The sequence below is a fragment of the Actinopolymorpha alba DSM 45243 genome, assembly GCF_000373925.1.
GTDB lineage: Bacteria > Actinomycetota > Actinomycetes > Propionibacteriales > Actinopolymorphaceae > Actinopolymorpha > Actinopolymorpha alba.
Genome location: NZ_KB892781.1, coordinates 1 through 52697 on the forward strand (window position 1 = coordinate 1; position 52697 = coordinate 52697).

The window sequence follows — 52697 nt, forward strand, 5'->3', positions numbered from 1 at the left end:
TTGCCGGTGGCGGCGACGGTGCAGCCGTTGGATCGGTCGGCGTTGATGCGGATCCTGACCGAGCCGCGGAACGCGTTGATCAAGCAGTATCAGAAGTTGTTCGAGATCGATGGGGTGGAGCTGGAGTTCACCGATGACGCGGTTGCCGCGATCGCTGAGCAGGCGTTGTTGCGGGGGACTGGTGCCCGGGCGACCCGGGCGATCATCGAAGAGGTCCTGCTCAACGTGATGTATGAGGTGCCCAGCCGCGACGACGTGGCCCGGGTCATCGTCACCCGCGAAGTCGTCCTCGACAACGTCAACCCCACCCTGCTGTCCCGCACGTCGGTCCGGATCCGCGAACGTCGGAAGAAGTCTGCCTAGCGTCGTGCCGTCGCCTCTGCCGGTTGGCCTTCAGCGGAGGGCGTGGATGCCGGCGCCGATGAGGGTGGCGTCGTCGCCGTGCCGGGCAGGAACGACGGCGGGGCCCACTGGTCCGCCCAGGCCCGAACGCAGGGGTGCCGCCACGAGGTCCCAGGATTTCGCCATCGAGCCGCCGACCACCAGCAGCGTCGCACCGAACCGCTCGACCCACGGTCGAAGTGCGGCGCCGAGGGCATGGAACGCCGCGCCCAGCACGTTCGCCGCTACGGCGTCGCCCTGCTCGGCCCGCCGGGCGATGTCCTCGACATCCACTCCGACCGCCGGCTCCGGACGGGTTCCGCCGCCGGCGAGGGTCGCGTAGCGCGCGAGGACGGCGCGCCGCGACACCGTTTCCTCCAAGGGTCGCCCGTCGATGGTGAGGAGATCGGCCCGGCCCTCCGGCGGCACCTCGGGGCCGTCCTCGACAATCCGGCCGTGCGCGACAAAGGCAGACCCGATCCCGGTGCCGAGCGTGAGGGCGAGTACCCGAGCCTGTCCCACTGCCGCGCCCGACGCCCATTCGCCGAGCGCGAACGCGTTGGCATCGTTGAGGAAACGCGTCCGGGCTGGCGCCGCACGCAGGCCGTCGCGCAGAGCCCGGCCGAGTTCGACACCGTGCAGGGCGTCGAACTTCCCGACCCCTTCGTACCACCCGATTCCGCGTTCGTAGTCGAACGGTCCGGGCAGGGCGATGCCCCACGCCATCCCCGACGGCGCGTCAAGAGCGTCGCCACAACGCACGATCCGCTCCACGATGGCGGCAGCCGGCGCTGACGCATCAAGCGGAAGCCGCTGCCGGCTGCCGTCAAGGATGCCTTGCGCGTCGGGCTCGAACAACCCGGCCGTCACGTGCGTACCGCCGATGTCCATGACAGGAACGAGTTTTGTCCTGGCGTCGGGAGAGCTTGTCATGGTGTCACGAGCGACTTGACGACCCGGACGTCGTGTGGGCCGAGGGCTCGCAGGCGATACGCGCCGACAGACGCCGGCACCACCATCGTTTCGGCATAGGCCAGGTCATGGCGGCGACCGCTCGCCGTCTCCACCGCGACACCGTCGCCCTCGACGACGTTGAGAACGTGGAACCGCCCGCCGGTGTCGTCCTCGGCGGTCTTGCCTGCCGCTACGCCGATTCGGCGTACCTCGAAGAACATCTCGGGCGCCGATCCGATCAGCTCCTCCTGCCATCCTGGGCCGGTGCGAAGCGCACGTGGTTGTTGGATCAGGCGCTCACGCACCGCGGGCCCCTGCCGGCGGGTGTCGAGATTGGCGAACGCGTGCCCCACATGCACGGGCCGCTGGCGTTCCGCTTCGTCGCGGCGTAACCAGTCATAGAAACGCAGGCTGTAGAGGTACGGCGTGGCGCTGATCTCGAGGACGACGTTCCCCTCACCGCTGCCGTGCGGCGTGCCGGCGGGAATCATGAAGAGCTGGTGCGGAGTGGCCGGGAAGGTCTGGACGTACTCCTCGATGTCGAACGCCACCCCATGCTCGTCGGCGTCGCGCGCCCGGGCCTGGAAGGTCTCGATGTCCACGCCGTCGTGCAGGCCCAGGAAGATCCGCCGCCCATCGCCGCCCACCAGGATGTAGTAGGTCTCGTGCTGGGTGTAGGGCCAGCCGAAGATCGCCCGCATGTAGTCGGGTTGCGGGTGGCAGTGGACAGACAGGTTGCCACCGCCCACCGTGTCGAGGTAGTCGAAGCGGATCGGGAACGACGTGCCGAAGTCCGCGTGGACCCGCTCACCGAGCAACTCGACCGGGGCCTGGCTGACGAGGAGTTGGAACGGCACCTCGACCTGCGGGCCCGAGTCGGGGCCGATGAGGACGCCGCTTTCGGGTGCGATGAGTTCGTACCCGAGCGCGGTGTTGCGGGCGTCGCGGTTGAAGCCGAGAGTCTGCTGTGCCCAGTGGCCGCCCCACGAGGTGGTGTTGAACGTCGGCCTGGTGCGAAACGGCCTGGTCGCGAGGTCGGCGATGGTACGCCGGAGCGTCGTACCATCAAGCGACGTTGGGCTCGCTGCATCCTGGGCGTCGATCCACCGGTCGATCCGGCCGGCGATCGCGTCCCGGTGCCGGTCGAGGATCGGCCAGTCGATGTAGAAGAGCCGCTTCGTCGTGCCCGTGCCGTCGCCGGCACGTTGGCCCAGGTTGCGGGCCGTGCCTGCGACGATCGCGGCCTCGGCGTACCGCTTCGGGAGATCGGCGTACCACAGGATGTCGTGTCGTACGAGCGCGGCGCCCGGCCCGAAGACGATGAGGACACCACCGTCTGGCGAGGCAGCATCCGGCAGGTGCTCGAAGAGGTCGACGAGGTTCTGCGTGGCCAGGGTGGTGAAGTCCGGGTCCTCGGGTAGGGCCGCGGACGCGGTGACGTCGACGACCTTCTGCCACGGCACGAAGCTGTCCCGTAGGTCGAGGGTGTGTGTCGGGATCTCGGCCGGGAACACTGCGGCCAGTCCGGTGACCAACGTCGTCCAGTCGAGGATGGCGGGACCGTCGACCGCGAGGACGAACGGCGTGGCGGGCAGGGCCGCGATCGCGTCCGCCCAGCCGCGGACCACGCTGTCGCCACGTGGCGGGTACGCCGGATTGGCATCGTAGGTGACTGTCCCCGCCAAGGTTGATCCCCCTTGTGACAAGCGATGGTAACGACACCATGCCGGTTGGTGTGCGCTCCGCGCAAGACCAACCCGATATGCCAGGACCGGCCAGGCGCCCGAACATCCTCTGAAACAAGACCACATTCGGCCGACCTGGCGACGCGACATGCCGTGAGTCTCGGCTTCTCTTGTACGGTCAACGACCACAACCACTCGGTATCGATACCTCGGACTCACCAGGCGCCTATCTCAGCGTCTCGCTCCCGACGGTCGTGCTCTTCCTCGCGTTCCAGCGTTTCTTCGTGTCAAGTCTCCGGCCGGTCGGCTGAGGTCACCGGATCAAACGAGGAGTGTGACAACAGTGAAGACCAGGTCGAGATCGCGGATATGGCGGTTACGGTTGCTCGTTGCCCTGACAATGGTGGCCGTCGCGGTGGGTGCCCTCAACGGACCGGAACAAGCGTCGGCGCGGGGTGAACGTGACTACGTGAGCCTGGTCAACCCCTGGATCGAAGCCGACATCGCGCGCTACTTCTTCTTCCAGTCGGCGAGTAATCCGTTCGGCTTCGTGAAGCTGCGCCCGGACACGAGCACGCACGCGAGCGGCGGCACCGGCTACCGCACGACCGAACATGACATCAAGGGCTTCAGCCACGTTCACGACTGGCAGTTCTCGGGGATCCAGGTGATGCCGACCTCGGGTGCGAGCGTGCCCAAGACCAACGGCGACACCGGGTGGCAGTCCCACGTGGAGCATGACCAAAGCGAGGTCGCCGAACCCGGCTATCACAAGGTTCGTCTCGACCGCTACGACATCACCGCCGAGCTGACCGTGACCGACCGGGTTGGGCTCCACCGGTACACCTACGACCGGGCGGGCGCGAGCGAGATCATCCTCAACCTGGGTGGCACTCTTGGTGAGGCGATCATGAAGGACGCCCATGTCAGCAAGGTCAGCAATCAGGAGATCGAGGGCTACGTCAACCAGCGCGGCGACTTCTACGCCGATCACGACGCCAGGTTGTACTTCGTCATGCGGTTCGACCGGCCGTTCGACTCCTTGCGTGGATGGGCGAACGGCGCCCTGGCCCGCGGCGGCGCACCGATCGAGGAGTTGTCAGGCAACAACCTGGGCGTCTACGCCCGCTACAACCACCTCGACGCCGGCACCGTGATCCAGACCAAGGTCGGCCTCTCGCTGACCGGCACCGCTGGTGCGCGGAAGAATCTCGAGGGGGAGCTGCCGGGCTGGTCCTTCGACGACGTCAAGGCGGCCTCGCAGCGACACTGGAACGACATGCTGGGACGCATCGACGTACGCGGCGGCACGAAGCAGCAGCAGGTGAAGTTCTACACCGACCTCTTCCACGTGTTGTGCGGGCGGAGCGTGATCAGCGACGTCGACGGCAAGTACATGGACGACACCTGGAACCACAACACCGTCAAGCAGATCCCGCTCGACAAGCAGGGCAAGCCGAAGTTCGCGATGTACAACTACGACGCCCTGTGGCTCACGCAGTGGAACCTCAACTCCGTACTAGGTCTCGCCTATCCAGAGATCTACAGCAGCTTCGTGCAGTCACAGCTGCAGATGTACAAGGACGGTGGCCTGCTTCCGCGTGGACCGGTCGCTGGCAATGATTCGCTGATCATGACCAGTTCACCGGTGACGTCGTTCATCAGCGGCGCGTGGAACAAGGGCATCCGGGACTTCGACATCAACCTCGCCTACGACGCGATGCTCGACGCACACTCCGTTGGCGGTCTCTTCGACAAGGGCGCGCTGGAATACCAGGGATGGACCGGAGCCGGCGGAATCCGGGAGTACCTCGACAAGGGATACGTCGGGTATCGCCAGGGTGCCGGCCTCAACGGCGGCGCCGGACAAACCCTGGAGTACGCCTTCCAGGACTGGACCCTGTCCCAGCTGGCGAAGCAGCTGGAGAAGAAGGGCCTCAACATCGCGCCGTTCGCCAAGGTCCAGGCGTCGTCGCAGGGGAGCGCTCCGGGCTTCGCGGCGGAGCGGGCGGTCGACGGCCGGCCGATCCGGTCGGGCCGCAGCAGCGGTGAGGGTGTCGAGTGGGCCTCGGCCGGAGAGGCCCGGCCGTGGATCAAGCTCAGCTGGGAGCAGCCGCGGACGATCCGGAAGGTGGTGCTGAGCGACCGCGCGGATCCCACGTCCAACGCAAACTCGGGTCGGCTGACCTTCAGCGACGGTTCGTCTGTCAACGTGAGCAGCATTCCCGCCGACGGCACCAGCAAGGTCGTCCAGGTGGGCAACAAGAAGGCCACCTGGGTGAGGTTCGAGGCCACGGGAGGGAGCGGTAGCAACGTCGGGCTGAACGACGTCGAGGTCTGGGACGACACCGACACCGCGAGCTACCTCCGTAACCGATCGCGCAACTGGCGCAACCTGTTCGACCCGTCCACCGGCTTCATCCGCCCCCGGTACCCGGATGGAACGTTCCTGGAGGACTTCGATCCGCTGAGCCCGAGCGACTTCGTCGAGGCGAACTCCTGGCAGGCCACGTGGTTCACCTCGCACGACGTGATGGGGCTGGCCAACCTGATGGGTGGTGAGACGGCGTACGCGGATCGGCTCAACTACGCGTTCGAACGCGCCCAGGCCGCGAACTTCATCGGCGTCTACGGCCAGGGCTATGTGAGTTACGGCAACCAGCCCGGACTCCAGGTGGCTCACCTGTTCAACTACGTGGGCAAGCCGTGGTTGACGCAGTACTGGGTGCGCCAGGTCAAGGAGAAGACGTACGGCTCGATTTCCACCACCGACGGCTACGGGCACCATGACGAGGACCAGGGTCAGATGGGAGCCGTGAGCGCCCTGATGGCTATTGGTCTCTTCGAGGTGACAGGTGGCGGGCATTCGCGGCCGGTCTACGACATCACCTCGCCGGTGTTCGACGAGATCAAAATCAAGCTGAACGGCGACTACTACTCCGGCAAGGAATTCCGGATCGTCACGCACAACAACTCGGCCCGCAACATGTACATCCAGCGGGCCCAACTCGACGGCAAGGCGCTCGACCAGGCGTGGTTCCGTCACGACCAGCTGGCCGATGGTGGCACGCTGGAGCTGTGGATGGGTGACAAGCCCAACAAGAGTTGGGGATCCGGCGGACTTCCACCATCGGAGTCCGCTTCGGAAGTCAAGAAACCTGTCTACGCGACCGCCCTCGGGATCGAGGGCCCGGACCGGATCGAGGAGCCGTACGGATCGGTCCGTTTCACCCCGACGTTCCAGCCTGAGAACACCACCTGGCAGCGGGTGTTCTGGTCGGTGACGGAGCCCGACGGTTCGCCGACCGACAGGGCGGTCATCGACGATGATGGCATCCTGAAGGTCAACCGCCGCGATGGCGAGATCGTCGTGACAGCGAGGAATTCCGACAGCGGTCCGGTGGTACGCACCAGCAAGACGGTGACCCTCGACCTCGATGTGGCGAAGCTACGCGGCAACGCTGCCCGCTGGCCGGGTGTCACGGCGAAGGCCTCGTCCGAATACAGCGCCGGTTACCGCGCCGCCAAGGTGCACGACGGTGTGATCGGATCGAAGGACGGTGGCGACTGGGCCTCGCGGGGCGAGCGTGCGCCGTGGGTCCAACTGGACTGGACGAAGCCGATCAAAGCCGACAGGGTGGTGCTCTACGACCGTCCGGGCGATGACGACGCGAACGCCGGCACGCTGAGCTTCAGCGACGGCAGCACCGTCGACGTGGCGGACCTTCCGCGCGGTGGTTCCGGCAAGACGGTGACGTTCGGGATGAAGACCTTCACCTGGATGCGGTTCCAGGTGCGCGGTGGCACCGGCCTCAATCCGGGAATGTCGGAGATCGAGGTGTACGCCGTACCCTCGGCGCCCGAGGCTCCTCTGGACGTGTCAGCCGCGAGAGATGGCACGCAGGCCACGGTGTCCTGGAAGCCACCGGCGTTCAACGGCGGCGCACCAGTGACGGGATATGTCGTACGGGCCTACACCGACGGCGCGCTCACCAAGACGGTCGAGGCGGGCGAGAACGCCAACCAGGCGGTCGTTTCCGGCCTCGCCGACGCTGATGCCACCACCTTCACCGTCGCCGCGAGGAACCTCATCGGCACCGGTCCAGAACGCGGGGAGCCGGTCATTGCGACGGACATCACCATCGTCGGGCCGGAGAAGATGTCGGAGCCGTACGGCTCGGCGCGGTTCGAGGCGACCTTCACGCCTGAAGACACGACGCTCAAGAAGGCGGAATGGTCGGTGACCGAACCCGATGGTTCGCCGACCGACAAGGCGTCGATCACCAAGGATGGCGTGCTCACGGTCAACCACCGCGACGGAGACGTGCTCGTCAAGGCAACCGCCCTGGACGCGGGCAAGGTCAGCGCGACCACCACCGTGACGATCGACCTCGACCCCGCTCTGCTGCGTGCCAACGCCGCCCGCTGGCCAGGTGTCACCGCGACCGCGTCCTCGCGCTACAACGACGACTATCGCCCGGCGAAGGTGCACGACGGGTTCGGGTCGTCGTCCGGGGAGTGGGCGTCGGCCGGGGAACAGAATCCCTGGGTCCAACTGACCTGGGATCGTCCCATCCAGGCGGACACGGTGGTGGTGTACGACCGACCCGGCATCGACGACGTGCATGGCGGAACGCTCAGCTTCAGCGACGGCAGCACCGTGCGGATCGATGGTGTGCCGACCAACGGCAGCGCCAAGCGGGTGAGCTTTGACCAGAAGACCTTCGAGTGGGTGCGATTCCAGGTCGAGGGTGGCTCTGGACCTAACGTGGGGCTGCTGGAGTTTGAGGTGTACGCCAAGCCCTTCCCGCCAGGGGTTCCCGTCGAGGTGACGGCCGTGGCGGGGGCGTCGAAGGCCACCGTTTCGTGGTGGCCGCCGGAGTTCGACGGTGGTACACCCGTTACGGGCTACGTGGTGACGGCGTACCACAACGGCGTTCCGATGGAGCCGATCAGCGTCGACGCGGAGGCCAGCAGCGTGGTGGTTCCCGGGCTGACCGCTGGGCAGGCATATGAGTTCAGTGTCGCCGCGACCAACGTCATGGGCGCTGGTCCCGGATCGGCGAAAACTCCGCCAGTCGTTCCAAACTGACCCTTCTTTACCTGACGTGTCCACCTGGGAGGTCACGTGGCTCGAGCGATGCGCGGCAACTTCCTGGCGGCCGTGACAATCACGGCCGGGGTTGCCCTTCTCCCTTACCTCACTGGCTTGTCGGGCGGCGAGGACGCGCCGCCGGCCGTGGCGCCGGTCTCTGCGGAGACCGCTGCGACGGAGCAGTCTGGTCGGCTGCTGACGTTCGGGCATTCCTATGTCGCCGGGCTCGGTGCGTCGAAACCAGCCAAGGCATGGGCGTCCCTCGTCGCGGGAGGCACCTGCCGGCCCCTTGTCAACAAGGCAGTCTCCAGCGACCTCTCCGCCGAAACCGAGAACCAACTCCTGATGGCGGTGAATTCGATCCGCCCGACGGATGTCGCGGTGATCGAGGCTGGGATCAATGACGTCCGGCTGTTTGGGCCCGACGGCGATCTCCTCAACCGATATGGCCGGCACATCAAGGAAATGCTTGAGTTCGCGCGAGCAGCGGGTACGGGTAAGGCGATTCCCGTCGTACTCGTTGCCGATCCTGGTATCGCGGAGTCGGCCTGGAAGGCGTATCCGCCGTACGACAAGGGCAGTCAGGCGGTCGCGGACGCGTACGTCCAGAAACTCCAGAGCGTCGCGAAGGAATTCCCGAACGCGCGGGTCGTCGACGTACGAACCGGTTGGTCGCCCGCGCACATCGCCAAGGACGGTGTCCATCCGAACGACGCGGGCCACGCTCTCATCGCGGACGCGGTGCGGTCTGTCCTGACCCGGCAAGGGCTGAACCGCTGCCAGGATGTCACCCGGATCACCATCGCCGGGCCGGAGCTCATCAGGGCGCCCTACAGTTCGGCTGCGTTCACGGCGGAGTTCGTGCCAGAGAACTCGCTCAAGCAGGCCTTGTGGTCGGTGACCGAGCCCAACGGGTCGCCGACCGACAAGGCAACCATTAACGAGGACGGCGTTCTGACGGTCAACCATCGCAGCGGCGATGTGCTGGTGACGGCCACGGCCGCTGACGGGGCGGGCGCGCGGTCGAGCAAAACCGTGCGGCTCGACCTCGACGCGGCGCTCCTGCGTGGCAATGCCGCCCGATGGCCCGATGCCAGTGTCACCGTCTCGTCGGCGTACAACAGCAGCTACGGCGGCGACAACGTGCGGGACGGCGTGATCGGCCAACCCGATGGCGGCGACTGGGCGTCGGCGGGCGAGGCGAATCCGTGGGTCCAGCTGGACTGGGACCAGCCGATCAAGGCGGACCGGATCGTGCTGTATGACAGGGCCGGCATCGATGACGTGAATGGCGGGCGGCTCACCTTCAGCGACGGCACCACGGTCCAGGTGAGCGGCGTGCCCCCGAACGGCGATCCCAAGACGGTGACGTTTGACGCCAAGACGTTCACGTGGGTGCGGTTCCAGGTCGAAGGTGGCACCGGTCCGAACGGCGGGCTGTCGGAGTTCGAGGTCTACGCTTTCCCCGCTGCGCCGCGGGCGCCGGCCGAGGTGTCGACGGTCGCGGGTCAGGGAGAGGTGACGGTCTCGTGGCGGCCGCCGGCCTTTGACGGTGGAGCCCCGGTCACGGGGTACGTCGTGACGCCGCACCGGGATGGCGCGGCGCTTTCGCCTGTGCTGGTTGGGGAGACGGCGAGGCGGGTTGTGGTACCAGGACTGTCCGCGGGTCAGGCGTACACCTTCACGGTCGCGGCGACCAACCTGGTCGGTACGGGAGCGGCGTCCGCACCGACGGACCCGGTAACTCCGAGCTGAGCAACGTCGAGTTGTCAGAGGTACCTGGAGCTGTCAGAGGTTTCTCGGCTAAGAGACCGAGAAACCTCTGACAAACCAGGGCGGCTAACCCCGCTGGATGTACGTCGGCCGGCGTACGTCATGAGCCGCTTCTCAACGGAGGATTCACCACTCGCGCGGTTGCGACACTGCGGCGCACAGAACGCCGAAGGGCAAACAGGAGGTCGAGTCGTGGGTGAGGTGAGCCGTCGGGGTGTTCTTGGCGGGATGGCTGGCACCGCGCTGTCGGTGTTTCCATCCGGAGTGCTGGGGGGCCGGGCCGACGCCGTGCCCCCGGGCCGAGAGGTAGGGGCGCCGGGCAGCCGTGGAAGCGGTCCGCCTGACGGCATCCGCGGCCCGATGAAGCCGGTCGGGTTGACCACGGATCACCTGGTCAACCCGCTCGGCATGGACGCGGTCGTGCCGAGGTTCGGTTGGCGCCTGGTGGCGTCGGGCGAGAACCGCGCGCAGTCGGCGTACCGGATCATGGTGGCCAGCACGCGGGAACGAGCTGCCGCGCTGCGGCCGGACGTCTGGGACTCAGGACGCGTCAACTCCGCCGAGCAGACCGCCCGGGGGTACGCCGGTCCACAGCTCACGTCCCGGACAAGGTACTTCTGGACAGTCCGGGTCTGGGACGAGGCCGGCATGCAAGGACCGTTGAGTGAGGTCGCGTGGTTCGAGACGGCTCTGCTGAGTCAGGACGAATGGACCGCGGACTGGATCGGCAGCGGGATTGTCGTTCCACCACCGCCGCGGGTCCTGCCGCCTCGGCTCTACGAGGCGACCGCTCTGCTTCCCGGTCACACGCTGGGGCAGAGTTTCGAGTCGGAGAGCAGCCTGGTGGCGGTGACCGTCCTGCTCGAGGTGCCGGCGAAGGAGACCGCGAGCTGCGAACTCACCCTGCGGCGTGACGACCCGTCGGGAGAGGTGGTCGCACGGGCCGCCGTGTCCAACCTTGTCGGCGACCGGTACGGCAACGCGCAGGGTCGGCTGGACCTTCCCGAGGTCGCTCCTCCCGGCACGTACTACCTGGAGCTGTCCGAGCCCTGGGGCAGCATCGGCTGGCTGGGTCTGCCGTACGACAGCTACGACGGCGGGTCCGCGCACACCGATGGCTCGAAGGTGGCCGGCGACCGCTGGGTGTACGGCATCCCACCCAACCCACCCGCGAATCCGCTGCTCCGCAAGGAGTTCAGCCTGGCCACACCCGTCGTGTCCGCGCGGCTCCACATCGTCGGGCTCGGCCACTCCGTGGCCTGGATCAACGGCAAACGGGTGGGTGACGCCCAGCTGACCCCGCCCGCTACCGACTACGACCGGCGGGTCCTCTACTCGACCTACGACGTCACGACGCAGGTCCGGCAGGGGGTGAACGCGATCGGTGTCGCGCTCGGCCGCGGTTTCTTCGCGACCCGCGCGCCGGACACCGACGGGAGCAATCTTGTCCCCTGGATGGCTGAACCGCGACTGCGGGCGCAGCTGGAGGTGACGCTCGCGGGCGGGCGCCGGATCACCGTGCGTACCGGTGGCGACTGGAGGCTGACCGAAGGGCCAACGACGTACGACGGTGTCTACTCCGGTGAGACCTACGACGCCCGCCGCGCGGCCCGGCTCGCCGGTTGGACGTCGCCGGGGTTCGACTCCTCCGGCTGGCGCTCAGCCGCCGTCGTCGACGCGCCCGAGGGCCGGTTGCAGGCGTACCCCTGCGAACCCCTCCGCGCGGGCGAGCCGATCCGGCCGGTCGCGGTACGCCAGCCGGTCGACGGGGTGCGGGTCTACGACTTCGGGGCCGTACGTGCCGGTTGGGTCCGGCTGGGTGGCACCTTCCCGGCGGGCACCACCGTGCGGCTCCTCGCCAGCGAGAAGATCGGCAGCAGCGGCCGGATCGAGGTCGGGACCCCCGCCGGCAACGAGAACGCGTCGGTGGACGGGCGCTTCCAGGTGGACGAGTACATCGCCGCCGGAGGCGGCGAGGAGACCTGGCAGCCATCCTTTACGTACAAGGGATTCCGCTACGTCGAGGTGACCGGCACGACGCAGCCGCTCGACCTGGCGGCGATCCCGGTCGGCAGCGACCTCGCCAGCACCATGGACCTCCGCGTCGATAACCGCGAGCTCCAGTGGATCGCCGACGCGGTACGCCAGACAACGCGCAACGGCCTGCAGGGACATCCCGTCATCTCACCGATGTTCACCAAGCTCGGCTGGACTGGTGGCACCTTCCGTGCCGTCCAACCGATGCTCTATCAGTTCAGGACGGCGAACCTCTTCGCCACCTGGTTGGACGACATCCGGCTCGCGCAGGCACCCGACGGTGAGATCCCGCTGATCGTGCCGCAGGGCGAGCTGTCGGGCGGCCTTCTGCTGACACCGACCTCGACCGGCGTGTATCCGTACCTCGTCCGCCGCTACTGGCTCACCTACGGCGACCGCACGGTGCCGGAGAAGCACTTCGACGGCGTACGGCGGTACGTCGAGTGGCTGCTCGGCAAGCTCCAGGACGGCATCGCCGACGACCCGTTCGGCGACTGGTATCCGCCCCGGCCCGGCGACACCCCGGCGGCACCGGAGGGCGGCACGCTGGTGGCGACGGCGTACGTCATCGAAACCCTGCGGGATGCGGTGGCGCTCGCCGAGCTGGTCGGGGCGACCGAGCCGGCACGGGCCTGGCGTACCCGCACCGAGTCCCTCGTCCAGGGGTTCAACCAGACGTTCCTCGACGTCGAGGTCGGGCATTACCGCACCAGCGTCGACGCGGGCTACCGGCAGACCAGCAACGCGGTGCCGCTCGCGTTCGGACTGGTGCCCGCCACGCACGTGGACGCGGTGGTCGCGGGTCTCGTGCGCGACGTAGAGGCCAAGGATCGGCATCTCGACACGGGCGGGGTGGGCACGGGCGCGTTGCCGTACGCGCTGTCCGACCATGGCCGCGCCGACCTCGCGCACGCTGTCCTGACCCAGCGGGACTATCCGTCGTACGGCTATCTGCGCGGCCTTGGAGCCACCACGCTGTGGGAGTCGTGGGAGGCGTCCTCGCGGGGGCACAACGACCCCACCCTCAGCGCACCGCTGACCTGGCTGGTCGAGCGGGTCCTCGGCGTCGAGCTGCTGGAGCCGGGCTGGCGGAGGTTCCGGATCGCGCCACGGGCGTTCGGCGCACTGCGCAAGGCCGAGGTCTCCCTCGACACTGTGCGCGGGCAGGTCGCCACGTCGTGGGAACGAAGCGGGCACGAGCTCGCTCTCGAGGTCCGCGTACCCGTGAACGCCGTCGCGGAGGTGACCCTGCCCAACGGCGAGGAACGCGAGCTTGGCTCCGGACACCACCACTTCGTGGCCGCCATCTGAACCATGACCTTCGCGTCAGGCTCCGGATTCTCGCGCTACGTCCTGGGGCGTACGCTCGGTGACGCTCGCCGGCGGACGCGAGTGCGCCGCTGGTCGGGCAGCATCGGTCGTACGAGCCCCTCAGGACGCAGGCAGGGCAGAGGGCAGGACCAGAGCGGAGGAGACCCACGCGCAGGCAGCTGGGCGATCTCACTCTCGCGGTCGTGCTCGCGGTCGTCGCGATCGTGTGGACGTCGTACGCCGAGAATTTCGTGCCGGCCGACCGGCCGCTCGATTCCGGTGGGTACACCCTGGTCGCGGCGGCCGCCCTCGCCCTGGCCGTACGACGGCGGTGGCCGCTCATGACGCTGGCGCTCACCGCCACGTTCGCCTCGGCGTACCTCATCGTCGGCTACGTCTACGGGCCGATCCTGGTAGTGCTGCTCGTCGCCGTCTACACGGTGGCACGGTGGCGGCCCCTGACGACCGCGCTGCCCGCCGCGTTGATCGTGCTGGCGGGGCTGCTGAGCCACCTCTTCACCAACAGCGCCGCGCTGCCGGGACTCCTCGGCATCGTTCCGGGCTCGGCGTGGGTGGTGGTGCCGTTCGCGGTCGGCACGACCGTGCGGCTGGCGAAGGACTCCGCGGCCCGGGCGCGGGCGGAGGTGGTCCGGCAGGGCATCGCCGGAGAACGCCTGCGGATGGCGCAGGAGGTGCACGACATCGTGGGACACGGCCTGGCCGCCATCAAGATGCAGGCGGACGTCGCCCTGCACCTCCTGCCGAAGCGGCCTGAGCAAGCGGAGGCGGCGCTGAACGCCATCAGCCGGACGAGTAGCGAAGCGCTGGACGAGCTGCGGGCGACGTTGGGGGTGGTTCGGCGCACCGACGGGCGGATCATGACGTCACCCTCGCCCGGACTGGATCGGCTGGAGGAGCTGCGCCAGCGGATGATCGACGCCGGCGTCGACGTGGAGATTGACGTGACCGGTGAACCCCGGCCCGTACCGGCTGCCGTGGATCTGACGGGTTACCGGATCGTCCAGGAGTCCTTGACGAACGTGCTCCGTCACGGCGTGGAGAAGGTTGCAAGGGTTCGGATCGTCTACGAGACTGCCGCAGTGATCCTCGCCGTATCGAACCCAGCTGTCACGGTGCGGAGTCCGTCGGATCGTCCGGAGGGTGGCTACGGGATTCCGGGGATGCGGCGGCGGGTGCACGCGCTGGGCGGGGAGTTCTCCGCCGGGCTCACCGCGGAGGAGGTCTTCGAGGTCCGGGCCACCCTTCCGACAGCGGAACCGGTATCGCCAACGCCACCTGACCGGGCATCGGCGCCGGCGCAGGGTCGGGTTTCGGGACCGGCACAAGGCCGGGCATCGACAGAGGAGACGACGTGATTTCGGTACTCGTGGTGGACGACCAGGATCTGGTCCGCCTCGGCCTTCGTACCCTCCTAGAGAACGAAGACGGGTTCTCAATCGCCGGCGAGGCATCCGACGGGCTTGCCGCCGTGGCCGCCGTTCGTGAACACCGGCCGGACGTCGTCCTGATGGACATCCGGATGGCCGGCGTTGACGGGCTGGAGGCGACCCGGCGGATCTGTGCGGATCCTGAACTCGTCGGCACCCGCGTGATCGTGTTGACGACGTTCGAGATCGACGAGTACGTCTTCGACGCGCTTCGCTACGGCGCCAGCGGGTTCCTGCTCAAGGACACCACGCCGGGCGAGCTGTTGCAGGCGATCCGCCTCGTGGCAGACGGCGGTGCTCTGTTGTCGCCGTCGGTGACCCAGCGCCTGGTCCGGGAGTTCGTGAACCGGCCGGTCCGCAAGGTGAAGCCACATCCGAGGCTCTCGACGCTCACGGAACGCGAACGCGAGATCGTCGGTCTCGTGGGTGAAGGGCTTAACAACGACGAGATCGCCGAACGGCTGGTGGTCAGTCCAGCGACCTCTCGCACCCACGTCAGCCGGGCGATGATCAAGCTGGGCGCGAGGGACCGCGCCCAGCTGGTCGTCTTCGCCTACCAATCCGGTCTCGTCACCTGACGGCACGCCGCCATCGAAAGGCTCAGCTCTTGACCGAGCCGATCATCAGGTTGTCAAGGATGTGTTTACGGCCGGCGACGAAGACGATGATGATCGGCACGGTGACGAGGAACGATCCGGCCAGGATGGTGCCGTACTCCGTGTTGTAGAAGCCGACGAGGTTCGCCAGGCCGACCGGATAGGTCTGGCGTTCGGCGCTGCGGAGCACGATGGAGGGCCAGAGAAAGTCGTTCCACGACCCCAGGAACGTCAACACCGCCAGCACCGACAGCGCACCCTTGGCCAGGGGTACGCCCATCGTCAGGAAGATCCGGAACTCCGACGCGCCGTCGATCCTCGCGGCCTGCACCATGTCGTCAGGCACCGCAAGCATGGCTTGACGGATGAAGAAGGCCCCGAACGCACTGGCCCCGCTCGGCAGCACCACGCCCTGGAAGGTGTCCAGCCAGTTGAGGGACACCATCATCTGGAACAACGGAACCAGCGCGACCTGCAGCGGCAGGGTCAGCGTCGCAAGGAGGACGACGAAGAGCGTGTTGCGCAGCGGGAACTCGTACTTCGCGAACCCCCAGCCCACCGAGGCCGAGACCGCGAGGACCAGAAGGGTGGTCAGCGTCGCGATCACCACGCTGTTGCCCACCTGCCGGGCGAACGGTATGAGCTCACTGGCGAAGAGCTTGCTGTAGTGCTCGGTGGTGATCGCCGACGGGAACAACCGCACCGGCAGCCGGAAGATCTCGCCGGGCGACTTGACCGTACCCGTGACGAGATAGACGTAGGGCAGGAGCGTCAGCGCCACCGCGGCGAGCAGCGTGACATAGACGGCCAGGCGACGCAGGCGGATGGCGAGTGTCGCGTGGGGAGTGCTGCCCTCGCTCATGTCGACTCCTTCCGGAAGAATCCCTGCGCCCACATCTGGAGCACGCTGAGGACGACGATGATCAGCGTGATCGCATATCCGATGGCAGCGCCGTAACCGAGATCGAGATTGGTGAACGCCGTCTCGTAGAGGTACATCGTGAGGGTGAGGCCGGCGCGGTCAGGACCTCCGCCCTCACCGACCAGTGCCACCGGCTGGGCGAAGAGTTGGTACGAACCGATAATCGCGAAGGTCACCACGAAGACTGTCGTGGGCCGCAACAGCGGCAGAGTGATGTAGCGGAAGCGTTGCCAGGGGCCAGCTCCATCGACGATGGCGGCCTCGTGAATTCCGGGATCTTGGTTCTGTAACCCGACCATGAAGTACAACGCGTTCAGGCCGGTGAACTGCCAGATACCCAGCAGGATGATGCTCGGCATGATGAAGGTGGGATCGGCCAGCCAGGCGATCTTCGGTAGGCCGAGGGGCGCGAGCAGCCAGTTGTTGAGCAGGCCGTACTCCTGGTCGAAAACCAGCCGGAACACGATCGCGACCACGATGCCGGAGATGGCGTTGGGAAGAAAGAACGACAGCCGGAAGAACTCCCGGAGCAGCAGCCCGCGCGTCCGCAGCAGGAGAGCGAGACTAAGGGCGAGCGGCAGGATGATCAGGATGCTCCCGAGCGCGTAGTAGCTCGTGTTGACCAGACCCTTGTAGAACGTCGGATCGCCCACCAGGGTCGTGTAGTTGTCCAGGCCGGAGAAGGTGGCCGACGTGTCGACGCCGCGTTCGGTATAGAAGCTGAGCTGGAGGGATCGGAGTGTCGGAAGGCCGAAGAAGACCCCGAAAAGAACGAAGAACGGCGCGATGAAGAAGTACGGCGTCCACCGCGGGCGTACCCTGCTGCGGGGTCGACGCGCGGTGTGTGCCCCGGCTGGTGCGTCCGTGGTCGACGGCATGGTCCTAGCCAACGCGCCCACCTCTTTCCATGCGTGCGCGCACCGCGCGCGCCACCTCGGTGAAGACCTCGCGGGCCGATCGCTTGTGCTGATAGACGTCGAGCATCCGCGGGCCAAGCTCCTGCGACGTGAGCTGCGGGCGGTACGGACTTTGGTACTGCGGTGGCACCTCCCGCCCGACGTCGGCGTACAACGCACCGATGTCCTGCCCGTCGAAGAAGGGAATCGGATCGTGCATGCGCGGATCCGACCAGGCGGGGATGAACGGCGGATACAGGTTGATCGCCTTGTAACGCTTCACGACCGCAGGCACGCGAAGCATCGAGAACTCAAGGAATCGCCAGGCCGTGTCCTGTCGCTTGCTCGTCTTGAGGATCGTGAGGCCGGTGCCACCGAGGCAGCTGGCCCGCCGGCCGCCCGGCTCGAACGCCGGCAACGGGCAGGCTCCCCACTTCCCAGCCAGGTCGTCAGCCTGTGACTGGATCGCGCCGGCGTACCAGTCGGGCGAGACGAGGGAAACGACCTTGCCGGCCCGGAATTCCGCCCAGGCCGCTGGATTCAGTCCCTCGGTGATCCAGCCGGGTGGGCGAGCCAGGGTGCCGCGTCGTTCCTGGTCGAGAAGCCATTCCATGGTGTCGATCGAGAGATCGCTGTCGAGCGCCACCTGGCCGTCGCCATCGAAATAGTCCCCGCTGCGTTGGCGGAGCATCACGTCATGGCCGGGAAGTGGTAGACCCCGCGTGCGTGGTGGGAAGGTCTCGCGGACGGCGGCGCCGAAATCGTTCCAGGTGTGCAGGGTGGCCGGATCGATGCCGGCACGCTCCCACGGCTCCCGTAGATAGAACAACGTGACCGGCGTCAACGCGTGCTCGATGCCGTAGACACCATCCTTCCAGCTGTAGAGCGCCTGCCGGGCCGTGACCAACTGTTTGTCGTACCCCTTCTGGCGCAGTGCCGGGCCGAGGTCGACGAAGGGAACCGACCTACCGATCAGGAAACTGCCGAACGCACCCTGCTCGATGTCGCACAGGTCAGGTGTGTTGAGGCCGCCTGCCTTGAGGTTGATGAGCAGCTGTTGGAAGAGTGAGGAACCAGGAATCAGACTCACCGCGACCCGGATGCCGGTTTCCTGCTCGAATTCCTTGGCCATCTCCTTGAACCACCCGGCGTGGGTGTCGGCGAAGGTCCACAGGTCGAGGTCGCCTTTAGACGTGGGCGTGCTGGGTGGCGTACACCCGGCTGACGTGACCCCCACCGCACCGGCCACAGCGGATCCACCCAGAAGCCGCAGCGCATGCCGACGGGTCATTCCGTGAGAGCCGCGTGGTGCCGCGGATCGCGAGGATCTCGGCTCGGCGGGCCACGATCCAGTTACATCCATTCGAACCTCCCGCGCGGGGTAGTTCCCATGGCCAGGTGTGGTGAGGGTGCGTACGTCGGTCCCCCGGCACTGGTGTTCTGCGTTGTGGGGCGAGCGTTTTCCGAGACAGTGGTCAGCTACTATGCGCGGGCGCTTTGAGTCAGGCCATGCATAGGAGGGGCAAAAACCTGCCTGATCCTGACTTCTCGGCGTACCTACTCGGCGTACCTACTCGACGCGGCCGAGGTGATGGGCGAGGACGAGCAGGCCGGAGCGGCTGAGCGGCTGGTGCGGATCCTCGGCGTTGTGGGACGTCCGGTAGGTGCGGGGAGGAACGCCGTAGACCACACGGAAGCGGCGGGAGAAGTGGAAGGGGTTCGCGAATCCGCAGGCGGCCGCGACCGCCCCGACAGTGAGGTTGCTGCGCTGGAGAAGGGTCGCCGCGCGGACGAGGCGGATGAGTTCGATCGCGGCGACGGGCCCGATGGCGTACTCCTTGCGGAACATCCGGCTCAGGTGACCTGGTGAGACGCCGGCAGCGGCGGCAAGCTCGGCCAGGGTGAGCGGGCGAATGCCGCCGTCGCGCCAGGCGCGCCGGATCTGGGCGGCCAGGCGGGTGAGATGTGATGGGAGTGCTTCGGCGGCGTCCGTGGTCGGCATCGGGCCGCGGACGAAGAGGTCGAGGAGCCAGGCCACGACGTCCGCCGTCCGGTCGAGCATGGCAGGGGATCGGCTACTGCCGAGCCAGAGGGCGTATCCGCAGAGCGCGGCCAGCGGAGCGACCGAGGTGGCAGAGTCGCTGGGGCCGATCGGCCGCGTGAGTGGCCAGCTGTCCGGCGCCCCGAGATCGCCCGCGTCAGCCAGGTGGAAGTGGACGTACGCGTGGCTGGATCCCCGCTCGGAGTCCCACACGAAGTGGTCGCGCATGCCGGGCCTGGCGAGGAGCAGCGTCCCTGGCCTCAGGCGGAACCTGGTGTCGCCGCAGTCCCACCAGGCGCTTCCGTGCAGCAGCCACACGAACTCGAAGTCGACGAGCGTGCGTGGGCCGTACGTCGCCCCCGGTGGGTAGTGCGCCACCTCCGCGCCGACGGGCACCCGCAACCGGCAGGTCATGAATCGACAGGCTCTCGTTTCATCAACATCCTCGTCGCCGTGGGGTCTACGCTCCGCGAGACGACCCGAGTCCGGTCCTGTGCGCTGCCCGAAATCTCGACGGCGGGATGCCGAATCCCGCGACGAACGCCTGGCGTAGCGACTCGGCAGAGGTGAAACCGCACTGCCGAGCGATGGTGCTGAGTGGCTCGCGCGTGTCGGCAAGGAGTCGGGAGGCGGCTTCGAGGCGGGCGTGGCGCACCAGCCGTCCGGGTGTCTGGCCGACGTGTTCGGCGAACAGCCGGCTGAGGTGCCGTTCGCTGACGCCTACCAACGCAGCAAGGTTCGCGGCGCTGAGGTCTGCGTCGAGATGGCTGACCACGTGGTCGACCACCCGGCGGACCAGGACCTGCTCGGGGGCACGCGGGATGCTGGTGAACAAACTCATCTGCGCCTGGTTGCCCGGACGCTGAAGGTAGGTGACCATGCCCATGGCCACCCAGCGGGCGAGTTCGGCCCCGTGGTCCTCTTCAATGAATGCCAGGGTGAGGTCGAGCGCCGCCGTGACGCCACCCGACGTGGCGACCTCTCTGTCGCGGATGTAGATCGGCGCGGCGTCGACGTTCACCTTGGGGAAGCGCTCGGCCAGCCGACGGGCATAGTCCCAGTGCGTGGTGGCCCGGCGGCCGTCGAGCAGGCCCGCGGCGGCCAGGACGGTGGCGCCGGTGCACACCGACGCGACCCGCCGCGCCGACTCGGCCAGGCGCCGGACCTGACCGACCAGCCGGGGGTTGTCGGCGGCGGCTTCGTGGCCTCGCCCACCCGAGACGACCAGCGTGTCGATCCTGCCGTGGATCCCGTCGAGCCGGCTCTCGCTGCGCAGCTCGAGACCAGAGTCGCAGCGCATCGACCGGCCCGCTGAGGTGGCGAGCACCACGTGGTACGCCTGAGCGGCGCCCAACTGGTTCGCGTAGTAGAAGCCGCTGGTCACGCACGCGACGTCGATGAGCTCGACCCCGTCGTACCCCACCACCACGACACGTCGGCTGTTCACGTCACCACTGTAGGCGAGTATGCCGGTGTCCGGCAGACAAGAATCCCAGAAAACCGGACGCGGCGCGGTCCGAAGGTCTGGTCGGGATCGCCGGCGCGGCGAGCATGTCCGAATATCATCGCCTGGTTTCCTTCCTTGTTGATCGGAGAAGGTTCATGACAAGCCCTTCTGACCCAACCGCCGACATCCCTGCCTCGGCCATTGAAGGGGTTGGAGAGCGGCCGAGGTCGAATCAGCGCAGGGCAGTGTTCCGGTTCGCTCTGCACTACCTGGAGATGGTGGTGGCGATGGTGGTCGGGATGGTTGCTCTCGGCCCACTCGAACGCCTGCTTGCCCAGGCCCTCGGCCGTCCGGACGCTTTGGACGGCACGACGGTGAGCGCGCTGCTGATGGCCGCGAACATGACGGTGACGATGTCTCTCTGGATGCGAATCCGTGGTCACCGCTGGCGCCTGATCGCGGAGATGTCGGCCGGCATGGACGTACCATTCCTACTCCTGCTGGTGCCGTTGTGGATCGGCGCGATCAGCGAAATGACGCACATGATGGCCGGGCATGTCCTGATGTTCGTGGGCATGGCCGCGGCGATGTTGTTCCGCCGCCACGAGTACACACACCACCACCGCCACTGATCAGCAGTGGGCGCCATCAGGTGGGGCGCGACCGCCTATCGCGCCGTCAACCCGATCAACGCCGAGGTTGGGATGCTGCTGAGCGACGAGTTTCGGGTGTACGCCTACGCGCTGATCGCTGATGCCGGCGCGCCCGCTGTGGTGTTCGGCTGGTCGTTGCGGTCCTGGCCCTCGACGCCGCGGCGGCTCGATCCAACGAGAAAGCGATTGAAGATGGGGAAATCGCCGTGACCGCGTTCATCTCGCTCGACGGCGTGGTGCAAGCTCCCGGCGGCTGAAGCTGATTGAGACGAAGACGGTCGGCGAGGGCATCCCGATCACGATCTTCCAGCGCGCCGATCGGTGAGTGGTTGAGTAAAACTGGTGGTGTCTCGTGCCACGAGACATCACTATGAGCCCCTAACCCGCGGACATCTTTAGCCAGAGACCAAGCTGCAATGGCTCCCCAACTTCGGTGAACCCTTTCTCGATCTCATCGATCACCCGCGCAACTGCGCGTGATACCACGTCCGCAACGGCGTAATGTCCGCCGACAGCCGGGAGGAGCGCGCACCCATGACCGTTGACGCGCCATGATGATCGCAAGGTGCCCTTGGGGCGGTTGGATGACGGGCGCACGCCGAGGAGGGTGACGGTCGATGGGCACAGTGGCGGTCGTGGCGATGTTCCACGAGACCAATACGTTCAGCCGCGCCGTCACCGATCGCGCGGCCTTCGAGGCCGAGGGGTGGTATCACCGCGACGACCTGCTCCACCGGTACGCCGGCAGTCGGACCGTCGTGGGTGGGTTCCTTGAGGGACTACGGGAACGCGGACACCAGGCCCGCGGGGCGTTCGGTGCGTACGCCGTCCCGGCCGGCACGGTGAGCACTGAGGCGTTCGAGGCAATCCGTACCGCGCTTGTCGACGGTCTGCGGGCCTGCGAGCCATTCGACGGGATCCTGGTTGAGTTACACGGCGCCCTTGTCACCGAAAGCGCGGGAGACCCCGAAAGCCTTGTCTGTGAAGAGATCCGGCAGCTTGCCGGCCACCGGCCCGTGGTCGCGGTCACTGACTTCCACGCGAATATGACCGCACGACGGCTCAGATCCCTCGATCTCCTCACCGGCTATCGCACCAATCCCCACATCGACACGTGGGAGACCGGGCGGGCCGCCGCGCGCCACCTCGCGGACCGGCTTGACGGCGCGCCGCGTCCGTGTGTGGCGTTCGGCAGCGTGCCCGTGCTCGCACCCGCCATCGCCCAGGCGACGTCGGCCTGGCCGTTGGTCACCTGGCTGCTGCGCGCCCGCGAACTCGAGCGCCGCCACGACCTGCTCGACGTCACGCTCCACGGTGGGTACGCGTATGCCGACGTGCCGCACGCCGGCATGGCCGTCACGGTGACTACCCGGGGCGCGCGTTCGCTCGCGACCGACACGGCCGCGGAACTCTGCCAGCTGGCCTGGGACCTGCGGGAGGACCTGCGTACGCACCTACCGACTCCGGCCGAGGCGGTCGCCAGCGCGGTGGCCGGCACTGACGAGAGCACGGACAAGGGCCGGGGACTGGTGGCGTTCGCCGACACCGGCGACAACATCAACGGCGGCAGCGCAGGGGACGAGGTCGAGCTCCTCGCGGCAGCCAGGGAAAGCCCGTTGCGGTGCCTCACCACCTGGACGCATCCGGAGTTGTTACGCCGGGCGCTCGACTCGACGGACGGCGCGGCCATCGTGCTGCCGCCAGTCCTTGCTGAGGCGACCGGGGAGGAGACCGCACTGCTCCACGCCCGGGTGGACGGAACGTTCGTCAACCGTGGGCCGATGGCGACCGGGAGGCGGGTCGACATGGGCAGGTCCGTGGTCCTGCGCCTGCCACGGCTCGACATTCTCCTGCAGGGCAGGGCCACACAGCCCAACGATCCGGAGATGTTCCGCAGCGCCGGACTCACACCGGAGACGTACGACGCCGTCCTGCTCAAGGGGGCATCGGCACTCCGAGCCGGCTGGAGTCCGCTCACCCGCAGGTTCATCCCCGTCGCGACGGCCGGTGTCACCGACTCCGACCTCATCCGTCTGCCGTACGAACGCCTTCAGGGTCAGGTGTGGCCGCTCACGTCGTCACCGGTACGCACCGTCGACGTCTCGTTGGTAACCGCTGAATGATCCTGACGCACCGCGGTGGTACGCCATGACGACGGTGCCTCGTCGCGTAGCGGTCGTTTGGGGCTTTACGTGACGGGTCCGCCAAGTGGGTCTATCATCCATGCGATCCAGACTGAGCCCACGGCGAGGCCGATGATGATGGGTAGGAGCCACCACTGCAGGTGAAGTCGGCAGCGAGGCAGCAGCATCAACGTCTCTGGCCCAGCAGGGGCCCCGCGTCGCGCCGCGGCAATCAGTCGTTGGGCGCGGACCAGCGTCCGGTCGCCGAGCAGGTCGGCAATCATAGAGCCGGAGAAAGCGAAGACTCGTATTTCGCGTCTGTCCCACAGCACGATGGTCAGGCTGTTATAGGTTTCAACGGTCTCGACCGCGCGCCATGGTATTTCGTGGGAGAGCAACGGGTTGATGGCGGAGTGGCGGAGCCAGTCACGCGAGGAGGAGCTCATTGACTCCCTACGCACCGAGATCGGAAGGCGCAACGAGTACCAACCACTCGCCCACTCACGGAGACGCATCGACCCAGGCCTTCCATGGATCGGAATCGTGGCCGCGGTCTGGGTGGCGACCAGCTACATCACTTCGATTCTCGTGCAGCGATAGACGCCGGGAGGCTGAGGACCCGAGCTGAGCGTCGACGTCGTTTCCTTACGAGCGGCGGCAGGCACGGCAGCGGCCACGGCGTCGTAGGTAGTACGCGTATGTCGCGAGGGCGAGGCCGACTCCCCACACCGGCCAGAGCGCTCCGGGTGCGACGGTGCCCCAGTCCTCGCTGAGCGCGCCCGGTGGAAAATACCCAAGGAGCGCGGTCCGAATCCAGCCGACGCCCGGACCGATGATGATGAACGCCACTACGGTCGCGGGCACGATCGCGGTACGCGGCCTGACCGGATTACCGCGCAGCCACGGGATCCAGCGCGGGTAGACCTCGCCCCATTTCTGAACCAGGCCTAGCGTCAGCGTGGCACCGCCCAGGGCGAGCATCGCCATGAAGGCACCCGCGATGAAGATCTCGGGCGAGTCGGCCGCCTCCTCTGTGAGGAACCGTCGCGACACCCCGAGCGGGATGCCCAGCGCCCATGCGAGCCGGGTCATCGCGTACAACGCCGGCACCGCGATCGCGGCGGCGACCGCCCAGCGGCCCCAGCGCGCTGCCCGCTCCGGCCTGGTCCACGCGGGGCTCGCGTCGTGACGACCGCAGACCTGGCACGCGCGGGCGACCGTACGGTGAAACACCACGGCCGCCGCGAACCACGAGGCACCCAGGAGAATCAGCAGCAGCTGGTTGGCGACCGGCCACGACACCTGGCTGGAGATCGTGACACCTGGCGGCCAACCGAACGGCTTACCCGCCAACAGGATCGGGATGTGGGCCGCCGCGATGAGGGGACGACCGTCCGGAATGACGAACGCGTACGTCGCGCCCTGGACGCCTGCCAGGACAAGCAGAAGTGACGCCAACGGCCCGCGCCTTCGCACCTGACACATGGCCAGCGCGATGACTGTTCCAAGCAGCCCGAGCGCGACCACCCACGGCGCCGCGGACTCTTGCGTGACGTTCTCGAGAATGGACTGTCGACGGGCCAGCGGATCGTGTGCTGTGCCAAAGGGAAATCCACCCCCGCCAGCCATCCAGAAAAGCCCGGCGAACGCGTACGCCGTACTCCCGACCGCGGGCAGGAGGCAGGCGAGTCGGACGACCCCGCCGCGAGCAAGGCGGCCTTGACGCTCGCCGCCGGAAGATAGCCGCACATCTGTCATGGCATCAGCGTCGCCAGGCGTACGGGCCGAGCGCATCGGCCGATGGACAGAGTGACGGCGAATTCCGCCGACCGCTCTCGGCATCTCGGCGGACTCGGGCCTCACCCTGGGGTTCACCCGGTGTGGGTGATGGCGTCGTCGAGAGCCCACCCAAGCCTGGGGGTAAGTGAGCGGCCCCAGCCGGTCGGCCGCCGAGGCGGCAGACCGCGCCAGAAGGCCCGGAAAGGATGCCATGAGGCTTGCGGTCGATCTCACCCGATGCCAGGGATATGCGCAATGTGCGTTCCTCGCGCCCGACGTCTTCACGATGAGCGGCGACGAGGCGTTGTTGTACGACGCCAACCCCGACGACATCCAGCGGGAGCGGATTCTTCGGGCCGCCGCGGCCTGCCCGGTGCAGGCGATCATCCTTGACCACCGCGACGAGCGAGAAGCCCGACCCGCCGCAGCCGAGGCGAACCGGTCCGGCACGGCCGCAGCCGTCGAACGGATCGTCATCGTCGGGGCGTCCCTCGCTGGGCTCCGTGCCGCGCATGCGTTACGTACCGGCGGATTCACCGGCTCGTTGACACTGATCGGGGACGAACCACACCGTCCCTACGACCGTCCGCCGCTGTCGAAACAGGTCCTGACCGGGCAGGTCCCGGCACAGCGGACCGTGTTGCCACGGTCAACCGGGCTCGACGTCGACTGGCGGCTCGGCCAGCCAGCGATCGGGCTCGACCGCGCTCGCAGGCGCGTTCATGTCGCTGGCGGTGGCGAGGTGGACTTCGACCGGGTGCTGATCGCCACGGGGGTGCGTGCCCGCCCCTGGCCGAATGTCGCGGAGGCCGCGCTGGACGGCGTGTTCGTCGTACGCGGCCGGGACGACGCGGCTGAACTTCGGGAACGGCTCGCCGCCGGTCCTCAGCGTGTTCTGGTCATCGGGGGTGGGTTCCTCGGCTCGGAGGTGGCGTCCGACTGCTGCGACCTCGGCATCCCAGTGACCGTCGTGGAGCGGGGACCGCAACCACTGGTTGGCGCGTTCGGCGGCGTCCTCGGTGCGGTCGCGGCGGAACTGCAACGCGCGAACGGCGTCGACCTGCGGTGCGGCGTCGCCGTGGAGGCGCTCGAGGGTGACGCGGACGCACGGCTGGTGCGGGCGCGGCTGTCTGACGGCAGCACGCTCGACGTCGATCTCGCGGTCGCGGCGCTGGGTGCGGTACGCAACGTCGAATGGTTGCGCGACTCTGGTCTCGCGGCTGGTCCATGGGGAGTGGCGTGCGACGCCGGGTGCCGCGCCTTCGACGTGAACGGCGTTGTCACCGACGACATCTTCGTCGCCGGTGACGTGGCACGCTTCCCGCATCCGCTCTACGAGTACCAACTGCTTGCCCTCGAACACTGGAGCAACGCGCTCAACCAGGCCGAGATCGCGGCCCACAACATGATCAGCGACGAGTCCGACCGCTGGCCGCACCTCGCACTGCCCGTCTTCTGGTCCACGCAGTTCGGCGTCGAGATCAAGTCGGTGGGCGTCCCGACGTTCTCCGACGAAGTGCTGGTTACGCAGGGTTCCACAGCCGAGCGGCGGTTCGTCGCGGTGTACGGCAAGGACGGTCGCGTGACCGCGGCGGTGACGTTCAACCAGTCGAAGTGGCTGGAGTTCTATGCCGGGTTGATCGAACGCTCGGCGCCGTTCCCGCCGGAGTTCCGCGGCGTCGACCACCCAGCGAAGGCCAAGCCCCCGGTGGCGGCGGGCCCGGTGCCAGCCGCGATACCTATCCAAGCCGTGCCGTACCACGCCACCGTCATGGTCACCGGCCACCACCCCAGCGAACGGCGCGCCCGGCTGGTGCATCCGTCCGGCTGACGGTGCGGGCAAAGGAAGACGGGAGGGGATCGCGGATGGCGCCCAGCGTTTTTCAACAGGTACTCGACTATGCCAACCGAGCCGATCCGTACCCGCTGTACGCCGAACTCCGCCGGACACCGGTGATCCGCGAGGACGACGGCCGGTACGTCGTCAGTACGTACAGGGAAATCGTCGCGCTCCTCCACGATCCACGGGTGAGCTCTGTTCGTAAGGAATCGGAGGAGCCGCCGAGCTTCATCCGGCTGGATCCTCCTGAACACGACCGGATCCGTCGCGTCCTGAACCGCCATTTCGGCCCGCCGGAAACCCCCGGACGGATCGACGGTATGCGTCCGGAACTCCTCGAGATCGTCACTGAGCTGATCGACCGGTTCGCGGGCAAAGACCAGGTGGACATGGTGGACGAGTTCGCCTATCCGTTCCCGGTGACGGTGATCTGCCGGCTGCTTGGCGTTCCACGGGAAGACGAGCCGCGGTTCAGGGTCTGGGCTGACGCCGTTGTCGAGGCGATCGGGCCGGTGGGTGCCGAGCAGGAAAGGTTGTACGCGAAACGCGACGCGGCCATCGTCGAGCTTCGGGCGTACCTCAGCGGGCTCATTGAGTTCCATCGCCGGCATCCCCGTGACGACCTGCTCTCTGCCCTCGCCACCGACGACGCGGTGCTTGGGCGGATGTCACGTGCCGAGCTGGCGAGCAATGCGGCCCTGCTGCTCATCGCCGGCCATGAGACCACCGTCAACCTCATCACCAACGGGATGCTCACCCTGCTTCGACACCCGCACGTCCTGGAACGGATCCGGCAGCGGCCGGAGCTCGTCATCCGGACTGTCGAGGAGTTGCTGCGGTACGAACCACCGGTGCAGATCCTGCCTGATCGAGTGGCGCTGGATGACATCGAGATCGCCGGCACCGTCATCCCGGCTGGTGCGCCCATCACGCTGGTCCTCGCGGCGGGTAGCCGGGACCCCGACCACGTGTGGGACCCGGACCGGTTCAACCCGGAGCGCATCGATCCCGAGCGGTTCGTGCTCAGACGTGGCGGCAACCAGCACCTGGGTTTCGGTGGCGGAGTCCACTACTGTTTCGGCGCGCCGCTTGCCCGGGTGGAGACGCAGGTCGCCCTGTCGGAGCTGGTCAGCAGGCTGGACAACCCGCGCCTGCTCGCCGATCCGCCGCCGTACCGGCCGAACGCGGTGTTGCGTGGGCCGCGGCATCTGATGGTGGGGTTCGATCAGGTCCGTCCCGCGCGGGTGGGCCGCGTTCCTCGGGCCCGTGAGGAAGCTGCGGCGAGAGCGGCGGCTGAAGCTGCCGCTGCGAAGGAGCGGAGTTGATCAACGGCACGTGATTCGGCCATCCGCAGCGGGAGGTGTTTTCGATTACGGGACCGTTGATTTAGCTCCTCCGGGGTCGGCGTCGGCCTCGCTTTGCGGGGTGTCTGGTCGGTGGAGTGAGTGGGACCCCGCTCGGGTTTTGTCGTCTCACACTTTGGTCGATCCAGGGTTGTCTCACATTGTGTACACCTTCTGTGATGCGAGGCAGGGCATTTTCCCACCAGGCAAGGCAAATTTGCCTAGTGAGGTGGGGACTTGCCGCCTGGGGTCTCCAAACGGTGTACACAATGTGAGACAGGAGCCTCTTTTCTCACTATCCGATACAGCCGGGTGTACGCCATTCGAGACGGCCACCACCTCACGCGGTATCTTTCCACGAAGCACGCTGAATTCGCCTTGCGTTGGGACACCTGGGTGCAACGAGGACCAAGCTGCCTCACATCGGCTGTACCTCAGCGAGATCGTGGAGACTCCAGGGGGTTATAGCACTCCTGAGTCTCCACGATCAGAGATGACCTGCCCATCACGAAAGCCGCCGAGCCTGCATGTTTTGAATAACCCTCAAGGCGCCCCGCTAGGTGTACAAAATGTGGGACGACCCGGTGCTGGGAAGCTTGATCTACGGGAGGCGCGCTAGTTCCAGCTGGGTGGCTGCGCGGCGATGGTCGTATCGAGCGTGTGTCCGTCAGCATCGAGGGCCCGGAAGGATGAGAGCCGAGCATCGGGTGGGAGGACCGCAGCGAAGAACACTTCGCCAGCGGTTCCGATCTCCGGGAGGCTGGCGACAGGGGTGAGGTCCAGACTTTCGCCTGGCAGATTGGATCCTTCAACGCGTAAGCGTGCGACCTTTGGTTTTGCGCGGCAGACGATGCTCAGTGGCGTTTCGCTCGACCTGCCGAAATAGGTGGCCATCACCGTGTCCTGTTGCAGGACGCCCGCTCCGATGCCTCCACCGTGACGGCGGCCGTCGGGATACTCGAGATTGATGATCGTGAAGGGCCCGTCTGGTGAGCCGCCTATTTCAAGGGTCCAATGTCCGCCGCCAGGTGCGCTGCCATGGGCAATTTGGCGGACGGGTGGCATGGGCGGAAAGTCCATCAGAACTCGCTTCCGATATCAGCGACCGGTGCAGGCATGGACGCCTTCAGGTCTGCCCACGATGTGAGGCAAGGTTGGCGTTTTCTCACATTGTGTACACCATCTCCGGTGCGAGGCGGGGCATTTCCCTACCAGGCAAGGCAAATTTGCCTAGTGAGGTGGAGACTTGCCGCGTGAGGCACTCAAAGGGTGTACACAATGTGAGACAAAGTCTCGGCTTCTCACCATCCGATACAACAGATGTACGCCATTCGAGACAGCCGAGAAACCTATGACAACTTGGGCTGGCACCTTTCAGTCCAGGGCGGTGAGCAGAGTTTGGCAGGTCTGGCGGATCGCGTCCCGCCGTACGGTGATGCGCCGGTCGTCCCGCAACTCGACCAGGCCGGCGCGCCGCAGCGCGGTGACCTGTCGCGAGATCGTGCTCTGGTGCACTTCGAGCGCGTCGGCCAGCTGCTGCATGGTGAGCGGCCCGTTTTCGAGCAGGTGCAGGGTGATGGCGAGCCGGGTGCGATCGCCAAGGGCGTGCATGGTGGGCGCCAACGCCGCGAGGCGGCCTACCGAGATGCCGGTCCGTGCGGTTGCGCCTGCGTCGGCCTTAGCCGACTGCGCGGTTGGTGTGTGGCGCGGGGTGAAGAGCACCCACGTGGTCTGGTCGGCAAAGAGCGAGAGGCTACGCCCGAGGCCGGGTGAGGGCATCACGACGAGTTCGGTCGCGGCTTCGGCCGCCGCGGCGTACTGCTCGTCGGGACGCAGACCAGTTACGAGGCTGATCCACTGGGCGGCGCCACACCCGGGTGGTGGTGACGGCGTGGCCGCGACCGTCGCGCGCATCGCGTCGAGCGAATCGTGCCAGGCACGATCGAGCCATCCGTGCCAGATCGCGTCGAGTAGGTCGAGCAACGCCGACCGGAACGTTCCGGCATCGAGCAGTTCGCCCGCCCGCTCCTTTGGATGCGGGACGTTCCAGCTGCGCAGGACCGCCGCGGCGTCTCGGCGCATCGCGACGGAGGGTTCGGACAGAGACCCGATCTCCGCTGCCGTCGGCTCGGGATCCCGCGGTGGCTTGTCGTAATGCATGTTCGAGTCGATGCCCCAGTCGATCAGGCCGAGGACGAACTCGTCCTGCCAGGCGGCGAGCCATCGACGCAGCTCGGACCAGTCGGTGTGTCCGGGGTGGTCCGCGGGGAGCTGGTGTAGCAACACGCTGCGCAGGACCGAGCCGTGTGCCATCGCGGCCCGGACGGGCCAGCTCGCCTCGACGATGTCGGCTGGTAGGCGTTCGGCCAGCGTCTGCAGCTCAGGTGTGGGCATGGCCTTCCAGGCCAGCGCGTAGTCGACCAGCAGCATCGCGGTCGGCATGGTCGCGGCCAAGGTGGGCGCCGCGACGCGCAGAACTGGAGCCGGTCGCGCATCGGCGAGGACTGGTAGCGGGTAGGTCATGTGACTAGTATGCGCACTGCGCACGTCGCATAGGAGCGGTGTGTACGGCGAGAGGATTCGGCCACATGGGCACCGTAGCGTTCGACGGAATCATCATCTTCTGCGCCGACGTCGCTGCGTCGGCAGAGTTCTACGAGGGCGCTCTCGGACTCTTTCGGGAGTCGGCGGATGGCGACGTGACCCTGCACCTGCCTACCAAAGGTGACCCTCAGGGCGCGTGGATATTGCTGCATCCGCGGCATGACGGCATGCCGGTTCCGCATGCGATTGGAACCTTCGCGGTCGACGACGTTGACAGCACCATCGAACGACTGCGGTCGGCCGGCCACCGGATTTCCAGTGAGCCGGCCGATCAGCCGTGGGGTGTACGGGAGGCGGGGGTTCTCGACCCCGACGGGTACGAGTTGACGTTGACCGCGTCGCTGCAACCGTCGGATTCCTGACCGCCGAAGCGATAACCGGCTGCAGATTTTTCCAAGACGCCAGCACCGACGGTGACGCAGCCTGGTCGCGCGCAGCGGAGGAGGAACGGATGAGGCGATGGCGGTAGCGGCCCAACCAACCGGTGACGTCAAGGGCTCCCACGTCAAAGGCTCATGGTTGGCACGGCTCCGGAACTCCGCGGAATGGCAGCTGCTCTTCCGCGCCATCTGGCAGGCCGACCGCCGGCTGGCCGTCGCGTGGTGGGCGCTGATCGTGCTCCGGGCGGTGCTGCCGCCGGGGCTCGCGGTGGCCACCGGTTGGCTGGTCGGCTCGATCGCCGGCGACGACTCGTTGCTGCTGCCACTTGTCGCGGTCGGCGTGCTCTTCGCACTGATGCAGACCCTGGGCCCGCTGCACACCGAGCTCGCCACCAACCTCGGGGACCGCACCGCAGCCGCCCTGCAGGACCGCCTGATCACCGCCGCCGTACGCCCGGTCGGCATCGCACATCTGGAGGACCCCGACCTGGCGAGCGACTTCAGCCTCGCCCGCGACTTCGACCTGGGCATCACCTCGCCGCAGCTGCGGATCTGCATGGGGTACATCGGGTCGGGGTTCGTCAGCTTCGGCGCCGGCATCGTCTCGGCGGTTGTCGTCACCGGATTCCGCTGGTGGGCCGGGCTGCTCCTGCTCGCCGTCTGGATCGCGCCGCACATCCTGCTGCGCGACAGCATCGCCTGGAACGACTGGCGTTCCGACGAGGTCAAGGAACACCAGCGGCACGCGGAGTACGCCTACCGCATGGCAGTGGACTCCCCAGCCGCCAAGGAGGTCCGGCTGTTCGGCCTGGCCGACTGGACGGCGGCCCGCTTCGCCGAGCGGCGTAAGGCGTTGCTTGCCATCTCCCTGCAGGCCATGCGCCTGAAGGAGCGTTCGATCACGCTCACCCTGCTCGTCCTCGTCGCCGGCAACGGCCTCGTCTACTGGGCGATGGCGCGCGCGGCGGCCGCGGGTGACCTCAGCCTGTCGCAGCTGGTGGCGTACGCGGGTACGGCGATCGGGGTCAGTGCGCTGGCCACGATGGAGTTCGACTGGTGGCTCGCGGACGGCTCGCGCCCAGTGCCGGTCGTGGCCTCGCTGGAGCCGGCCATGCTCCGCATCGGTGACCTGCCCGCCGGAACGACCTCCGCGCGCGGGTTGCCCGTACGCGAGATCAGGTTCGACAACGTCTCCTTCTCCTACCGGGCCGACTCGCGGCCGATCCTCGACGGGCTCGATCTGACGATCGAGGCCGGCACCTCGCTGGCGATCGTCGGCCAGAACGGCGCCGGCAAGACGACGCTCGTCAAGCTGCTCGCGCGCCTGTACGACCCGACCTCCGGGACGGTGACCGCCGACGGCATCGACGTGCGGACCTTCGCACCGGACTCGTGGCGGGCCCAGGTCGCCGCGGCCTTCCAGGACTTCGTTCGCTACCAGCTTCCGCTCCGCGAGAACGTCGCGCCGTCGGGAGCGCCGGATGACGTCGTACGTACGGCACTGGAAGACGCGGGTGCGGCGGACCTGGCCGAACTCGACACCGTCCTGTCGAAGCAGTTCGCCGGCGGCACCGACCTGTCGGGAGGGCAGTGGCAGCGGGTCGCGCTCGCTCGGGCGCTGGCCACGGTGGCCCAGGGCGCCCGGGTGGTGATCCTCGACGAGCCGACCGCGCAACTGGACGTACGCGGCGAGGCGGAGGTGTTCGACCGCATCCTGCGGGCCACCCGCGGGTTGACGACCATCCTCGTCTCGCACCGGTTCTCGACCGTGCGGCACGCCGACCGCATTTGCGTCCTCGAAGGTGGGCGCGTGGTCGAGTTGGGCACCCACGAGGAGCTGATGGCCGCCGGCGGGCGCTACCGGACGATGTTCGATCTGCAGGCGGCGCGCTTCAACGACGGCTCCGACGGTCTTGTCGGCGAGGAGGACGCGTGACGGCCACTGACCAGGCGCTGCCCCGCACCTTGCCGACCCTTCGCCGGTCGATGCGGCTCGCGTACGAAGCCGAACCCAAGCTGATCACGCTCTCCCTCGGCATGGCGCTGCTGGAAGCGGTGCCCGACAGCCTTTTCGCGGTCTGGCTGATGGTGCTCGCCGAGGGGATCTCGGAGGGCAGGTCCAGCTCGATCTACCTCGGCTGCCTTGGCCTTGCCGGCTCGGCGGTCGGATCGTGGCTCCTGCAGACGTTGGCGGGCCGCGTCCAGCGCACGTTCCGGATGCGCGTCGGAGCGACGCTCGAGGGCCATGTCGCCGGGCTGCAGGCGAAGGTTCCCACGATCGAGCATCAGGAACGCCCTGACTACCTCGACCGGCTGTCGGTTCTGAAGGAGCAGACCTACCAGCTCGACCACATGTACCTCGCGGTGTTCAACGTGCTCGGCGCGGCGGTCCGGCTGCTGATCACCCTCGGCCTGGTGATGTCGGTGCATCCGGTGATGGTGTTGCTGCTGGTCTTCGCGCTGCCGACGGTGTGGGTGTCGGCGCGGCGATCCGCCGTGACCCAGCGGGTGACCGAGGAGGTGGCTCCGCACGAGCGCCGGCACCGCCACCTCTTCACCCTGGGTACGACGCAGGCGCCGGCCAAGGAGGTACGCCTCTCCCGCATCGATGACGACCTGGTGCGCCGGCGCCGGTCGGCGTGGGAGTCGTGGTACGCGCCGCTCGCCCGCACCCGGTGGCGTACCTCCTGGTGGCAGGCGGCGAGTTGGGCGCTCTTCGCTGCCGCCTATGTCGCAGCCGTTGGCCTGACCGCGACGGTACTGTCCGGGTCGGCCGCGCAGGTGCTCCTCGTGGTGACCGCGGGCAGCCGGCTCTCGCAGTACGTCGCGATGACGGCCGGCAGCGCGGACTTCGTACGCATGTGGCTCGACGCGTCGCAGCGGCTGGTCTGGCTGGAGTCGTACGCGCGCGAACACCGCGACGAGGCGGACGGCGTCGTACCCCCTCGGCTAAGCGAGGGGATCGCCTTCGACAAGGTGTCGTTCCGCTATCCGGGCACGGACCGGTGGGCGCTGGAGGAGGTCAGCGTCACGCTGCCCGCCGGCGCGGTGGTCGCCGTCGTCGGTGAGAACGGCGCGGGCAAGTCGACGTTGATGAAGCTGCTGTCGCGGTTCTACGAGCCGGCGAGCGGTCGCATCACCATCGACGGCGTGGACCTGCGACGGCTGCCCGCCGCCCAGTGGCGGGCCCGGATGGCCGGTGCCTACCAGGACTTCTTCAGTTTCGAGTTCCCCGCTCATCGATCGATCGGTGTGGGGGACCTACCGCGCGTGGAGGACCGCCCGGCGGTGAAGGATGCCGTCCGCCGGGCAGGTGCTGAGGATGTCATCGCGCGTCTGCGGGCCGGGCTCGACACCCAGCTCGGGCCGACCTGGGACGGCGGCGTCGACCTGTCGTTCGGGCAGTGGCAGAAGATCGCACTCGCGCGCGGCTTCATGCGGGACGGAACCCTCCTGCAGATCCTCGACGAACCCACGGCGGCGCTCGATGCCGAAACCGAGCACGCGCTCTTCGAGAGTTTCGCCCGGCAGGCGCGCAACGGCACCACCGGCGGGCGGATCACCATCCTCGTTTCCCATCGGTTCTCGACGGTACGGATGGCTGACCTCATCCTCGTGCTGCAAGGCTCCCAGCTCGTCGAGGCCGGATCACACGAACAGCTGATAGCTGCCGGGGGTACGTACGCCGAGCTCTACGGCATCCAGGCCAAGGCCTACAAGTAGCGATCGGCGCACGGAGCGCGAGCTCCCCCTACGGCTCGCGATCCGTGCGCCGACGCGCCCAACTGCCTCGGCTCGCGCCTATGGGTGGGTGAGGGTTTCCATGAGGAGCGACACGAAGTGCTTCATGTCGGCCACCAGGCAGGGCGCCTGGGCATGCTTGCCGGTGCAGCCTTCGGCCCAGCCGCTGCCGTTGCCGTAGTCGATGAACGTGTGCGGGATTCCCGCGGCGACCAGGTAGTCCCGGGTGACGAGGTTGGTATCCCGCGCGCCCTTCTCAATGAGCGCCTTGTCCGGCACCTCAGCGAGATTGCCGCCGTCGCCGGTGTACATCGCCACTCCCATGCCACGCAGCGCCTCGACGTGCTGGGCTGGGCTTTCGGAGTTCCACACGCCGTCCAGTGGCCACACCGGCGGCCCGAAGATCGCGTCCGGCGGCACGGTGGGTACACCGCTCATGGGGAGCGCCGTGGTGCCGATGACCGCCACCCGCTGAGCCTGGTTCAGCAGGTCGAGCCCGCCGGAGAAGCTGCCCACATAAGCGAACAGCTCCGGCCGGCGCTCGGCGTAGTGGAACGCGCCGAAGCCACCCATCGAATGCCCGGAGATCGCCCTGCCGTCCCGCGTCGAGATCGTCCGCAGGTTCGCGTCGATGAACGGGATCAGCTGGTTCAGGTGGAAGTTCTCCCAGTTCTGGGGGCGGAGCTCGGCCGGCGGGTTCACCCAGTTCGTGTACCAGCCGCGGCCGGAGCCGTTGGGTGCCACGGTGATCAGCGGAACGCCGCCGGCCGTCGACTCCTCGAACATCTGCAGGTTCATTCTCGTGTTCGGGCGGTCCGGGTGACCGTGCAGGTGGTACTGCACCGGATAACGGGTGCCGGCGTTGTCGCCGTAGCCCTCCGGCAACGTCACCATGATCACGTGCTTGTTGGGGTCCTGGCCGTCCAGCACCGAGTACGTCGGCACCTCGCCGGTGCGTACGGTGAACACGAACGTGCGCTCGCTCCGCTCCACCCACCGCGGCTGATCGACCACCGTCAGCCCCTGCCCGTCGGTGAACACCGGCAGGGGACCCGCCGCCTGCGCGCCCGCTGTCTTCGCGCCTGACGTCTGCGCGCCCGCGGCCTGCGCGGTCGGCCCGCCGCCGAGCAGCCCGACGGTGGCGGCGGTGAGCATGACAGCAGACCCGACCAATCTCCACCGCATCATGTCTCCCCCTCACACAGTGTGGAGTCCACGAGATTCATGATCGCCTCCATTTTCGTTCCCCATAGCCGGCCGTCGCCGGCCTGGCCAGGCTCACGGCCGGGCGGGAAACAAGGACAGGCCAGCGCGGCGGCCATATCTGGCCGGCGGCCCTGACCAGGGAAAACGGGCTCAACGACCCGCGCGGTACGCCTTGGTCAGGTGATCCTGGAGGCGGGCGTGCCGGAACTGATACACCGCACCGGATCGGCGTAACACGCCCCGCCGGTAGGCGTCCTCGAGGAACGCCGGAAGCGACCAGGGCAACCGCCCGTTCAGGGGCAACCAGACCCGCGCGAACACCATCCACGTACCCCACGCGGTCAGGCTGGCGGCCCCAAGTCCGACCCCGAGCCCGAGTACCAACCCGTAGGAGAGGCCGTACGCCAGCCCGTACCAGGGCCCGTGCAGCGCGACGACCACGATCGTGTAGCCGGCGCAGGTCACCAACCCGAAGATCAGGGACTGGACAGCGACAGTCCGGCGGTTGGCATTCAGCAGGTTCATCGGGCTCGCCGCCGAGCTGATGTCGACCGGTGCCTCGAAGCTGGCCATCACCACCCAGGTCAGCCCCCACGCCAGGCCGAGCGTCAGCCCGAAGAGCGCGGCGGTCCCGGTCGTCACCCCGACCCGGCCGACGATCCAGAAGGTCGCGCCGAGCTTGCTCGCGATGCCGAGGCCGGCACCGAGCCCCACGCCGACCGCGAGCCCGACCGCCCCCCGGCGCAGGAATGTCGCGCCGAAGTGGCTTGCCCCACGCAGCTGGATCCGGACCCGCGATGGTTCGAACACCGTGCCGCCGAACACGAGCACGGCGCCGTGCCCCAAGCCGACGGTCAGGCCCAACGCGAGACCCTCCAACGGCCCGGCCGCGAGTCCGGCGGACAGCCCGTTGCCGAACCCCGCGCCGGCTGTGCCGAGCCCGGCGGTATGGATCAGACCAATGATGAATGCCGCGGCGAAGCCGGCTGCGATGCCGAGCACCAGCCCGCTCACCAGCATCCGCAGCCAGCCCGGGATCCGGCTGCCGAGCTGCCACCAGGCGAGGTCGTGCGTACCGAGCCGATCGAGGTGGTGGGCGAGGAAGCCGAGCCAGCGCCGGACATGATCGAGGTCGTAGGAACGGATGCCGCGGCGCCCCTGGTAGACCGCTGGTACGAAGCTGCCGAGCAGGTGGAGCTCGATCGCCGTTCTCTCGCCGAACCGGTCGACGTCGAGCAACTCCGCCGGATCATGGTCGGGGGTGTCGCTGTAGATCCGGCGTGCGAGCGCCACCATCAGCGGCGTGGTCAGCACGGACGCGAGGGCGCCGCCCGGATCGGCTCGTACTTTGTCGAGTACCGCTTGCCAGACATTGCCCGCGTGGCCGGTCTTCTGGGTGGTGCGCGGCAGGTACTGAGCCAGGTCGGCCGCGGTGACGTCCGCGAGCTCCACCGCCCCGGCCGCCGTCAACACGTCGGTGGCTTCGACCGCGGCGCGGTACTCGTCACCCCGACTGGTCAGCAGCAGCGGCAGGGTGGTGGCGTTCAATGCGGCCAGCGCCGCGCGGTGCAGCCCGTCGGCGATCTCGTCGAACCCGTCCAGCACCGGCAGGACACGATGGGCATCCACCAACGCGGCGGCCAGCGTCGCTCCACCGGGACCGGGTGCGGCAAGGCCAGGGTGGTCACGCACCAACTGCTCGGCAAGCCAGTCTCGCAGCCCGGTGCGAGCCGGGTTCCACGAACCGAGACTGAAGATCACCGGGACTGGACTGGCCGGATCCCGCGCGGCCAGCAGATCGAGCACGAACCGCATGGTCAGGATCGTCTTGCCGGACCCGGCACGCCCGAGTACCACCAACCGGCGAGAGGGAATCCGCTGGTAAACCTCGACGATCTGGTCGAGCTGCCCGTCCAGGTCGACCCGGCGCACGGTCTCACCTGGCTTAGCCATTCGGACGTTGGCCCAACTGTCCCGTAGCGAGGCGGGCGCCGAACACCAGCGAACCGGTAGCGGGACCGGATCATGGATCTGCCGCCGCTCCTCCTCCCGTTGCCAGCGAGTGTGTACGGCGTAGGCGAGCGCGTCGGCTGCCTCAGCCAGCCGATCAGCGATCAAGGTCGGCCCATGAGGCGACTGGCTCGCCCCGCCGATCCGCTCGCAGAACCCGTCCGTTGTCGCCCGACCGGCAGGCACTCGCTGGGCCATTCCCTCGGCAGGGGAGGGCTCGGTACGCCCGGCGGCGCCGAACAGCTCGGCGCGCTCGGTCCGGTTCAACTGCAACGCGTCGGCCAGTACCCGCAGGGTGCCCACGCGCGGGTCTCCCCGCTCACCGGTCTCCAGACCACGGATAGTGCGGACTCCAAGCACAGCCCGCTCGGCGAGGGCCTCCTGGCTCAATCCGGCCCGCTGCCGCCACTTGCGCAGCAGAGCGCCGCACCGGCTCGCCACATCCGCCCCCTTCAGCATCGCGCTGGCTGACCGCGACAATCGTAAAGGTTTCAAATCGGGGCGAAGCGTACGATGTGTGCCGGCGCGCACGCAGCAACACTGCCGGCGGGCGGATCACCGCGAGCTCGACGGACGGAATCCAGGCCAAGGCCTACCAGTAGCCGAGGAGGCCAACTGGTAGGCACCTGAGCGTGGTTTTCAGAACTCGGCCATCCGACGCATCAGCTCCTCCGGCGCTACGTCCTCGACGTGCGTCGCAACGGTCCAGCCGTGCCCGAACGGGTCGATGATGTACCCGTCCCGGTCGCCGTAGAACTGGTCCTGAGGCGGACGTTTGAGCTCAGCGCCAAGCTTCACGGCCCGCTCGACGACCGCATCCACGTCCTCGACATAGATGAAGAGGAAGGACGGGGAACCATCAAGTCCGCCGGGCGGCGGAGCCTTGGTTCCCAACATCGGGGACTCGTCCTCGACGATGATGACCGAATCCCCGATCTGGATCTCGGCGTGAGCAATCGACCCGTCCGGGCCGGGGAAACGCATGCGCTCGGTCGCTCCGAACACCTCGGCATAGAACTCGAGCGCCTTGGCGGCACCCCTGACGATGAGGGCTGGTGTGACCCGCCGGTACGTGTCCGGGATCGGTTGAGGCTTGGCTGTTGGTGCCATCGGATATCTCCTTGTTGTGACGTACAGGGTCAACTCGGCGAACCAAACGTACGGGCCCGTCAGGCCCCTACGTCGAAGACGATTGGCGAAGCGCCCGATACGACAACCTCCCGAGGAATTTCCTCGCCCCTACCTCAGGCGCCGAGCCTGTCAGCGAGGCGGCCTTGGTGCCTCACGGGGAGAAGCCCGGCTGGGCGGACTGAAGAGTGATCTTGGCGGCCTCCCGCCCGCTCGTCAGAAAGACTTCGCGCGCGATCTCGATGTGCAGCCCGCCGGCGTCGCCTTGCACGACGCCGAGGTCTGGGTTCAGGTTCGAGTGCGCCCAGGAGGTTGCGGCAGAACGGTCGGCTCCGCTGACAAGCTGGCCGATCGCCATCTCGACCTGCGCGCGAAGGAGGGCATCGGTGAGGGGATGCGCGCCCCAGATGGTGAGGCTCACTTCGTTCTTTCGGATCGCTGCGGAGATGCTCGTACCATCGATCTCCTTGTCGCAGTGTCGCCGGAAGCCCACCTCGCAGCTGAACCCCTCCTCGCCGAGCCGTCGCATGACCTCCGCACTCGGGACAGGCAGGGGATAGGCGCCCGTGAGCGGTTTGCTTCCGGCCTTGACGAAGGTCGCGAACGCGCCTTCTGGAAACAACCCGAACTGCACAGTTCCCCACACCGCGGATGCGCCGCGCTGCGTCCCTCCGTCCTCGATCTTCAGGACCTTGGTTGCCTCATTGCCTAGTAGCACCTGGCTGATGGCCGTGACGATCTGTGTGGATGGCTCGGTCAGGTTGCCTCGAGGTTGCGCCGGCGCGAATCCTGATTGCCACCCCTTGATTGCTACCTTGACTGTCTCGCCGCCAGGCCCTGCCTGTATCCGCACGGCGAGCTGCGCGCCGTCGTTGGCGGTGTGGTAGCAGGACCGCACCACGCTCGGCTCTGTCATGGTCTCGTAGCAGGAGTAGTCGTGCTCTCTCAGCACGGCCTCGACCTTGGCGGCGTCCACGTTGTGCGAGGGTTTAGTCGTGCTCGGTGTAGTCCTGTTCGCACCTGCGTCGGCGTCACGCCCGTGGAAATAGCGCCACACCGTGACGCCGCATCCCGCGACGAGCAGGAGGGACCCGAGAACGGCGACCGCGATGACGATCGTGCGGCTGCGTTCAGGACGTGTCGATGGGCGCTGGCCTGGCCCGTAGTGCACCTCAGTTGACGTATCGCGCTCGTCACGAGCAATGTTCACGAGTCCGTGGCCTTCCATGAGCGTCAAGGGCTTCCCCTTGACAGCCTGATCTTGACGTCAAACCGCTGCTGAGCGCGCCGATCATTCAAGGCTGATTGCGCTGCCCGTGGTGTCTTTGAGTTACCCATTGCTGTTCGCCCGGGCGCCAGGAACCTGAAGTGATGCGGCCGCTAAGGAGGGGGTTCAGCAGATTGGCGGCGATCCGGTGCCCGGTCGTGAGGTCACCGGCTACTCCCACGCCTTGGGCGAGTTCGCGGAACGGCCGGCTCCATTGGGTGGGTGGCGGCGACAGTGTAGTGGGTCGGTCATGTGTTGCCCGGCTTGCGAAGGTCGCATCGATCGCGCGTCTGAGGTGGTCGGCGTCAAGTGGGAAGAGTTGAGCGATGAGCGCGAGGTCAACCAGGTCCTTCGTTCGGGTGCTGGCTCGACCTCCGTCGTAGGTTCGGGTATAGGCGTGCAGTTTCTCCGCGACTTGCCGCGTGAGCGGGACGGTGGGTATGGCCACCGGCTCGATTCCGGCGAAACCGAGCAGGTCGGGTGTAGGGATGGTTTCGACGTGCCCGATCGGACCTGTGGACTCGCCGATGTCGAGCAGGAACGTGTCGAATTCCCGGCCGGCTAGTGTTCCGGTGACTCGGAAGCGGTGGCTGCCGCCGAGGCGTTCGGGTGGCATGCTCGTGCGCTCGACTTTGAAGGTGAAGTAGTCCCCGGTGTCGTGGATGGCGGCATCGAGAAGCGTGTCGAGGAGTTCGTCCGCGACGTCGTACCAGTCCAGGTCGACGTCTTTGGTGGCCCGGCCCCTCTCTGCGAGGCGGAGGTCGAGTGCGAATCCTCCTTTGAGAAGCCACCGGTTTGGGGCTATGACGCAGAGCCGGGCGAGGAAACGGTCAAAGACGACCCGCTTCCTGTTTCGAGCGATGAGTGCCCCGTCGCCTCGGGCGTGAGTCTTGAGGCGATCTTCTAGCGCACGGCGAAAGCTTGCGGGGTCGGCGTACTTCATGGCCGCGCCTTCAGCGCCGCATCGATGAACAGACGTGCGTTGGTCGTCCGGTCGGCTGCAGCCGCGCGGAGCCGGCGCGGCGTCGTGAGCCCGCGGTCGAGAGCTTGGTAGATGGCGAGTTCCAGTTGTTCTGGCTGCGCACCGTTTTCCAGTGAATCAATGATGCTGCGCTCTGGGCTCGTTACTGGCACGCCATGAGCGCTGCGTACCTGGCCGGGATCTGGAGCATGTTGGAAGGTGTGAATCCGCACTCCTGGGCGCGGCCGCTGTCCACGCCTGGACCTGGACACCGATACGTGCACGATGTCGGGGATCACGTCCGCGAGGTCGTAGAGCTCAAGTGCGGTGGCATGCGAGACGACGCCGCCAGTTGAGCGGAGGGGCAGCCAGGCGGCGACAACGTGTTCGAACTGGCTGGACGGGAAGTGTCGTAGCCGATACAGGCCTCGTCGAACCCGCTCATACCGTCCGCCTGGGCGGGCGTGATACCGCAGGGTGGTGCGATCCATTCCGGCTTCCTCCGCCTGACCTGTCGTGAAGTACCCGGCCTGCGACTCCGCGAGCCGGTAGAGCTGGTCGTGATTGACGTCCGACATACGAGGGAGTCTATCCCTCAAACGTCGGACACGACAGGTGGCGGAGGATGTCGGATGCGGCGGTACTTGCAAAAAACGGGTCATTGGGATGAACGGCTGGGTTCTGTGCCGGGTGGCCGTCGGGACGGGACACGGATCTGCCGGCAAGAGTTGTCAATTCTTGAACGCTGTGGGCGACGCGGCGGTGACCGATACGGGCCACCGCGAATCGCCTGTCTGCTTAGGGATTCGCCCTTGACAGCCCGATCTTGACGTCACTAGCGTGTCGGCCACGCAAGCCACTCAAACGATTGATCAAGGCCTGAACGTAGGCCTGTCAGCTAGCGGTTCAAGTGGGCAGCCGTGGCGGTAATCATTGGCTGTCGCAGCGCATCGTCTTACGGCAACACCTCGTGCCCTGCTCCTGGCGCAACGTGCGACCGCGTCGTGATGGTGAGCCACCAGCCTGGCACATAGGCGCCGCAACGTCGCCATCACAAATCAGCAGCTTCGCGCAACAGCGACACGACCGTAGGAGGCGGCGATGCCGACCGACGGTGAAAATAGGGATCTTGGCGGCCACTTTCTGCGCAGAGGCATCACTCGACGGGACTTCGTGGTACGCGGTTGTGCGCTCGGCCTCTCCGCGACCGGCATGGCATCCGCGCTGGCGGCCTGCTCCGGTGACGAGGAGAAGGGCGCCTCGCCCCCGGCTACTGTCAAGACGCCCACGACGAGTCCCCGAAGCGACGTCCCCTACCCCGAGGGTTACGTCGGGCCGATTGCTTCGAAGAAGGGCACGCTCACCAAGGATCCGGTGACACTGCGGGTAGTGGTGCCACAGGACCCGTTTGTCGGTGACTGGAGCAAGAACGCGTTCACGAAGTGGTTCGAGCAACGCACCAACGTGCACATCGAGTGGAAGGTCGTGGCCGGCGACGACTCGATGACGAAGGTGAACGCCATGATCGCGGCCGGGGACCTGCCGGACGCCTTCATGTCGATCGGGTTCAGCCCCGCCCAGGAGATGCTCTACGGATCGCAGGGGTTGTTCCGGCCGCTCAACAAGTACATCGACGAATACGGCGTCGAGATCAAGCGAGTATTCCAGGACTACCCCGACACCAAGAGAATCATCACGTCGACCGACAAGAACATCTATTCACTGCCGAATCTCAACGACTGCTTCCATTGTTCGGCGGGAGCCGCGCGGACCTGGATATACCAGCCCTGGTTGGACAAGCTCGGCCTGGGAGTTCCGCAGAACCTCCAGGACTTCGAGGAGGTCCTGCGCGCATTCAAGACCAAGGACCCCAACGGGAACGGCAAAGCCGACGAGGTGCCGTTCATGGGCTATTCGTGGGAGGGTCTCGACGCCTTCATCATGAGCTCCTTCCTCTACAACCCCGGCACGCCGTGGCTGGTCCTGAACGACGGCACCGTCGAGGTGACCTTCGACAAGCCGGAGTGGCGGGAGGGCCTGCGCTATCTCAACAAGCTCTACAAGGAAGGCCTGCTCCCCAAGGCGAGTTTCACGCAGGACGAGGAGGCGTTGAAGCGGGTGGGCAACGCCGCGCCCGCACCGATCCTCGGCTCGGTGCGGGCGTTCTATCAGGGATCGTTCCTCACCCTCGACGACCAGAGCCCGAAGGCCCGCTGGCGAGACTACGTGACCGTCCCGATCCTCAAGGGGCCTGACGGCACCAGGGTTGGTCCGTGGAACTACTACGGCGCGGTCTCGACCGGCACCTTCGCGATCACCAAGGCGTGCAAGAACCCCGAGATCGCTCTCATGTGGGCGGATGCGCAGTACGAACTCGAGGCCATCATCCGGTCCAACTCGGGAGTGCTGGATGAAGACTGGAGATGGGCGAAGGAGAGCGAGACCGGACTCACCGGCAAGCAGGCGGTATGGACCGCACTGGTGGAATACGGCTCGCAGAAACTCACCGGGCGGACGTGGAACCAGAAGGGCGTTCAGTACCGCTCGAACGACTTCCGAGTGGCGCAGGCATCCGATCCGAAGGTGCCGACGTTCGAGAAGTTCCTCCACGACTTCACCGAGCGAGACTATTACGCCTACCGCCAGGACAAGGCCAAGCAACTGCCACCGTTGAGTCTGAACGAGGAACAAGCGGCTCAGGTGGGCGAACTCGCCACCACGATCAACAACCACGTCAGCCAGATGACCGCGAAGTTCACCATCGGCGAGGTTGACGTCAACGACGACAACGAGTGGAACAACTACCTGAAGATCCTGGATCGCATGGGTGTGAAGAACTACCTCGCGATCCAGCAGGACGCCTATACCAAGAAGTACACGTAGACCTCCGCGCCCGCTCCTGGGGTGCCCCCGCACCGCTGGTTCATCGCTTCCGAGGTGGTGGTTGTCATGCTGAGACGACTCATCGTGTTTCTGGCCGGCGTCGCGTTGCTGTCGGCGCCGGCGCTGTCGGTCGTGGCCACGCCGGCCGCTGCCGCGTCGGTTCACTACGTCGACGCGGCCAAGGGCAGTGACGTCAAGGGCAACGGCAGTTCGAAGTCGCCGTGGAAGACGATTTCAAAGGCGGCGGGAGTGGCGCGGGCCGGTGACACGGTGCGGATTCGTTCGGGAACGTATCGAGAGACGGTGCGCCCGGCGAATTCGGGGTCGTCGGGGAGTCCGATCACGTTCGAGCCGGACACGGGTGCGGATGTGACGGTCAGTGGTGCCGATCTGCTGAGCGGGTCGTGGACCGGACTGTCGGGCAGCGTGTATCGGACGGCGGCGTCGTTGCCGATGGGGGATTTCCTCGATCAGGTGTATGTGGATGGCGTGGCGAACAATCTGGCGCGGTCGCCGAACACGCCGGTGGGCAACTTGTACGACCCGAAGTTGTGGGATCGGGATGCGTCCGCGTCGAACGGCAGCTTGTTGAGTGATCCGAAGAATCTGGATCAGCCGGCGGGCACCTGGGACGGCGCGGCGTTGTTCGTCGAGGACTCCGGTTCGTGGAACTTCAGCACCGCCCTGGTCGAGAGCTCCACCCCCGGCAAACTCAAGCTGGACAGGTCGCAGGATTCGTACGCCGTGAAGCTGTCGACGTACGACAACACGGTCCGGCTGATCGGCCCCGGCGGCGCCGTGCTCGGCACGCACAGCATGACGGTCTCCCCGAACACCACGTACAAGCTGAAGGTCAGCGCCATTGGCGATCAACTCAAGGTGTACGTCGACGATGGCCCGGAGCCGGTGATCTCGGTGACGAACTCCGAGGTCGCAGAGGGCACCTTCGGGATTGGTGTGGAGTCAAGCAGTGCGACGGTCGCGGCGAAAGCCGACTTCACCAACGTCGACGCCACGATCGCCGGTGCTGATCCGGCGCACGAGCCGGCCGGCCTGAGCGCGCCGACCTTCGCCAGCAACATCGACGGTTGGATGAAGGGCGAGGAGACGGGTTGGTGGGAGTCGGACGGCACCACCATGCACGGATTCACGCAGCCGCAGTCGAAGGGTGCCTCAACCGTCTATGAGACCACCAAGCCGGCCAAGGACTTCACCTACTCGGCGGACATGAAGCCAACGACGGAAGGCATCGTCTCGCTGATCTTCCGCAAGGAACTCTCGCAGGGGTGGGTCATCGACCTCGCGGACTGGGGTCTCGGCGGGTCGGAGTACTTCATCATGGGCAAGCTCGCCGCTCTCGACTATCCGGGGGAGTGGTACTACGACAAGGCTGCGCACCAGCTCTACCTCCGCACGACGGGCAGCGACAATCCCAAGAAGCACAGGGTGGAGTACAAATCGCGTACTCTGGCGTTCGACCTGACGGAGCGGTCGTACGTCCATATCAAGGGCGTCAAGCTGTTCGCGTCGACGATCGACACCGCCCGGGGATCGCACAACGTCATTGACGGCATCAAGGCGAAGTACGTCAACGAGTACAACCTCGCCATCGGCGCCGGGCGCGGCGGCGGCATCTGCTTGTGCGGCACGAGCGACACCCTGAAGAACAGCGAGATCGCCTACGCGTCCGGCTCGCTGGTGACCATGAAGGGCCGAGACCACCGCCTCGTCAACAACCTCATCCACGACGGCACGTACGGCGGGATCGTCTTCAACTCGGCGATCGAGTTGCTCGGTCGAGGACATCTGGTCAGCCACAACACCGTCTACAACTCCGGTCGGTCGTTGATTGGCGGGGAATTCTCCGCAAACGTCATCCAGTACAACGACTTCCATCACGGAAACTACTTCGCGCACGACACCGGGCTGCTCTACACCGCGCACAACGACCTCGGGAACTCCGAGATCCATCACAACTACTGGCACGACAACGTGCACCGCAGCAACGGCGAGGGCGACTGGACCTGCGGGATCTACCTGGATGAGTCCTCGACAAGCGCGTTGATCTACAACAACGTGACCTGGAACCTCGACTGGGCGGGCATCGTCGTCAACCGTCTGTCGAACTTCGTCCAGGTATACAACAACACGACCTACGACAGGTCGGGCATCCGGGTCTCGGAGCCGACGTACGGTCTTGACGCCTACGGCGACCGCATCCAGAACAACATCGCCACGCAGGAGCTTGGTACCGGCGCCACCGACATCGGGGCGGTGTTCAGCCACAACCTGGCAGCCGGGGATCCGCAGTACGTCGACCCATCGGCGAATGACTTCCAACTCAAGCCGGGATCCCCGGCGAGGGACACGGGAACGCCGGTCCGCGGGATCACTGACGGCTTCGTGGGCAGCGCCCCCGACATCGGTGCGTACGAAGCCGGCGGTGCGACCTGGACGGCGGGTCACGACTTCGTCAACCCACCGAACCCGACGTATCAGCTCCTCGACACCGACTACAAGGATCTGCTCGTCAACGGCGGCCTGGATCTGAACCGTCTGCAGGACCCACGGGTGAACAGCCTGCTCGGCTGGACCAGGACGCACTCGAAGACCGCGCAGCCGACGTACGACCACGCCGACGGGGCAGTGTCCGCCCGCTACCACTTCAAGACCGGGGTTGCCCTGGGTACGGGCGAGGACGGGATCGAGCAGACCATCACCGGACTGAAGCCCAACACGACATACGAACTCCGCGGCTTTCTGCGGGCCAACTCCGACGACCAGAAGGTGCGCCTTGGCGTGAAGGACTACGGCGGTCCCGACGTCTACGAGGAGCACGGCACCACGACGTGGGCGGACAAGACCCTCACCTTCGCGACGGGTCCGACCAACACCAGCGCCACGATCTACGGTTACAAGCCGACGACCGGAGGGTACGCGTGGGTGGACGACCTCTCCGTGTACGCGCCGCCGATCACGCTGAGCGTGGGCGACACCGCCGTCCCAGAAGGGGATTCGGGTACGACAACGGCAACCGTCAAGGTTCGGTTGTCACGCCCGAGCTCGAGTACGGTCACGGTCGACTACGCGACCTCCGACGGCACGGCGGTCGCGCCGGACGACTACATTGCCGCCAACGGGACGTTGACGTTCGCGCCAGGGCAGACCAGCAAGGATGTCGAGTTCACCATCGTCGGTGACACGCTCGACGAACCAGACGAGAGGTTCAACGTCACCCTGTCGAATCCCACCGGTGGCGCGACCATCTCTGATGGCACCGGCGTCGTCACCATCAGGAACGACGAGCCGCCGCCCGACGGGCTCATCCGGGTCAACGACCACACGACAGGCACCGGCCAGAACGAGTTCGAGTTCGTCGGCACGTGGGGGACCAACACCAACCCCACGGCGTACCAAGGTGATGTGACCTTCTCGATGATCACGGACGACTACTACCAGGTGCGCTTCACTGGCACGCAGATCAGGCTCTACTCCGAGTTGGGCAGCGTGATGGGGATCGTCGGTGTGTCGGTTGACGGCGGGGCGGAGACGATGGTCGACAACTACGCGCCTACGTCGTCGGGCAACGTTCTCGTCTACACCAGCCCGGTGCTCGAATCGGGACAACACATCCTGAAGGTTCGCGTTACCGGCACCCAGAACCCCAGCGCCGCCGGCACGTGGACGGTCGCGGACCGGGTCGACATCACGTCATAGCGGCAATCTCCACCGGTGTGCCGTCCCAGGGACTGGGGCGGCACACCGCACCATCGTTCGCTGGAGCGGAATCTTGGCAACGTTCACGTACGACTCGAAGTCCTTCAGGCGCGACGGCGAGCGGATCTGGATCGTCGGCGGTGAGGTTCACTATTTCCGGCATCCGCGTGCGGAGTGGCGGGATGTTCTTCTCCGCGCGAAGCGAGCTGGCCTCAACACCATCGCGACGTACGTTCCGTGGAACTTCCACGAACCGCGCGAAGGGGTCATGGATTTCAGCGGAGACAGGGATCTGGGTTCCTACCTCGATCTGATCGGCGACCTCGGCATGCTGGCGATGGTGCGGCCTGGTCCCTATATCTGCAGTGAGTGGGACGGCGGCGGGCTCCCGGTGTGGCTGTGTGCCAGGCCGGTACGCAGGTTCCGTGAGGACGATCCGGTCTACATGGCGGCGGTGGAGCGGTGGTTCGACCGGCTGATCCCGCTCATCAGCGAACGCCAGGTCACCAGGGGCGGGCCCGTCATCACGATCCAGAACGAGAACGAGTATCCCGGTGGCTGGGACGACTCGATGCGACGATACGTGCGGCGGCTCAACGAGCTGTTCCGTAAGCATGGCATCGAGATTCCCATCCTTGCCTGCAACGTGCACGCCGCGACCGACACGACGATAAAGATCAACAGCTCCACTGATCCCCGAGATCAGCTGATCGAGCCGGACATGATCCTCACCTACAACCATCACACGGTTGTTGAGCCGGTGTATGACCTGAAGGCGCGACAGCCCGATGCGCCGCTCATCGCGACGGAATTCTGGTCGGGGGCGCCGCACTATTGGGGCGATCCGGTCGCTGACTGGCCAGACGCCCGCTCCCTCGCACGAGCGGCCTACGAGTACGCGTCGGCCGGGACGCAGGTCGTCTACTACATGTTCGAGGGCGGCACCAATTTCGGATTCTGGGCGGGCAACAACATCGTGACGTCGTACGCCTCCGGCTATCCGGTCGGCGACGGTGGCCTGCTCACCGACAAGTACTACGCGATCCGTCCCGCCAACCTGTTCGCGAGCGAGTTCGCCGAGCTTCTTGCGGACAGTGTTGAGGTCCCGGAGGCCGCGGGTGTCACCTGTCCAGGCGGGGCTCGCGTGGTTGTGCGGCGGTGCGACAGAGGGGATCTGGTCTTCCTGTCCGTGGGCGACGGTCGGCCGGATGCCGTTCTGGGCTTACCAGACGGGCGAAGTGTTCTGGTTCCGTTCGGAGAGGTGGCCGCCGTGGTCCTCCCGCTGAACCTCGCTGTGTTCGACAGGGTCACCGTCGACTACAGCAACCTGACCTTGCTGGCGCGGGACGAGGCCAGGCGGGCGTTGGTCCTCTTCGGCCCGGCTGGCAGCCTGGGTGTCATCAGCGTGAACGGTGACGAGCTGTCGATCCCGGTACGCCGTGGCGCCGTTGAGCACCGGCAGGTCGACGACCTCAGCCTGCTCGTCGTCGACGAGGAACTGGCCAGGCGCTGTTGGATCGCGGGCGGGCACGTCGTCTTCGGCCCGGATTACGTGGCTGACGTGGCGGAGGATGGCTCGCTGGAGCTGAAGGTGAGCCCGGAGTCGCCGGAGGTCGTCCGACTCGATACCGCGGGCGCGCCGGTGCGGCAGCGGTGCGAGACCCGGGTCGACGAGGTCGACCTGCCCGAGCTTTCCACGTGGCGGAGGTTTCCGTGCACTGACCTCACGCTGGGCCGGTCGCCCGGATGGACCAGTATCGACGCGCCGCTCGCGCATGAGGAACTCGGCATCACCCAGGGGTACGTGTGGTATGCGGCAGAGGTGGAGTCCGCGAAAGGCGGGGTTGACACGCTCCTGCTGACCCATGCCCCGAACCGCGTGTCCGTGTTCGTGAACGGCACCTACTCCGGCACTCATGCCGAGCATCGGTCTGTCCGGATGCGGGACGAGTACGCGCACCCGGCGGATTGGGCGTTCGAGGAGTTGACCGTACGCCTCAACCCCGGCACGAACACGCTGGTGTTCCTGTCCGACGATCTCGGACACAACTACGACGTGCCGGTCCCGGTCGGCATCCAGGGGCCGGTCTACGTGGGTTCACGACGGGTCGAGATCGACAATGTGCGCGACGTCGGTCCGTTCGCGGTCTCGGCCGAGGCGTACGCCTTCCTGTATGACCGTTTCTATCGCAAGCCAGATCCCTTGCCCGCGGTGGAATTCGACCTGCTGCTCGGGCCCGACGAAGACGCTTTCGTCACCATCCACGGTGTGCACGCCTGGGTCACGGTGGACGGCGTTGACATTCTGCCGATGTCGTATCCGGAGTCGCCGTGGACGATGTTCTCCGCGATCAAGCGGTGGCACAGCTGGCAGCTACCTGCCCGGCGGGCTGGTGAGTCCAGCGTGATGCGCATCCAGCACGCCGGCGGATCGGCGCAGGCTGTCCTGGAGAACCTCACGGTGTACGTCGTACCCCGCTGTGGTCGGTGCACGGGATGGCGCTGGCAGCCCTGGCGGCATGACGCCGACGCAGGTTCCGCGGCAACCATTCGGGCCGATGAGACGGAGAAGGATCCCGTGCTGGTGTTGCTGCCGGCCGGCGGACAGCTGGCGAGGAAGAACAGGTCGTTGACGCCGGCGTGGTACGAGACCCGCTTTCCGATGCCTGCCGGGGACCGGCCGGTCCATCTGGCCATCGGGGAGCTGCGGAAGGGCCAGGTGTTCCTGAACGGCCACAACGTGGGGCGATTCTGGAGTGCCGGCCGCTCGCAGGAGCATTATTACCTGCCGCGCAGTTGGATGACCGCTGACAACCAGCTGGTGATTTTCGAAGAGCTCGGATGCCTGCCGCAGGAAGCCGCGCTGGTGTTCGGGGAAGCCGGGCGCTGGACCAGCGTTCGGCTGCCAGCGGACTAAGTCTGGACCTGACGTCGCTGTCGGGGCACTGTGACATCGAGACCCGTGGGCCACGGGAGTTCAACTGAGAGGGGAGCCGTCGATGACGGTATCGACGCAGGAGCGGGCGTCCGCTCGGGAAAAGTACGACCAGGACGGTTACGTGATCTTCAGGAACGTCCTTGATGCCGAGCTGGTCGCCGAGGCGAACGACCACGTCGCCTGGCTCCAGCAACGCCATCCTGACGTACGGCCAGAAAATCTCGGTCATTTGTACGTCAAGGATGATCCGTTCTGGGTGCGGCTGATCAGTGACGACCGGCTGCTGGACATCGCCGAGCTGTTCATCGGTCCAAATATCGGGTTGTTCGCGTCGCACTACATCAGCAAGCCGCCGTATTCCGGCAAGCCCGTCCTGTGGCACCAGGACGGCTCGCTGTGGCCGCTCGACCCGGTGGAGGTGGTGACCCTGTGGCTCGCCGTGGACCATTCAACGCCTGACAATGGCTGCGTACGCCTCGTTCCAGGAAGCCACAAGGGGCGCTTCAGTGAGGTGCTGATCAACGACCGGGTGGAGAACGTGCTCGGCGTCGAGATCCCGACCGAGGATTTTGACGAGTCCCGCGCGGTGGACATCGTGCTTGCCCCCGGGGATGTCGAAGTGCACCATCCCACCATCGTCCACGGCAGCAACGCGAACACCTCGCCCAACCGGCGATGTGGATTGACCATCCGCTACATCCCGACCTCGACCCGGATCACCAGCGAGGAGCAGCCGTTCCCCAGCGCCTTCCTGCTGCGCGGCGAAGCCGGCGTCAACGTCTACCACCCTCGTCCGCGCTATGTCGCAGGAGAGCATTTCCCGTTCCGCGGCAGCGAAGACTGGGCCTGAGCCGGAGAGGTGCCACCACCATCACCCACCCGGGTTCCGTGATCATGTTCGTGATCGTGAAGGGTTTCGGGATGTACAGCCCCTTCTGCCTTCATGATCACGGGCCCCGGGCGCTAGCGTGTTTCCCGGGACAGACCGAGACGTCATACTGATCCCAGCAAACCAAGGTCCTTCGGGTCGTTCGTGATACCCCACTCATGGACCCACCACTTCTCGGCGATGATGATTAGGTACAGCACCGAACCTGTAGGCGGCGTTACGTGAGGTGGGCGCTTTGCCATATAGCCGACGAAGCTTCCACGAATCTGTACAAAGAAGACCTCTGACCTGCCCCGTTCTTTCCGGATTGTGGTCCCCACTAGGGTATGTCGGAATAGATGGGAAGGGTTTCGGGATGTCGAAAGCTCGGCGGTCGTTTTCTCTTGAGTTTAAGGGAGAGGCGGCGAAGGCTGTGATCGATCAGTCGCGGAAGGTGGCAGAGGTAGCTCGCGAGATCGGCGTGAATGAGCAGACGCTCAGGAACTGGGTGAACGCCTACCGGAAGGATCACGCTGGCGAGGAGCCGCCGTTGTCGGTGAGCGAGCGGGCCCGGCTTCGGGAATTGGAGAAAGAGGTCCGTGAGCTGCGGCTGAAGAACGAGTTCTTGGGAAAAGCCGCGGCCTTCTTTGCCCAGGAGTATCGGTGACCG

General features: G+C 66.7%; 35 protein-coding genes and 1 pseudogene. 19 read left to right on the top strand and 17 right to left on the bottom strand.

Features of this window, described 5'->3' with window-relative positions; translation table 11 throughout:
* Positions 1-363 (top strand): annotated as a pseudogene (locus tag B141_RS43160) (ATP-dependent Clp protease ATP-binding subunit ClpX); the annotation flags it as partial.
* Between the two features lie 30 nt (positions 364-393).
* On the opposite strand, the gene B141_RS0127845 reads toward B141_RS43160, so the two are convergent.
* Complete coding sequence (locus B141_RS0127845; protein ID WP_157181344.1) at positions 394-1314, bottom strand: ROK family protein; 921 nt, start codon at positions 1312-1314, stop codon at positions 394-396.
* Positions 1311-3020, bottom strand: coding sequence for a class I mannose-6-phosphate isomerase (locus B141_RS0127850; RefSeq protein WP_020578474.1), 1710 nt, complete (start codon positions 3018-3020; stop codon positions 1311-1313). The genes B141_RS0127845 and B141_RS0127850 overlap by 4 nt, the downstream gene beginning before the upstream one ends.
* A gap of 382 nt (positions 3021-3402) precedes the next feature.
* On the opposite strand from B141_RS0127850, the gene B141_RS43165 reads away from it, so the two are divergent.
* From B141_RS43165 to B141_RS0127875, 5 genes are all read left to right on the top strand, one after another.
* Positions 3403-8112: a glycoside hydrolase domain-containing protein gene (locus B141_RS43165; RefSeq protein ID WP_157181345.1), complete on the top strand. Its 4710-nt coding sequence runs from the start codon at positions 3403-3405 to the stop codon at positions 8110-8112.
* A 36-nt stretch (positions 8113-8148) separates the two neighbouring features.
* Positions 8149-9870, top strand: coding sequence for a DUF7402 domain-containing protein (locus B141_RS51775; RefSeq protein ID WP_157181346.1), 1722 nt, complete (start codon positions 8149-8151; stop codon positions 9868-9870).
* A gap of 210 nt (positions 9871-10080) precedes the next feature.
* Positions 10081-13236 (top strand): family 78 glycoside hydrolase catalytic domain, encoded by a 3156-nt coding sequence (locus tag B141_RS43170; RefSeq protein ID WP_169512976.1) that lies wholly within the window; start codon positions 10081-10083, stop codon positions 13234-13236.
* 179 nt (positions 13237-13415) lie between these two features.
* Positions 13416-14612, top strand: coding sequence for a sensor histidine kinase (locus B141_RS43175; protein WP_040422520.1), 1197 nt, complete (start codon positions 13416-13418; stop codon positions 14610-14612).
* Positions 14609-15262, top strand: coding sequence for a response regulator transcription factor (locus tag B141_RS0127875; RefSeq protein ID WP_020578479.1), 654 nt, complete (start codon positions 14609-14611; stop codon positions 15260-15262). Before B141_RS43175 ends, B141_RS0127875 begins: the two co-directional genes overlap by 4 nt.
* 22 nt (positions 15263-15284) lie before the next feature.
* Here B141_RS0127875 and B141_RS0127880 read toward each other — a convergent pair whose 3' ends face one another.
* The 5 genes from B141_RS0127880 to B141_RS0127900 form a co-directional block, all read right to left on the bottom strand.
* Entirely contained in the window at positions 15285-16142 is an 858-nt protein-coding gene (locus tag B141_RS0127880; protein WP_020578480.1) for a carbohydrate ABC transporter permease, read from the bottom strand.
* Positions 16139-17080 carry a carbohydrate ABC transporter permease gene (locus B141_RS0127885; protein WP_020578481.1) on the bottom strand — a complete coding sequence of 314 codons (942 nt, stop codon included), beginning with the start codon at positions 17078-17080 and terminating at the stop codon, positions 16139-16141. The genes B141_RS0127880 and B141_RS0127885 overlap by 4 nt, the downstream gene beginning before the upstream one ends.
* A gap of 4 nt (positions 17081-17084) precedes the next feature.
* Positions 17085-18389 (bottom strand): ABC transporter substrate-binding protein, encoded by a 1305-nt coding sequence (locus B141_RS0127890; RefSeq protein WP_157181348.1) that lies wholly within the window; start codon positions 18387-18389, stop codon positions 17085-17087.
* Between the two features lie 279 nt (positions 18390-18668).
* On the bottom strand, positions 18669-19553 hold the full coding sequence (locus B141_RS46210; protein ID WP_020578483.1) for a helix-turn-helix transcriptional regulator: 885 nt from the start codon (positions 19551-19553) through the stop codon (positions 18669-18671).
* Between the two features lie 46 nt (positions 19554-19599).
* Positions 19600-20586, bottom strand: a complete 987-nt coding sequence (locus B141_RS0127900; RefSeq protein ID WP_020578484.1) for a GlxA family transcriptional regulator — start codon at positions 20584-20586, stop codon at positions 19600-19602.
* A gap of 245 nt (positions 20587-20831) precedes the next feature.
* On the opposite strand from B141_RS0127900, the gene B141_RS0127905 reads away from it, so the two are divergent.
* The 3 genes from B141_RS0127905 to B141_RS0127915 all read left to right on the top strand — a co-directional run bounded on the left by B141_RS0127905 (position 20832) and on the right by B141_RS0127915 (position 23362).
* Positions 20832-21218 carry a hypothetical protein gene (locus B141_RS0127905; RefSeq protein WP_020578485.1) on the top strand — a complete coding sequence of 129 codons (387 nt, stop codon included), beginning with the start codon at positions 20832-20834 and terminating at the stop codon, positions 21216-21218.
* 6 nt (positions 21219-21224) lie between these two features.
* Entirely contained in the window at positions 21225-21449 is a 225-nt protein-coding gene (locus tag B141_RS0127910; RefSeq protein ID WP_020578486.1) for a hypothetical protein, read from the top strand.
* A 407-nt stretch (positions 21450-21856) separates the two neighbouring features.
* Complete coding sequence (locus B141_RS0127915; RefSeq protein WP_020578487.1) at positions 21857-23362, top strand: M81 family metallopeptidase; 1506 nt, start codon at positions 21857-21859, stop codon at positions 23360-23362.
* 65 nt (positions 23363-23427) lie between these two features.
* Here the strand turns inward: B141_RS0127915 and B141_RS49755 are convergent, their stop codons facing one another.
* Both B141_RS49755 and B141_RS43185 read right to left on the bottom strand, forming a co-directional pair.
* Positions 23428-23808 carry a hypothetical protein gene (locus tag B141_RS49755; protein ID WP_157181349.1) on the bottom strand — a complete coding sequence of 127 codons (381 nt, stop codon included), beginning with the start codon at positions 23806-23808 and terminating at the stop codon, positions 23428-23430.
* Positions 23809-24007: 199 nt separating this feature from the next.
* Positions 24008-25120, bottom strand: coding sequence for a hypothetical protein (locus B141_RS43185; protein WP_157181350.1), 1113 nt, complete (start codon positions 25118-25120; stop codon positions 24008-24010).
* A 232-nt stretch (positions 25121-25352) separates the two neighbouring features.
* On the opposite strand from B141_RS43185, the gene B141_RS0127935 reads away from it, so the two are divergent.
* Together B141_RS0127935 and B141_RS43190 are read left to right on the top strand one after the other, a co-directional pair.
* Entirely contained in the window at positions 25353-26972 is a 1620-nt protein-coding gene (locus B141_RS0127935) for an FAD-dependent oxidoreductase (RefSeq protein WP_020578491.1), read from the top strand.
* Between the two features lie 35 nt (positions 26973-27007).
* Positions 27008-28306 (top strand): cytochrome P450, encoded by a 1299-nt coding sequence (locus B141_RS43190; RefSeq protein ID WP_020578492.1) that lies wholly within the window; start codon positions 27008-27010, stop codon positions 28304-28306.
* A gap of 633 nt (positions 28307-28939) precedes the next feature.
* Here the strand turns inward: B141_RS43190 and B141_RS49760 are convergent.
* Together B141_RS49760 and B141_RS0127950 are read right to left on the bottom strand one after the other, a co-directional pair.
* Positions 28940-29404: a hypothetical protein gene (locus B141_RS49760; protein WP_157181351.1), complete on the bottom strand. Its 465-nt coding sequence runs from the start codon at positions 29402-29404 to the stop codon at positions 28940-28942.
* A gap of 294 nt (positions 29405-29698) precedes the next feature.
* Entirely contained in the window at positions 29699-30847 is a 1149-nt protein-coding gene (locus B141_RS0127950; protein WP_020578494.1) for an ArsR/SmtB family transcription factor, read from the bottom strand.
* Between the two features lie 65 nt (positions 30848-30912).
* On the opposite strand from B141_RS0127950, the gene B141_RS46215 reads away from it, so the two are divergent.
* The 3 genes from B141_RS46215 (at position 30913) to B141_RS0127965 (ending at position 35031) form a co-directional block, all read left to right on the top strand.
* Positions 30913-31290, top strand: coding sequence for a VOC family protein (locus tag B141_RS46215; RefSeq protein WP_020578495.1), 378 nt, complete (start codon positions 30913-30915; stop codon positions 31288-31290).
* A gap of 97 nt (positions 31291-31387) precedes the next feature.
* Positions 31388-33244 (top strand): ABC transporter ATP-binding protein, encoded by a 1857-nt coding sequence (locus B141_RS0127960; RefSeq protein WP_020578496.1) that lies wholly within the window; start codon positions 31388-31390, stop codon positions 33242-33244.
* The gene (locus B141_RS0127965; RefSeq protein WP_020578497.1) at positions 33241-35031 is read left to right on the top strand and encodes an ABC transporter ATP-binding protein; all 1791 of its coding nucleotides are present in this window, start codon (positions 33241-33243) and stop codon (positions 35029-35031) included. Before B141_RS0127960 ends, B141_RS0127965 begins: the two co-directional genes overlap by 4 nt.
* Positions 35032-35109: 78 nt before the next feature.
* Here the strand turns inward: B141_RS0127965 and B141_RS0127970 are convergent, their stop codons facing one another.
* The 6 genes from B141_RS0127970 to B141_RS0127995 form a co-directional block, all read right to left on the bottom strand.
* Positions 35110-36237: an alpha/beta hydrolase gene (locus B141_RS0127970; RefSeq protein WP_157181352.1), complete on the bottom strand. Its 1128-nt coding sequence runs from the start codon at positions 36235-36237 to the stop codon at positions 35110-35112.
* Between the two features lie 168 nt (positions 36238-36405).
* Entirely contained in the window at positions 36406-38706 is a 2301-nt protein-coding gene (locus B141_RS0127975) for a helix-turn-helix domain-containing protein (protein ID WP_026257635.1), read from the bottom strand.
* A gap of 198 nt (positions 38707-38904) precedes the next feature.
* Positions 38905-39375, bottom strand: coding sequence for a VOC family protein (locus B141_RS0127980; protein ID WP_020578500.1), 471 nt, complete (start codon positions 39373-39375; stop codon positions 38905-38907).
* Between the two features lie 172 nt (positions 39376-39547).
* Positions 39548-40603: a hypothetical protein gene (locus tag B141_RS0127985; protein WP_157181353.1), complete on the bottom strand. Its 1056-nt coding sequence runs from the start codon at positions 40601-40603 to the stop codon at positions 39548-39550.
* Positions 40604-40688: 85 nt separating this feature from the next.
* Positions 40689-41603, bottom strand: coding sequence for a nucleotidyl transferase AbiEii/AbiGii toxin family protein (locus tag B141_RS43200; RefSeq protein WP_020578502.1), 915 nt, complete (start codon positions 41601-41603; stop codon positions 40689-40691).
* Positions 41600-42199, bottom strand: coding sequence for a type IV toxin-antitoxin system AbiEi family antitoxin domain-containing protein (locus B141_RS0127995; protein ID WP_020578503.1), 600 nt, complete (start codon positions 42197-42199; stop codon positions 41600-41602). Before B141_RS0127995 ends, B141_RS43200 begins: the two co-directional genes overlap by 4 nt.
* A gap of 523 nt (positions 42200-42722) precedes the next feature.
* Here B141_RS0127995 and B141_RS43205 point away from each other — a divergent pair.
* The 5 genes from B141_RS43205 (at position 42723) to B141_RS0128020 (ending at position 52694) form a co-directional block, all read left to right on the top strand.
* Positions 42723-44504, top strand: coding sequence for an extracellular solute-binding protein (locus tag B141_RS43205; protein ID WP_020578504.1), 1782 nt, complete (start codon positions 42723-42725; stop codon positions 44502-44504).
* 66 nt (positions 44505-44570) lie between these two features.
* Positions 44571-48221, top strand: coding sequence for a Calx-beta domain-containing protein (locus B141_RS46220; RefSeq protein ID WP_237742831.1), 3651 nt, complete (start codon positions 44571-44573; stop codon positions 48219-48221).
* A gap of 73 nt (positions 48222-48294) precedes the next feature.
* The gene (locus tag B141_RS46225) at positions 48295-51138 is read left to right on the top strand and encodes a beta-galactosidase (RefSeq protein ID WP_020578506.1); all 2844 of its coding nucleotides are present in this window, start codon (positions 48295-48297) and stop codon (positions 51136-51138) included.
* Positions 51139-51220: 82 nt separating this feature from the next.
* A complete protein-coding gene (locus tag B141_RS0128015) occupies positions 51221-52009 on the top strand; it encodes a phytanoyl-CoA dioxygenase family protein (protein WP_020578507.1) in 789 nt (262 codons plus the stop codon).
* A 394-nt stretch (positions 52010-52403) separates the two neighbouring features.
* Positions 52404-52694, top strand: a complete 291-nt coding sequence (locus B141_RS0128020) for a transposase (RefSeq protein ID WP_020578508.1) — start codon at positions 52404-52406, stop codon at positions 52692-52694.
* Positions 52695-52697: the final 3 nt, after the last annotated feature.

What these genes read in the sequence shown, in the direction of transcription:
- B141_RS0127845 (WP_157181344.1), bottom strand. Translation starts at nt 1,314, where the DNA reads ATGACAAGCTCTCCCGACGCCAGGACAAAACTCGTTCCTGTCATGGAC.
- B141_RS0127880 (WP_020578480.1), bottom strand. Translation starts at nt 16,142, where the DNA reads ATGAGCGAGGGCAGCACTCCCCACGCGACACTCGCCATCCGCCTGCGT.
- B141_RS0127885 (WP_020578481.1), bottom strand. Translation starts at nt 17,080, where the DNA reads ATGCCGTCGACCACGGACGCACCAGCCGGGGCACACACCGCGCGTCGA.
- B141_RS0127890 (WP_157181348.1), bottom strand. Translation starts at nt 18,389, where the DNA reads ATGACCCGTCGGCATGCGCTGCGGCTTCTGGGTGGATCCGCTGTGGCC.
- B141_RS46210 (WP_020578483.1), bottom strand. Translation starts at nt 19,553, where the DNA reads ATGACCTGCCGGTTGCGGGTGCCCGTCGGCGCGGAGGTGGCGCACTAC.
- B141_RS0127915 (WP_020578487.1), top strand. Translation starts at nt 21,857, where the DNA reads ATGGGCACAGTGGCGGTCGTGGCGATGTTCCACGAGACCAATACGTTC.
- B141_RS49755 (WP_157181349.1), bottom strand. Translation starts at nt 23,808, where the DNA reads ATGAGCTCCTCCTCGCGTGACTGGCTCCGCCACTCCGCCATCAACCCG.
- B141_RS43185 (WP_157181350.1), bottom strand. Translation starts at nt 25,120, where the DNA reads ATGACAGATGTGCGGCTATCTTCCGGCGGCGAGCGTCAAGGCCGCCTT.
- B141_RS0127935 (WP_020578491.1), top strand. Translation starts at nt 25,353, where the DNA reads ATGAGGCTTGCGGTCGATCTCACCCGATGCCAGGGATATGCGCAATGT.
- B141_RS43190 (WP_020578492.1), top strand. Translation starts at nt 27,008, where the DNA reads ATGGCGCCCAGCGTTTTTCAACAGGTACTCGACTATGCCAACCGAGCC.
- B141_RS49760 (WP_157181351.1), bottom strand. Translation starts at nt 29,404, where the DNA reads ATGGACTTTCCGCCCATGCCACCCGTCCGCCAAATTGCCCATGGCAGC.
- B141_RS0127950 (WP_020578494.1), bottom strand. Translation starts at nt 30,847, where the DNA reads ATGACCTACCCGCTACCAGTCCTCGCCGATGCGCGACCGGCTCCAGTT.
- B141_RS46215 (WP_020578495.1), top strand. Translation starts at nt 30,913, where the DNA reads ATGGGCACCGTAGCGTTCGACGGAATCATCATCTTCTGCGCCGACGTC.
- B141_RS0127960 (WP_020578496.1), top strand. Translation starts at nt 31,388, where the DNA reads ATGGCGGTAGCGGCCCAACCAACCGGTGACGTCAAGGGCTCCCACGTC.
- B141_RS0127970 (WP_157181352.1), bottom strand. Translation starts at nt 36,237, where the DNA reads ATGATGCGGTGGAGATTGGTCGGGTCTGCTGTCATGCTCACCGCCGCC.
- B141_RS0127980 (WP_020578500.1), bottom strand. Translation starts at nt 39,375, where the DNA reads ATGGCACCAACAGCCAAGCCTCAACCGATCCCGGACACGTACCGGCGG.
- B141_RS43200 (WP_020578502.1), bottom strand. Translation starts at nt 41,603, where the DNA reads ATGAAGTACGCCGACCCCGCAAGCTTTCGCCGTGCGCTAGAAGATCGC.
- B141_RS0127995 (WP_020578503.1), bottom strand. Translation starts at nt 42,199, where the DNA reads ATGTCGGACGTCAATCACGACCAGCTCTACCGGCTCGCGGAGTCGCAG.
- B141_RS43205 (WP_020578504.1), top strand. Translation starts at nt 42,723, where the DNA reads ATGCCGACCGACGGTGAAAATAGGGATCTTGGCGGCCACTTTCTGCGC.
- B141_RS46220 (WP_237742831.1), top strand. Translation starts at nt 44,571, where the DNA reads ATGCTGAGACGACTCATCGTGTTTCTGGCCGGCGTCGCGTTGCTGTCG.
- B141_RS0128015 (WP_020578507.1), top strand. Translation starts at nt 51,221, where the DNA reads ATGACGGTATCGACGCAGGAGCGGGCGTCCGCTCGGGAAAAGTACGAC.
- B141_RS0128020 (WP_020578508.1), top strand. Translation starts at nt 52,404, where the DNA reads ATGTCGAAAGCTCGGCGGTCGTTTTCTCTTGAGTTTAAGGGAGAGGCG.